Genomic DNA, 56,167 nt, shown 5'->3' on the forward strand with positions numbered 1-56,167 from the left:
CTCGCCACCGGAGGGCGCCGGAGCACCGCGCCCGGCGATCGTCCGGCCCACCGGACCGCCGGATACCGAACCGGCGCCCTCCCGCTCCGTGGTGTGGAGTCCGGCAGTGCAGTCAGGGGCGGGCAGCACCGCCGCCACGACGAAGCCGTCACCGGCGTCCTCACCGCCGGGTCCGATGACGGCCGGTGGGGCAGTCGGCATGGCCACCAGAGGACAGGGTTCCGTCGCGCGGCCATCCGGCGTTCGCCAGGGGACCGCCGACACCGAGGAGCGCCCGGCTTCCGCGGAGCACGTTCGGCAGAAACCGGTCAGCCGTTACCAGCAGCTGCTCGATGAGGCCGAACGTAAGCGGGCCGAGGAGGCCGCCGCCGCGAGGGGTACCGTCGACCTCCGCTTCGTCGAGGACGAGCCCAGTGCGGACGACGAGACCATCGAGGAATCCGGGCTGGTGGGCCGCACCGCCATCGAACGCATCCTCAACGGACGCCTCGTCGAGGAACGCAGCGTCGATGGCCAGTAGGGGCCGCGGGTAGGAGCCCCACCGGCAACGCTGAGGGCGTAACCCTGGTGCTGCCCGGTGGGGCCCGCGCCGCCGGGCAGGGCGGACAATGGAAGAGGCTTCCCGGGCACTGCCGCGGAGGGAGCACACAGCAGGTTCCCGCGACGAGCTCGTCGGGACCGTCATGAGCAGCAGATAAGGAATCACCGTGTACGAAGGCGCAGTGCAGGAGCTGATCGACGAGCTCGGACGCCTGCCCGGGGTAGGCCCGAAGTCGGCCCAACGCCTCGCGTTCCACATCCTCGAGGCCGACGGCGAGGACATGTCGCGCCTCGTCACGGCCATTACCACCGTCAAGGAACGCGTGAAGTTCTGCACCGTCTGCGGCAACGTCGCCGAGCAGGAGCAGTGCGCCATCTGCCGCGACCCGCGCCGCGACCCGACCATGATCTGCGTGGTCGAGGAATCCAAGGACGTGATCGCCGTCGAGCGTACGCGGTCCTTCCGCGGGAGGTACCACGTCCTCGGAGGCGCGATCAATCCGATCGCGGGCATAGGCCCGGACCAGCTGCGCATCCGCGAACTGCTGTCCCGACTCTCGGACGAGCAGATCCAGGAGATCATCATCGCCACCGACCCCAACCTGGAGGGCGAAGCGACGGCGACCTACCTGGTGCGCATGCTCAAGACCATCGGCATACCCGTGACCCGGCTCGCTTCGGGCCTTCCGGTGGGCGGCGACCTCGAGTACGCCGACGAGGTGACCCTCGGACGCGCGTTCGAGGGCCGCCGCGCCATGTCCTGATCCTCAGGCGATGCGCGTCCCCTGCGCGAGGCGCCTCGCCGGCATCGTCAGCCTGCGGCGCCCGATCAGCAGGAGCACGCCCGCCAGGACCAGCTGGACCCCGAGGCCCAGCGGCCAGATCGGGGTCTCCTGCGGGAGCGGCCGCAGGGCCTGCGCGTACTCCTCGCACGTCTGGTCGACGTCGGGCCCGGCCTGCGCGGCCCGCACTCCCTGGCTGATCGTCTCCATGATGCCCGGTGAGTAGTGGGGCCCGCTGGGCTCGTACGCGCGGAGTTCGGCGGTCGTCGCCGGTTCCGGAAGATCCTCGACGCTGTACGGAACGGCGTCGGCGACCACCACGAACGGATTGGCGGCGAGCATCCACGCGATGTATTCCGTACGCGGGATCATGCTCTGGCTCGTCTGCGTGATGCACTCCATCTCGGCTCCCTCCTCGGGAACGCCCCTGCTGTCGAAGCTGTCCTCCGGGTAGGTGTAGTACGACGTCGTCGTGGTCCGCTCCTCCATCACCAGGGTGGTGCTCAGCCCGAAGACGATCAGGGTGCCGACCGCCAGCAGCGCCACCAGCATGTAGGTGCTGACGATCGAGAAGAGCGGCCGGCCCGCGAGTGCGGAGACGCCGACGCCGAGGGCGCAGACGACGCCCAGTTCGACGGCCAGCATCAGGAGGGAGACCAGCGCCTCCTGCGCGTTCACTCCGCCGAGGGCCAGCGCCCAGAAGATGAAGGGGCTGCTGAGGACGAGGAACGCGAGCGATCCCACCCAGGATGCGAGCCATTTGCCCAGCAGCAGCTGGCCCGGCGTCAGGAGAGTCACCTGCAGGATGGCGAGCGTGCCGCCGGCGCGGTCGCCGTTGATGGCGTTGGCGGACAATCCGGGCGCCACGAGCAGGCCGAAGAACAGCACGAAGCCGACGATCAGGTCGAAGAGGATGCCACCCTCGTTGTCGGTGGCCCCGATCACTCCGGTGGCGAGGACGAAGATGGCGCCGATCACCACGAACCAGACGCCGAGCATCCAGTACCAGGCCCTGCCGCGCAGCCTCTGCTTCATCTCGAGGCCGAAGACGGTGCGGACGGCGGACCAGAAGGGCAGTTTCGTGGCGGTCCGGACGGGATGCGGAGTCGAGGGTTCTGTCGCGGTGCTCATAGTCGGTCCGTATCCAGGCTCATGTAGGTCTCTTCGAGCGCGCCTCCGGCGGGCGCGAACGCGGTGATGACGACGTCGTCCAGCACCAGGGTGCGCAGCAGCCAGGAGGCTTCCGCGGTGCTGCCGAGCTGGACGATGAACTCCTCGCGGCGGGAGTCCCCCCTCGTCTCGAACCGGACTCCGTAGCTCTGCAGGGCGCCGGCCAGCGCCGACATCGGTTCTGCCTGGACGTAGTAGCGCCGCGCCTGGCTGCCCGCCTCGTCCAGCGTCTGGCTCTTGACCGACTGCCCGCGGCTGACGAAGACGGCGCGGTCCGCGATCTCGTCGAGCTCGGACAGGACGTGGCTCGATACGACGACGGTCTTACCCTGGGCGGCCAGGGACCGCAGGAGGGCCCTCAGCTCCACACGGGATCCCGGGTCGAGACCGGAGGCCGGTTCGTCCAGGAGCAGCACCTGCGGGTCGTGGATCAGGGCGCGGGCCAGGCTCAGCCGCTGCTGCTGTCCGCGCGAGAGGACGCGCGCCGGCTGCCCGCCGAATTCCGTGAGGTTCACGGCGACCAGCAACTCGTCGGCACGCCGGGCACTGTCCGCGGCGCTCATCCCGTAGAGGGCGCCGAGGGTCTTGAGCACTTCGAGCGCGGTCAGGGACTCCCACACGCCGAGGGTGTCGGGCATCCACCCGACCCGGCTCCGCACCTCGGCGGCCTGCGTGACGGGATCGAACCCCGCCACGCGCACGGTGCCGAGATCGGGAGCCAGGAGGCTCGCCAGGATCAGGAGCAGGGTTGTCTTGCCGGAGCCGTTGGGACCGATCAGAGCGGTCACTTCCCCGGGCGGAGCCACGAAATCGATGTCGCGGATCGCCTGCACGGAACCAAAGCTCCGCGCAACTCCCTCGACAACGATTCCCCCAAATTCGTTGGTCATGGTCTGAGGGTATGCGACGCCGGGGCGTCCGGACCGGAAGAGGCCACGAGGATCTCCGCCCGCGCGCCTGTTCTTATTCGGACCCAGACTTTGGGCAGGCAATTACCCCGCCGCTACACTGGCACGGGCGTCGGATCCCGATTCGCGTTCCCGAGGCGCCAGTGCTGCCGCCCCTCAGAGATACAGCCGGCGCGGCAGGGTCATACCGCCGTCGTCCTTCACCAGTGAGCGAGTGCATGAGCCTCATAGTCCAGAAATTCGGCGGGTCCTCGGTGTCCGACGCCGAGGGTATCAAGCGTGTAGCGCAGCGCGTGGTGGACACCCAGGCCGCGGGCCATCAGGTGGTCGTGGTCGTCTCCGCGATGGGTGACAGCACCGACGAGCTCCTCGACCTCGCAGCCCAGGTGAGTCCGGCGTCGTCGGACGCCCGCGAGATGGACATGCTGCTGAGCGCCGGTGAGCGCATCTCGATGGCGCTGCTGGCCATGGCGATCCACGCCATCGGAGCATCCGCCCAGTCCTTCACCGGCAGCCAGGCCGGCATGATCACCGATGCCATCCACGGCAAGGCACGCATCATCGACGTCTCGCCCCACCGCATCCGCACGGCCATCGAGAAGGGCGACATCGCGATCGTCGCCGGGTTCCAGGGCATGAGCCGTGACAGCAACGACATCACGACCCTCGGCCGCGGCGGGTCCGACACCACCGCCGTCGCGCTCGCGGCAGCGCTCGACGCCGACGTCTGCGAGATCTACACCGACGTCGACGGCGTCTACACGGCCGATCCCCGCGTGGTCCCGTCGGCGCAGAAGATCGACACCATCTCGAGCGAGGAGATGCTCGAGATGGCCGCGTCCGGCGCCAAGATCCTGCACCTGCGCTGCGTGGAGTACGCGCGGCGCTTCGGTGTCCCCCTCCACGTCCGCTCCTCCTTCAGCCACAACGAGGGGACCTGGGTACTGCCCAGCCCCGACGACCAGATCAAGATTCAAGAGGGAGAACCCTTGGAACAGCCCATCATCTCCGGTGTCGCCCACGACCGCTCGGAAGCGAAGGTCACGGTGGTCGGCGTGCCCGACATCCCCGGCAAGGCGGCCGAGATCTTCGGGATCGTCGCCGGTGCGAACACGAACATCGACATGATCGTGCAGAACGTGTCGACGCACGGCTCGGGCCGCACCGACATCTCCTTCACCCTGCCGATCGTCGACGGCGCCGAGGCCCTCGCCGCCCTCGGCGAGGCCCAGGACCGCGTGGGCTTCGAGACGGTCGACTACAACGAGAAGATCGGCAAGCTCTCCCTGATCGGCGCCGGCATGCGCTCCAATCCCGGGGTCTCCTACCGCTTCTTCCGGGCGCTCTCCGACGCCGGCGTGAACATCGACATGATCTCGACGTCGGAGATCCGCATCTCCGTGGTGACCGGCGCCCAGCTGCTCGACACCGCTGTCCGTGCCGTGCACGCCGCCTTCGAGCTCGACGGCGACACCACCGCTACCGTCTACGCCGGAACCGGACGCTAGCAGCACACGAAGAAGGCCGGTGGATCAGGAATCCACCGGCCTTCTTCGTGCTGTCAGTCAGCTGCTGCTACTTGTTCCCGGTGGGCGTGGTCGCCTCGCGGGGACCCGTGAGGAGCTTGTCCGCCGGGTCGACGGTCGGGAGCTGGGCCTGGGCCTCGCCCTCGCCGTCCACGACGACCGTCGCGTACGTGACGATCGAGGACCCTGCGTAGGAGATGCGACCCACGTACGAGCCGGGAGCGAGCCCGGTCCAGGCCAGGGTCACCGCGCCCGTGCTGCCGTTCGCCAGGGCGAGCGGATTCGGGGTGAGCGTCGCGTTGTTCTCGTTACCGCCGAGGATGACGGCGTCGATCGTGCCGGTCGTGGTGCGCTCGTCCGGGCTGGCGTAGAGGTTCGCGAGGATGCGGTACTTGCCCGGCTCCGGATCCTCGATCGTGATCGTCTCACTGGCGTCGGCCGTCGCGACCTCCTCGACAGCACCCGAGGGCGTCAGGACGAGCATGTCGAAGTCGGCCTGCGGGTCGTCGGAGAGGACGGAGAACTTCGCGACCGGAGCGCCCTCGGGGACGGTGACGTCCTTGATGGCGTTCTGACCCACCTCGAGGCTGATGGCGGTCGAGTCGGCCTTGGAGAGGCCTTCGAGCGTCATCTGGATCGGGGTGTTGGTACCGGACGTGACGTCGAAGGTCCCGCTGCCGTCGGGGCCGGCGGAGTTGAAGGCGATCTCCTCCGGCGCGTTGAGCGCCTGGGGACGGACGGCGACGGGCGAGGTGACCTTGATGCCCTGGCCGGACCAGGTGAGCGATCCGGACGTGAACTGGCCGAACGGCGCACTCTGGTTCTCGAAGGACACCTTGAACGTGCGGGTCTCCCCCGCGGCGCTGAAGTTGAGCACCGACGGGGTGACCGTGACGTTGACTCCGGGCACATTCGCCGTTGCACGGTAGAGGCCGGGGGTGACGGCGGTGACCGTGCGGGTCACCTCGGTGCGGCCGGTCAGGTTGCCGAGGCCGAAGGAAGGGACGTTGGTGTCCCTCGCCGCGACGGGCTTGATGTCGTCCATCCCGAGGTCGACGCCGGTGCCCTGGATGAAGGCGAGGTAATCATCGACGTCCTGGTCGTAGACCAGCCCGGGGTTGAGGACGGAGGCCGGGTTGATGTGGCCCGCTCCCACGGCCAGTGCGTCGGTCTCGACGCCGCCGGTCGCGGTCTTCAGGGGGTACGCCGTGGTCATCATGGCGGACTTCACGGTTGCCGGGGACCACGCCGGGTTCTTGCCGAGCACCAGCGCGGCGAGCCCTGCGACGTGCGGGGATGCCATGGAGGTACCGGAGAGGAAACCGAACTGCGCGCCGTTCGAGCCGACGGTGGAGACGCCCGCGAGGACGGCGACACCGGGAGCCGTGACGTCCGGCTTCAGGAGATCTGAGTCGGTCGCGAGGAGCGGACCGCGCGAGGAGAAGCCGGCGACCTGGGGTGCGGGAGGCAGGGGCTTGCCCGTGGTGTCCGTGGGCTGCAGCGCGACGGTGAGCGACGGGTTGGCCGCGACCTTCGCCTTGAGCTCGAGGGCCTCGGGAGCGTTGACGTGCACCGTGGGGACCGCGTGCTGGTCGGTGTCCGTCGAGGAGTCGACGAGGTTCACGAGGATCATCCCCACACCGCCACCGCGTGCCACCTCGGCGCTCTTGGCGGTGCGGTCGACGACGCCGCGGTCGCAGACGACGATCTTGCCCGCGACCTTCGCGGGATCCAGGGTGTTGGGGCCGCAGAGGTTCGGGCCGGCCGCGCCTGCTGCAGCAGCATCCACGGCGAGGACGACAGGGCTGGCCGGAACGCCGCCGCGCATGATCGACGCGCCGCGGTACTTGGTGCCGTCGGAGAATTCGGCGGTGCCCTGGAGTTCATAGCTGAACGTGCTCGCGGCGACCGTGGTCATCCAGGGTGCGCCGTGGTTGACGGTGCTGGCCGTGGGGCCCGAGTTGCCGGCGGAGGCGGCGACGAAGATCCCGGCGGACGTCGCCGACAGGAAGGCGAGGGACACGGGGTCCGTCGTCGTCGTGGTGCTGCCCGAGATCGAGTAGTTCAGCACGTCCACGCCGTCGAGGATGGCCTGGTTGATGGCCGCGATCGACGCGGAGGAGTAGCAGCCACCGGTCGCAGGGTCGATGTCCTCCCAGCAGGTCTTGTAGACGGCGAGCTTGGCCGCGGGTGCGACGCCGGAGGAGACGCCGAAGTCACGGCCGTCGACGGTCTGGGTGACGTCGGAGTTGCCCGCGGCGGTGCTCGCGGTGTGCGTGCCGTGGTTGTCGATGTCCACGGGGGAGATGACTTCCTGCGGTGCCCGTTTGTCTTCGGGGACGCTCGCGAGGAAGGATTCGGCGAAGTAGCGGGCCGAGAGGACCTTGGAGTTGCAGAGACTGCCGTCGAAGCCCTCGCCGACCTGGCACTCACCGATGAAGGTGCTGCCGTCCGACTTCAGCATCGCGATCTTGCCTGCCGCATTCAGGTAGGGCTCGCCGACCACCGGCTGCTGGTTGCCCTTGAGCGGCTTGACCTTCTTGCCCGCGAAGAAGGGGTTGTCCGGCGAGTACCCGGTGTCGATCACGCCGACGACCGTGCCTGCTCCGGCATTCTTCTTGCCGCCGAACTGGCTCTTCCAGATGCCCTTGCCGCCATCGAGCCCGAGGAAATCGATGCTCGAGTAGTCCGGGGCGTTCTCGACGTCGGGAGCGACGAGGAGGACCTCGTCGCTCTTCGCGAGTTCGATGGCCTGGTCCGCGCTGAGGTCCGCGGCGAAACCGTTGATCGCGGCCGTGTAGGTGCGCTTGATCTCGACGTCCTTCTCGGCCGCGACCTCCTGCTGCCTGGTCTCGAGGAACTGCGAGTACTGCCGGACGTTGTCCGCTTCGGCGTCGAGCTTCGCCCCCTTCTCCGGCTTGGTCGGGGCGATGCCCTCGACGCCACCTTCGTAGGTGGCTACGGGCTTGTCGGCGAGGACGACGATGTACTTGCCGGCCGGGTACTGCGCGGGGTCCAGCTCCTTGGCCGGCGCCTTCTGGGGTGTGACCGCAGTGGCCGGGGCAGGGGCGGCGAAGGCGGCAGGCGCCACGGCCGTCGATGTCACCAGTAGCGGCAGACCCAGAACGATAGCCGCGGCGGCTCGCAGGGTACTGCTGCCCTGCCCGGCTTTTCTCCGTTGTGTCATAGGAAGGTAGTGCCTCTCGTGAAAGTGCGGGCCGGCCATCGCCGTTCCCCCGATGCTGTGGCCTCCCGAGGAGGGCCGCGCCTGTGATGATGCTCACAGAACCACAACGGGCACAAATTTACCTCAGGCAACACTCACCCACCAGCCGCCTTCGTGCCGGATTTCCACAAAATGCTCAGGGTATTTACCAATAGGGCGCCGGGTGATAATGGACCCGTGCCCGCAGAACTCCTGACCCGCCTTCCACAGGTGGAGTGGCAGGATCGCGAGCGGCAGCACCGGGAACGCGTGGCCCGCTTCGCGGAGCCCTACCTCGACAGGCGCTCGCGCGGCGCGAAGCATCCGGTCGAGGACTTCCTGTTCACCTACTACAACCAGAAGCCCGGCCAGCTCCTGCGCTGGCATCCGGGAGCCGGAATCGTCCTGGCCGGGCAGGCTGCAGGCATCCGCCGGGACTGGAAGTACTACGCGGCGGAGACCGACGGCGTCCGCGTCGACGTCGCCCGCTTCACAGCCGAGCGGGCCGAAGCGGTCGACTTCGCCCGGCTGATCCTCGCGCGGACATCCGCACGCCCTGCGCAGTTCGGCTGTTTCGGCCTCCACGAGTGGGCGATGGCCTACCGCTCCGCGACCAACGGCGTGCGCCACGAGTACCTGCGGCTGCGGCTCGGCGCGGAAGGAACGGACGACGTCGTGGAGTCGGCGCGGATCCGCTGCACCCACTTCGACGCCTTCCGCTTCTACACGCCGGAGGCCGTACCCCTGAATGAGCACGCCCCCACGCGGGAGACGCAGCGGGACCTCGAGCAGCCGGGCTGCCTGCACGCCAACATGGACCTGTACAAGTGGGCGTACAAGCTCACTCCCCTCCTGCCGAGCGAGATCGTGATGGACTGCTTCGAGCTCTCCTGGCGCATCCGGGCCATGGACATGCGGGCGTCACCCTACGATCTGGGCGACTGGGGCTACACGCCCATCGCCATCGAGACGGCGGCGGGCAAGGCGGAGTACGTCCGCCTGCAGCGCGGCTTCGCGGAGGAGTCGCAGGCGCTCAGGATACGGCTCCTCGGACTCCTCGACCGGGCACTCGGCGCACCCTAGCGGGCCGTACGCAGGCCGTTGCGCCCGCGACGGGACATGCCGTCGTCGTCCTTCGTTGACCTTCCACCAGCCGCTACGCTGGGAAGCCAGCCGAAGGGGACACCATGACATCCGCTGTGCGATCGTCAGCACCAGCCCGATCCCGCCGTGCCGCCATGGCCGTCGGGCTTCCCCTCGCCGTCCTCTCGCTCGCCCTCTCGGCGTGCGCGCAGGGTGGACCGGCCGCCGAACCGACTGAGCAGGAGACCGCCGTGCAGTCCTCCACCCCCGATCCCTCATCCGCGCCTCCCCCGACGGCGGGCAGCAGCCCGACCGCATCGGACCCGTCTGCCGCCTCCGCGACGAACGCAGCGCTGACCATCACCATCAAGCAGGATGCCGCTGCGGAACCCGTGCAGTACGTCCTCGAATGTGTCGACGGCGCACCCGGCCCCGCGTCCACGCTGCCGGGAGCCGAGGCCGCCTGCACCGCCGTCGCGAAGCTCGGTGCGGGGTTCTTCACGGCGCGGCCCGACAAGGACATCATCTGCACGCAGCAGTACGGGGGGCCGCAGACCGCGAGCATCAGCGGTGAGATCGACGGCACCACCGTCCTGGCCGCTTTCGCCCTGACCGACGGCTGCGAGATCTCCCGGTGGGACAGGGTCCGCGACATCCTGGGAGCGCCCGGAGGCCAGTAGGGCGGCCGGACGGGCACGCCGTTAATCCCCGGTAGACTTGCAGGGCAAGCTCGCGGAGCGCCGGCGTCAACCCAGATGCGGCGTGAGACGGCACTTCCGGGCTACTGCATTTAATGCTGGAACCCCCAGCACTTGCCGCTCACGCACAGGAGTTGCCGGATGCCCCGGATTGTTGTCGACGTCATGCCCAAGCCCGAGATCCTGGACCCGCAGGGTAAGGCGATCGCCGGAGCGCTCCCGCGGATCGGCCTCACCGGCTTCGCCGGCGTCCGCCAGGGCAAGCGCTTCGAGCTGACCGTGGACGGTGACGTCACCGAGGAGATCCTGGAGCAGGCCCGCCACGCCGCCACCACGCTGCTGTCCAACCCCGTCATCGAGGACGTCACGCGCGTGGAGGTTCTCGAGGAGGACGGCCAGTGAGCACCTCGAACATCGAGACTCCCCTCATCGGCGGCCCCCAGCCGGTCGCCTCGAACAACGAGGACAGCCCGCTCTCCGGTGTGAAGGTCGGCGTGGTCACGTTCCCCGGCTCGCTCGACGATCGCGACGCCGTCCGTGCCGTCCGCCTCGCCGGCGGCAGCGCCATCCACCTGTGGCACGGCGACTCCAGCCTGCAGGACGTCGACGCCGTCATCATCCCCGGCGGATTCTCCTACGGCGACTACCTCCGTGCGGGCGCCATCTCGCGGTTCGCCCCGCTCATGGAGCAGATCACCGCGGCAGCGTCGGGCGGGGCCGACGCCCTTCCCGTGCTCGGCATCTGCAACGGCTTCCAGGTCCTCACCGAAGCCCACCTGCTGCCCGGGTCGATGATCAAGAACAACTCCCTGCACTTTCTCTGCCGCGACCAGCGCCTGCGGGTCGAGAACGCCGGCACCTTCTGGACCTCGGACTACGAGGAGGGCGAGGAGATTGTCATCCCCCTGAAGAACCAGGACGGCCAGTTCGTGGCGGACAACTACACGCTCGACGTGCTGGAGGGGGAAGGCCGCGTGGTCTTCCGCTACGTCGACGGCAACCCCAACGGCTCGCGCCGCGACATCGCCGGCATCTCGAACGCGGCGGGCAACGTCGTCGGGCTCATGCCGCACCCCGAGCACGCGGTGGAGGCCGGTTTCGGCCCCGACTCCTCGGCTCGCGGCGAGGTCGAGGTCCGTGGCGGCACCGACGGGCTCGGCATCTTCACCTCGGTACTCAAGAAACTGGTGGGCTAGTGACCGCAGAGACAATGTCCAAGAAGTTCAACATCGACACGGTCGCGAACGCCGAGGCCACGCCCGGCCAGGCGCTCCCCTGGGCCGAGCTCGGCCTCAAGGAGAACGAGTACCAGCGCGTCGAGGAGATCCTGGGCCGCCGCCCCACGGGCGCGGAGCTCGCCATGTACTCGGTGATGTGGAGCGAGCACTGCTCCTACAAGTCCTCGAAGGTGCACCTGCGCCAGTTCGGGGACAAGGTCACCGAGGCCATGAAGGAACACCTCCTCGTGGGCATCGGCGAGAACGCCGGCGTCGTGGACATCGGCGACGGCTGGGCCGTGACGTTCAAGGTGGAGAGCCACAACCACCCCTCCTTCGTGGAGCCGTACCAGGGTGCGGCCACCGGCGTCGGCGGGATCGTCCGCGACATCATCTCGATGGGCGCCCGCCCGGTCGCCGTCATGGATCCGCTGCGCTTCGGCGCGATCGACCACCCCGACACCGCGCGCCTCGTCCACGGGATCGTCGCGGGCATCGGCGGGTACGGCAACTCCCTCGGCCTGCCGAACATCGGCGGCGAGGTGGTCTTCGACTCCGTCTACCAGGGCAACCCGCTCGTCAACGCCCTCGCGGTGGGCGTGCTGCGCCACGAGGACATCCGCCTCGCCAATGCCTCCGGCGCCGGCAACAGGGTGGTCCTCTTCGGCGCCCGCACCGGCGGTGACGGTATCGGCGGCGCCTCGGTGCTGGCCTCCGAGTCCTTCGATTCCTCGAAGCCGTCCAAACGCCCTGCCGTCCAGGTGGGCGATCCGTTCGCCGAGAAAGTGCTCATCGAGTGCTGCCTCGAGCTGTTCAAGGCCTCCGTGGTCGAGGGCATCCAGGACCTCGGCGCCGCGGGTATCTCCTGCGCGACGTCGGAGCTGGCATCCAACGGTGACGGCGGCATGCACGTGGAACTCACCAACGTGCTGCTGCGCGATCCCTCGCTGACGCCCGGCGAGATCCTGATGTCGGAGTCGCAGGAGCGCATGATGGCGGTCGTGACACCGGAGAACGTCGAGGCGTTCGAGGCGATCATGGACAAGTGGGCCGTGGAGTACTCCTGGCTCGGCGAGGTCACCGACACCGGACGCCTCATCATCGAGTGGGACGGCGAGAAGATCGTCGACGTCGATCCGCGCACCGTGGCCCACGAGGGTCCCGTCTACGAGCGCCCCTACCACCGGCCCGAGTGGCTCGACGGCGTGCAGGCGGACACCTTCAGGCCCGAGCAGCCCGTGGACCTGCGAGAGGCCGTCCTCGAACTCATGGCCTCGCCGAACATGTGCGCGAAGAACTGGGTGACCGACCAGTACGACCGCTACGTGCAGGGCAACACCGCCCTCGCCATGCCCGACGACGCCGGCGTGGTCCGCGTCGACGAGGAGACCGGCCTCGGCGTCGCCATCTCGACGGACGCCAACGGCCGCTACTCCTACCTGAACCCGTACGAGGGTGCGCGCCTGGCCCTCGCCGAGGCGTACCGCAACGTCGCGACGTCGGGCGCCGAGCCGCTCGCCGTCACCGACTGCCTGAACTTCGGCTCCCCCGAGGACCCCGAGGTCATGTGGCAGTTCGCCGAGACCGTGCGCGGGCTCGCCGACGCGTGCCAGGAGCTCGGCGTGCCCGTCACCGGCGGCAACGTGTCGCTGTACAACCAGACCGGCGGCGTCGCCATCCATCCCACCCCGGTGGTCGGCGTGCTCGGCGTGTTCGACGACGTCGCGCGCCGCACGCCGTCCGGCTGGCGGGAGGACGGCCAGGCCGTCTACCTGCTGGGCACGACGGCGGCGGAGCTGGACGGATCCGAGTGGGCCAACCTGCGCGGGCACCTCGGCGGACAGCCTCCGGCACTGGACCTCGCCGTGGAGAAGACACTCGGGGCGATCCTGGTGAACTGCTCGCGCGACGGCATGATCGACGCCGCGCACGACCTCTCCGAGGGCGGGCTCGCAGCCGGCCTCAGCGAGATGGCACTGCGGTTCGGTATCGGTGCCCGCATCGGGCTCGACGAGCTGTGCGAGCGCGACGGCATCGATGCGTTCACGGCTCTGTTCAGCGAGAGCCAGGGGCGCGCCGTCGTCAGCGTTCCCCGCTCCGAGGAGGTGCGCTTCAACGACATGTGCACCGCCCGGAACTTCCCCACCATGCGCATCGGCGTGGTGGACACGGAGAACCAGGCGCTCGACGTGCAGGGCTACTTCACCCTGCCGCTGCAGCAGCTCCGTGAGGCGCACGAGGGGACCCTGCCGAGGTACTTCGGCTAGGACGCGGGCAGGGGCGGCTTGCTCCGGCCGATGTGAGGCCGCCACCCACCGGGGTGGCGGCCTTTCTCGTCTCCCTCCCACTTCGGCTCGGTTGGGCCGAACATGAAAGGGCGCTGACGACGTAACCGGGGCGTAACCGTTGAGCCGCCCCTCCGAAATGCGGTCCTGATGGGATGGCGATGTCACTCCGGGCACTTTCGCACCCCCACCCGTGCTCGCGCCCGATACACCTCGTCAAAAGGACACCCGCATGCCGTTCCTCTCCTCACCGTTGCGGCCCCGCGCCCGACGCATCACCTCCGGGCTCGCCGCAGGACTGCTCGCGGCTGCCGTCGTCGCTGGCCCGGGCCCCGCGGTCGCCGCGCCAAAGGCCATACCGCTGGACCTCAGCACCGCCGGGGTCGCCGAGGTGCAGGCCGGCCTCGCGTCCCGAAGCTTCACCTCGGAAACCCTCGTGCAGGCCTACCTTGAGCGCATCGATGCACTCAGCATCAACGGGCCACACCTGAACTCGGTGCGCTCCATCAACCCTGTCGCACTCGCGGACGCGAAGGTCCTCGACGCCGAACGCAGGAAGGGAAAGGTCCGCGGTCCGCTACACGGCGTGCCCGTACTCGTGAAGGACAACATCGACGTGGTGGGCATGCCCACCACGGCCGGTTCGGTAGCCCTCGCGGGCTCGTTCCCCGCGGCCGACGCCCCCATGATCACCGAACTGAGGAATGCCGGCGCCATCATCATCGGCAAGACCAACCTCACCGAGTTCGCCAACTTCATGACCAGCGGCATGCCCGCCGGCTACAGCTCGCTCGGCGGTCAGGTTCTCAACCCCTACGACGCCAGCCAGACTCCGAGCGGATCCAGTGCGGGCTCGGGTTCCGCGGCGGCGGCCGGGCTCGCCACCCTGACGATCGGCACGGAGACCTCCGGCTCCATCCTCAGCCCCGCCCGCGCCAACTCGCTCGTGGGGGTCAAACCTACCGTGGGCCTCGCGAGCCGCACGGGCATCATCCCCATCTCGGCGACGCAGGACACCGCGGGGCCCATGACGAAGTCCGTATACGACGCCGCGGTCCTGCTGGGCGCGATGACCACCATCGATCCCGAGGACCCCGCGACCGCCGCCAACCCGAGCGACGACATCGACTTCACGGCCGGCCTCAGCGATAGCGCGCTGGTCGGAGCGCGACTCGGTTATGTCGCAAGCAACACCGACCCCGTGTACACCGCCGCGCTCGAAGCCCTGCGGGTCCAGGGAGCCATACTCGTGCCCGTGACGGTTGGCGGGACATCAGCTCCGAGCATCCTCACATTCGAGTTCGAGCGGGACCTGAATGCCTATCTGTCGCGGCTCCCCGAGGAAGCTCCGATGGACACGCTTGGCGACATCATCGCGTACAACAGCGCCCATGCCCCCGCTGCGGTGAAGTTCGGCCAAACGCTCCTCACGGAATCGGAAGCCGTGGACCTGGGCGATCCGGCCCAGCTGGCGCAGTACCAGGCCGCGCGCGATACGGGCCTCGCCGAGACGAGGGCAGCGATCGACGCCGTCCTCACCACCAATGACCTCGACGCCATCGTCTCGAACTCCGCGACCACGGGTGTTGGCGCACGCGCGGGTTACCCCTCGGTGATCGTGCCGTCAGGATACTCGGAGACGAACCGCCGCCCCTCCGGCGTCGTGTTCCTCGGGACGGCGTGGAGCGAGGAGAACCTGCTGAGCTTCGCCTACGACTTCGAGCAAGCCACGAAGGCCTGGCAGTCGCCGCAGAACATCAATCCCTCGCTGTTCCGTTGCACGTCCGTGGTCCCGGTTTCGGAATGGGACGCCTCATGCCCAACGGCGGACGGGACGCCTGGGAAAGGGAAGAAGTAGACCGCGGCACGGCGCGAAGGAGGCCATCACCTTGACCGGGTGGTGGCTTCCTTCAGGTCACGGGTGCGCGTATCGAGAAGGTGTTAGCGCGCTGCCCATGAGGGCACCCCCCACGCTCATGGGTGAGGCATTCGCTCAGCCACCCACCGCCAACTCCCGCGCCGCCTTCACGTACCGCGACAGGACGTACTTCTGGGTCAGCCGGGTCACCGGTGCAGCGAGCCGGAACACCAGGCTGGCCGGCACGCTGTACGCGGAACAGATGAACAGCAGGCGGTTGTCCGCGGTCAGCTCCGCGTAGAAGCCCTCCTCGCCACGTACGGGGTGCCCGGGCAGCGTCCCGTAGCCGAAGCCCCCGCGCTGGCCGGGAACCGCCCGGCCCGCGCCGTCGAGCTGGGGACTCCTGGACCAGATCACCCGGCAGGGGGCCTTGATGCGTGCCGGGCCGACACCGAACCCGGACACGACCCGGACGCCGGGCGCGGCCCGTTCGGCGTCGGACTGCATCGTGAGCCCGGCGCGCCGGTGCAGTTCCCATCCGAGGATGCCCTCGGTGAGGGCCACGAAGGCGGCCGAGGGATCGTCGGACGGGATCTCGTGGGACTCCACCATCACGGTGTACCCGGCAGGCCAGCCACCCTCGAGCGGCTCGGGGAAGGGCCTGTCCGTCGCGCCCCGCTCCTCGTACGTGAACTGCTCCATGCGCGTGCCTTCCCGTCGGTGTGCGGCAACCGGGACGCCCCGCCGTCGTCCGCGGGAGCCCTCGGTCCAACCTACTGGAACGCCGCGGGCCAGGAACCGGCGCAGAAGCCCCGGAGCAGTGGCAGGATGGAGGTCCAGACCGGCATGGACGCAGTTGTGGCGTCCGCCCCGCCGATCCGACAGGAAGGCGGGAGCACCATGGCACCAGGAACAGGCAAGTCCCACAGGGGTGCCGCCGACACGGCCTCCGACGCCGCAGAGGACGCCGTCAACTCGAAGGGCTTCGAACTGGCGGCGCGCGCGGGCTACGTCGCAGCGGGCATCCTGCACTTCCTCATCGGAGTCATCGCGCTCGGACTGGCGAACGGCGGCTCCGGGAGCGCGGACCAGAGCGGAGCGGTCGGCCAGCTCGCGGCGAACCCGGGCGGGACCTTCCTCCTGTGGTTCTGCTTCATCGGGTGCCTCGCCCTCTCCCTGTTCCAGCTCGGCGAGGTGTTCTTCGGCGCGAAGTTGCTCAGGGGCAGGGACAGGCTCGTCGCCCGCCTCAAGAGCGGCGGCCAGGCCGTGGTCTACGCGGCCATCGGAGTGACCTTCGGGCGGTTCGCGATGGGCGGCTCGAGTGACAGCAGCAGCAGTACGAGTTCCCTGAGCGCCTCGCTCATGTCCAATCCGGCGGGTGCGGCTCTCCTCCTCGCCGTCGGCCTCGGCATCCTGGGGGTCGGGGGCTACTTCGTCTACAGCGGCGCCACCCGACGGTTCCTCAGGAAGCTCTCCGGCCTCCCCTCCGGTTCACCGGGCCGCGCCGTCACGGCCCTGGGCACGGCGGGGTACATCGCCAAGGGAATCGCCCTCGGGGTCCTCGGGATCCTCGTCGTGGCCGCCACCGTGACGCACGACCCCGAGAAGTCGACAGGGCTCGACGGCGCCCTCAAGACCCTGCGCGACCAGCCCTTCGGCCCCTGGCTCCTCGGCGCCGTGGCGCTGGGCCTCATGGCCTACGGCGTCTTCATGGTGGTGCGGTCCAAGTACCAGCGGATGTAGCTAGAGGCCCAGCGCAGGCGCCTCCATCGCGGGGCAGGTGTCCATGACGACGTCGAGCCCGGCCGCGGCCGCGCGTGCGGCGGCGTCCTCGTCGATCACGCCGAGCTGCAGCCAGACCGCCCTGGCGCCGACGGCGATCGCCTGGTCGACCACGGCGCCCACGCGGGAGGAGTTCACGAAGCAGTCGACGACGTCGATGGGTCCGGGGATGTCCGCGAGCCGCCTGTAGCCCTTCTGCCCGTGGACGTCGTCGCCCTTCAGGCTGACCGGGACGATCTCCATCCCGAGGCTGTCCATGAGGTAGCGCGAGACACCGACGGCAACGCGGCGCGGATTGTTGGACAGCCCCACCACCGCCCACCGGCCCGGCTCGCTCAGCAGCCTCCGAATCACCTGCGGATCGTTCTGGTGTGCCACGGTGCCTCCTGTTCCTCCACGAATTGTTACAGCCTTTGTTACATGCCCCATTTTGCTCCTCGAGTACCCCGGGCGTTTCATAGGAGTGACCATCCCGAGCGGCCGAGAGACCTGGATCGATGAAGCCGCAGCAACCCTGGTTGTCCGTATATCCCTGATCACGGGCAATATCGAGGTTCGAGCCACGGGAACCACCGCACGCGGTGGCGAAGGCTCGTTCCGTAGGGTGCTACCGCCAGGACCGATGGAGACACCATGACCGCAGTTCTGGCACCAGGCAGCACCCAACCCCACTCCAAGCAGGCCCTCGGCGTGCGCTTCTCCGGCCTCGGGCGCAGTTTCGGTTCCTCGGACAACCGGCGCGTCGTGCTCAGGGACGTCACCGTGGAGGTGGAGCCGGGCGAGATCCTCGCCATCCTCGGTACCAGTGGGTGCGGCAAGTCGACCCTCCTGCGGGCCGCTGCGGGCCTCGACGTACCCGACGCCGGCAAGGTGCTGATCGACGGGACCCCGGTCTCCGGGATCGACGAACGCTGCGCCGTCGCCTTCCAGGAACCCCGGCTGCTCCCCTGGCACACGCTGCAGGCCAACGTGGCCATCGGATTGCCGAAATCCTCGAGCGCCAGTGCCGGCAAGGCCAAGGTCCTCGAGTTGCTGAAGCTCGTGGGCCTGGACACGTTCGCCAAGCACAGGCCGCGCGAGGTGTCCGGCGGCATGGCCCAGCGCACCTCGCTGGCCCGCGCGCTCGCCCGGAACCCGGGAGTGCTGCTGCTCGACGAGCCCTTCGGCGCACTGGATGCCCTCACGCGCATCAAGATGCAGGACCTGCTCCTCGATATCCACCGCGCCCAGCCCACCACGGTGCTGCTCGTCACGCACGACGTCGACGAGGCGCTCCAGCTCGCCGACCGCATCCTCGTCCTCGGACGGGGCGACGGCGACGAGCCGGGTTCCACCATCGCCGAACTCGTCACCGTGCCGGCTACCCGCCCGAGGGACCGCAACTCCGCCGAGCTCGGGAAGCTCCGCAGCTCACTGCTCTCCCTGCTCGGCGTCACCGGGCACTAGCCCGGCCTTCCCACCGCACCCTGGCGCCGTCGCCCTGCCGCGGCGCAATCCTGTCTCCCCTTTTTCGCACCATCCACCGAAGGACCACCATGAACCGCCGCGCCCTCCTGCCCACCCTCGCCCTCGCCACCGCACTCTCGCTCAGCCTCAGCGGCTGCCTGGCCGGGGAGAACGCCTCCGACACCGAGGCAGTCGCGGCCGGTGAAGCGACGCAGGGCGGGACGCTCAACATCGACTTCGCCACCTACAATCCGCTGAGCCTCATCATCAAGGAGCAGGGCTGGCTCGAGGACGAGCTCGCCGACCAGGACATCACCGTCAACTGGGTGCAGTCCGCGGGCTCGAACAAGGCCAACGAGGCGCTGCGGGCCGGTGCGATCGACGTCGGATCCACTGCCGGTTCCGCCGCGCTGCTCGCCCGCTCCAACGGCTCCCCGATCAAGGCCATCGACATCTACTCGCAGCCCGAATGGGCGGCCCTCGTGGCGCTTCCGGAGTCCGGCATCACGAGCGTGGAGGACCTGCGCGGCAAGTCCGTGGCGGCGACCCGCGGCACCGACCCGTACTTCTTCCTCCTCCAGGCCCTCGAGGCCGCGGGCGTGGAGCAGTCCGAGGTCACCATCGAGAACCTGCAGCACGCGGACGGCCGCGCGGCCCTGGCCAGCGGCGCAGTCGACGCCTGGTCAGGCCTCGATCCGATCATGGCCGCTGCCGAGCAGGACGGCGCCCAGCTGTTCTTCCGCGACATCGACTTCAACTCCTACGGCTTCCTCAACGCCACCGAGGACTTCCTGACCGAGAAGCCCGACGTCGCCCAGACCGTGGTCAACGCCTACGAGAAGGCACGGGAGTGGGCCAAGGAGAACCCGGAGGAGACCGCCACGATCCTCGCGGGCGTCGCGGGCATCGACCAGGCCGTGGCCAACTCCGTGATCATCGACCGCACCAACCTCGACGTCGACCCCGCGCCGGGCGACGCACAGCGCAGCGTCCTCGAGAAGATCGGCCCCGTCTTCGTCGAGACCGGTGACGTCCAGACCCAGGAGCAGATCGACGAGGCCCTCGATACCCTCTTCGACGCCTCGCTCGTGGAGAAGGCGGACCCAGCCACCATCGGTTCTGATTCATGAGTGCTGAGCACCTGACGGGACGCAGCACCGTTCCCATCAGCAAGGAGGGCCTCGCGTCCACCGGATCTCCGGTCACCGGGGATGGGGCCGGCAGGAACCCGGGCAGGACGGGCACGGCCGGACGGCGCGTGGTCATCGTGCTGCTCGGGCTCATCGTCCCGGCGCTGATCCTGCTCGCCTGGCACCTCAGCACCGCTTCGGGCTTCTTCCGGCCGTCGCAGCTCCCCTCGCCGGCGTCGGTCCTCGCGGCGGCGGTGGACCTCATCGAGCGCGGCCAGCTCGCCACCCACATCCTGATCTCCACGCAGCGGGTCCTCCTCGGGTTCCTCCTCGGATCCCTGCTCGGCGTCCTGGCCGGCGCGCTGCTGGGCCTCTCCCGTATCGCGGACGTCCTCCTGACCCCGACCGTCGGGGCGCTCCGCGCGGTCCCGTCCCTGGCGTGGGTCCCGCTGCTGGTCCTCTGGATCGGCATCAACGAGGACTCGAAGGTCACGCTGATCACCATCGGTGCGTTCTTCCCCGTCTTCACCACGCTCTACCTCGGGCTGCGCCACGTGGACCGCAACCTCGTGGAGGCCGCGCGGGCCTTCGGGCTGGGCGGCATCCGACTGCTCACCACGGTGCAGCTCCCCGCCGTGGTTCCCGCCCTGTTCTCCGGCCTGCGGCTCGCACTCGCGCAGTCCTGGCTGTTCCTCGTCGCGGCCGAACTCATCGCGTCGTCGATGGGACTCGGCTTCCTCCTGACGGACTCGCAGCAGAACGGCCGCGTGGACCGCATCATCCTCGCCATCATCCTGCTGGCCGTGATCGGCAAGACCACCGACGCCCTCCTGGGCATCGCCGAGCGCTGGGCGGTGCGCCGATGGGCGTAGGCACGACGACGCCGGACGGGCAGGCCGCTCCGCTGGACGAGGCCGAACGGCTGGCGTTCTGGGCCGAGCAGGCCGCCCGGCTCGACTGGCAGGACCCCTGGGACACCCTGCACACGTTCGAGAAGGCGACCCCGCAGGAGGACGGGACGCTCAGCGTCCCCGTCATCGAGTGGTTCTCCGGTGGCACGCTCAACGTCGCCGCCAATTGCGTGGACCGCCACGTGCGGGCCGGTCGGGGTGACCGCGTGGCCCTGCACTTCGAGGGCGAACCGGGTGACCGCCGCACCGTCACCTACGCGCGGTTGCAGGACGAGGTCTCACGGGCCGCTAACGCGCTCCTGGCCCTCGGCATCGGCAAGGGCGACCGCGTGGTCATCTATCTCCCGGTCCTCGTCGAGACGGTCGTGGTCACCCTCGCATGCGCCCGGATCGGCGCCGTGCACTCCCTCGTGTTCGGCGGGTTCTCCGCGGAGGCACTGCGCTTCCGGGTGGAGGACACCGGGGCCAAGCTGCTCGTCACCACCGACGGGCAGTACCGCCGGGGTACGGCCGTGCCCGTGAAGGACAATGCCGACGCCGCAGTGTCCGGCACCAACAACATCGAGCACGTGCTCGTGGTGCGCCGGACCGGTTCCGACGTCAGCTGGACCGATGGCCGGGACGTCTGGTGGCACGACGTCGTCGACACCGCGTCACCGCACCACGAACCGGAGGCGTTCGACGCCGAGACCCCGCTGTTCATCATGTACACCTCGGGGACCACGGGGAAGCCGAAGGGCCTCGTGCATACCTCCGGCGGCTATCTCACACAGGCGTCGTGGAGCTTCGAGCACCTCTTCAGCAATCCCGATCCGGCCCTGCGGGACCGCGACGTCCACTGGTGCACCGCGGACCTCGCCTGGGTCACCGCGCACACCTACGAGCTGTACGGCCCGCTGTCCAACGGTGCCACGCAGGTTCTCTTCGAGGGCACCCCGAACACTCCGCACCCGGGCCGCCACTTCGAGATCATCGAGCGTTACGGCGTCACGAGCTACTACACGGCCCCGACCCTGGTGCGCTCGCTCATGGGCTGGTTCCCGGACGGTGTCCCGTCCGAGTACGACCTCTCGAGCATCCGCGTGCTCGGCACGGTCGGCGAAGCGGTCAATCCCGAGGCGTGGCGCTGGTTCCGGAGGAACCTCGGCCGCGACGAGGTCCCCGTCGTCGACACCTGGTGGCAATCCGAGACCGGCGCGACAGTCCTCTCCCCCAGCCCCACCGACTCCGACTTCAAACCGGGGTGCGCCGCCCGGCCACTCCCCGGCGTCAGCACCCGGATCGTCGACGAGGAGGGCCGCCCGGTTCCTCCCGGCGTGCAGGGGCTGATCGTCGTGGACCGCCACGGACCGGCCATGGCACGCACGGTCTGGGGCGACCCGCAGCGCTACCTGGACTCCTACTGGCGGAAGTTCGCCGCCGAGGGCTGGTTCCTCGCAGGCGACGGCGCGCGCTACGACGACGACGGCGACACCTGGATCCTGGGCCGCGTCGACGACGTCATCAACGTCTCCGGCCACCGCCTCTCCACCATCGAGATCGAGTCGGCGCTCGTCGCGCACCCGCTCGTGACCGAGGCAGGAGCCTGCCCGATCGCCGATCCGCTGACGGGTCACGCCATCGCTGCCTTCGTCGTGCTCGCCGCGGGCGCGGATCCGACGGCGGACGTCCCGGCCACGCTGCGCGCCCACGTCGCGAAGGCCATCGGGCCGATCGCGCGGCCCTCCGCCGTCGTCGTCGTACCCGATGTACCCAAGACGCGGTCCGGCAAGATCATGCGGCGCCTGCTGACGCAGCTCTACGAGGGCTCCGCGCTCGGGGACACCACGTCCCTGCAGAACGAGGGGTGCATCCCCGGCATCCAGGACGTCCTGGCCGGACGGCGCTGAAGAGGCGGTCGGGTGAGGAACCGGTCGGCTGATAAGCCGGTTAACGGAGAAGGAAGCGGCAGGTGCCCCGTCCAAGCACCTGCCGCTTCCCGTGTGTGGTCCGTTCCGGTGCTAGCCTGCCACCCGAACGAAGGATGCTCCCGCGAGGTCCGAGAGAGGGTGCTGCATGGTGAGGTTCGACCCGTTCATGCCGCTGCTGATGACCTGGCCGCCGCCGACGTAGATGGCCACGTGGCCACCGGTGATGACGAGGTCGCCCGGTGCGGGGGTTGCCACCGTGGCGCCGAACTGGAAGAACTGCGACGGACCGAGGTCACCCACGGAGATGCCGGCAGCGCGCAGCGCCTTCTCGACCAGCACGGTGCAGTCCTGGATCGATCCGGCTGCGAGCTGGGCCTGTGCGGACGCGACGAGGGTGCCGGCCACTCCGCTGGAGGAGGCCACCGGGGTGATGGCCGCCGAGGCGAGGTAGACGCCCGACTCAGGAGCGGCGGACACAGCCGGCGCCGGGGCGACGGCCGCTGCCTGCTGGACCGGCGCGGCCGGCGTGACAGCCACGGGCACCGATACCGATACCGCCTGCGCCGGAGCCGCACCGCCGGTGGGGATGGCGATGCTGTCGCCCGGGAAGATGATCGAGGCGAGGGAGAGCCCGTTCGCTGCCAGGACGGCGGTCAGGTCCGCCCCGTAGCGAGCGGAGATGCCACCGAGGGTGTCACCCGCGACGACGGTGTGGGTTGCCCCAGCCGCGACTGCGGGAGCCGCAACCGGTGCGGCGGGTGCGGCTGCCACGGCAGGAGCTGCGACGGGGGCGGGGGCCGCCGTCGTGCCCTGCTCGGTGTACGAGCCGGCGTGGGCGGTGCCGACGGCGCTGAGCGCGAGGCCCGACGTGACGGCGACGATGGCAAGGGGGCGGCCCACGGTGGTGGCGTGGGTCTTCGCGGCGCGGGACAGTCCCTGCAGCGCGAGGTTGCCGTCGATGACGGCGCGGTGGCGCGCCGGGGAAATCTTTCGTGACATGGTTCTATACCTCTCCCATGCCTGCGGGGTGAGCTGTCGGGTTCGGATGGGAGTCACCCGGCCGCGAGCATCAGCGGGTAGGCGATGCGGTGCGGCTTAACCCCAAGGACGATGGCAGGTGGTCCTGCACGTCCACTGGAACTGTGGTTCCCCCGTCCCTGCCTTCGTGTTTGCGAACGTGTCCCGATCGGCGGCAGGGCTCGGCAATCCGTCCGGGAGCGCCCCACATGGACGGAGGCACTCGAAGACGATAACCAGCGCTCCGCCGGTTTGTCACATTCGCGTAACGGCGCGTACCCTACCCGCGCCCGCGGAAGGAGCGCCAGCGGCGGAAGGCGAGGGCTGTCCCACCCGCGCCGAGGAGGAGCAGCACGGACTGCTGGACGTAGAACCAGGCGCGGATGGCAGGCGCCCCGCTTTCGGCGACCAGGACGATGCTCGCTGCCAGGGTGACGGTCAGGACGACGCCGACGCAGAAAAGCGTGTGCCAGAGCCTTCGCTCCTGCACGCGCTGCGCCGACTTCCAGGTTTCCATTCCATCAGCCTAGGTGCAGACGGGTGTGCACGGCCCGATCGGACCGCACACACCCCGCTCTGCTACGGCCGGACGGGCGCGCCGGCGTTCCTGATCAGGTCGATGGCCTGCTCCGGGAACCAGGCTCCGGCAGCCGGGTCTACCCGGCCCCACTCGGGATCCACTCCACCGTTGTCCGTCAGTCCGCGGCTGCATTCGCCGTCGGACTCACCAGGCACCTTGATCCACAGGAAGGCATCGGCCAGCGGGTTGCCGGTATCGGACGTGGGCAGGTGGCCCAGTCCGCGGCCCGGCGGGTTGCACCAGACCTGAGGGTCCGGGTAGGCGGCCGTGGGGACCCAGGGGCCCTTGCCGTTGCGGCTCGTATCGATGACGAAGTGTGCAAGCTCGTCGTTCGACGGCGCGTTCGCCGCGCCCGCCACGTTCTTCGCGTACCAGGCGTCAGTCAGTCCCCAGGTGGAGAAGTCGGTGGGCGACGCCGGATAGTACTGGCTGCCACAGGAACCGTAGGCCCCCGGGTTGATCTCGGTGGCGTAGTAGATGCACTGGGACACCCAGCTGCCGAACTTCACCTGGCGTTCGGTGAGTTCGTAGTTGGAGACGTTCAGGAAGAAGCCGTCGGCCTTCTGCACACCGGCTTTCACGAGCCTGCTCGAGATCTCACCGGTACCGAGCCAGGCGCTGTGCGTCCCGTCGAGGTACACCCTGGTGTTGGGAAGCGCCTTCAGCTGGTCCACCGCGTAGTTGAGCATCTCGAAGCGCTCTGCCGCCGCGGTCCGGGCGTTCGCCTCTGCCGGCTGGCACCACTCGAGGTTGCCGTCGAGCCCGCGGTTCCAGGGGATGATGCCGAGCCCGTCCGGCTCGAGCACCACCATGGCCGCCCTGTCCTCGATGCCCGCGGCGAGCGCGTCCACCCAGGCCTTGTAGCCGGCGACGTCGGTCGCTCCGCCGGCCGAGTACTGCGAACAGTCACGGAAGGGCAGGTTGTACGCGGCGAGCACGGGCACCTGGCCCTTGCCTGCCGCGCGATGCGTGGTGGTCCGCACCTCCTGCGTGACGGTGGCGGGATCGCTGCCCGTGACCCAGACAGCCTGTGGAGCCGAGACCATGGCGCTGAGGCTGTCGGCGGTCGCACGGTCGCCGGAAGACCGCAACTCCGCGATCTGGCGCTGGGCCTCGTGATAGTGGTTCTTCATCGGGACATAGAACTCGGTGGCGGACGAAGCCGCTCCCTGTTCCGGACCGTCCTTGGGCCCCTGGGCAGAGGCCGGCAGGGCGGAGAATGCGGTGGAGACCAGAACCCCTGCTACGGCAAGGGTCACTGCACACGTCCTGGAAATGCTGAGCATCATTGCTCCTCATGTGGTGGTGGTTGGCGTGATCGCCCGAATGCGGAGCGCTGGTCCATCCCCATGGAAGCGCTCCCACGGCCAGTCTTTGATGCGTTCCCGGCTTTGTCAAGGTCCTCAGTGCACTGATGGCTTCGAGACAGGACCTCATACGGGGACACATTGTTTTGGTTCTGCAGCACCTCGGTGTCACACTCGACCTGACCATCCGGAGCGGCTGAGAGATCTGGCTCATTGACGCCGCAGCAACCCTGGCCTCCGTGTTCCACGGCGACAGAAGGGTGCTACTGCCAGACCGATGGAGGAAACCATGAGCGTCGCCGACCTTTCCGCCCCCCTCAAATTCGCCTACTGGGTTCCCAACGTCAGCGGCGGCCTGGTGGTCTCGACCATCGAACAGCGCACCAGCTGGGACTTCGACTACAACAGGAAGCTCGCGCGCATCGCCGAGGACGCCGGTTTCGAGTACGCGCTCTCCCAGACCCGCTACGCCGCGTCCTACGGCGCCGACAAGCAGCACGAGGCGACGAGCTTCTCCCTCGCCCTCCTGGCCGCGACCGAGAAGCTGAAGGTGATCGCCGCCGTCCACCCGGGCATGTGGCACCCGGGCGTCCTGGCGAAATACATCATCACCGCGGACCACATCTCCAACGGCCGCGCAGCGGTCAACATCGTCTCCGGGTGGCTCAAGGACGAGTTCGTCAACTTCGGCCTCGAGTGGCTCGAGCACGATGAACGCTACGTCCGCACCGAGGAGTTCATCCGGGTGCTGCGCGGCCTGTGGACCGAAGAGGGCTACAGCCAGTCGGGGAAGTACTACGACATCAACAACTTCACCCTGAGCCCGGCCCCCGTGGACGTCCCAGGCCGCCCGCACCCCGAGATCTTCTTCGGCGGGAACTCGACAGCGGCCCAGGCGACCGCCGGACGGGTGGCGGACTGGTACTTCTCCAACGGGAAGGACCTCGAGGGCTTCAAGGAGAACGTCGCAGGAGTCCGGGCCTCAGCACAGGAGGCCGGCCGGCATCCCCGGTACGGGCTCAACGGCTTCGTGATCGCGCGTGACTCCGAGAAGGAGGCACGCGACACCCTGCGCGAGATCGTCGAGAAGGCGCACCGCCCCGCCGTCGAGGGCTTCCGGGACGCCGTGCAGGAAGCCGGCGCGTCGACGAAGGACGGCAAGGGCATGTGGGCCGACTCCAGCTTCGAGGACCTCGTGCAGTACAACGACGGCTTCAAGACGCAGCTCATCGGGACGCCCGAGCAGATCGCCGAGCGCATCGTCGAGTACAAGAAGATCGGCGTGAACCTCTTCCTCACCTGCTACCTGCACTTCCAGGAGGAAGTCGCGGCCTTCGGCACGGACATCCTGCCGATCGTGCGCGAACTGGAGGCCGACGCCGCCCGCAAGGCCGGCGTCGACTTCGATCCCGAATCCACCCTCGCAGTATCCCGACCCAGCAAGGCAGGTGTCTGATGGCAGAACGTTCCTTCGGTTTCCGCACGCGTGCGCTCCACGCCGGCGGGACCCCCGACGCCACGCACGGCGCCCGGGCGGTGCCGATCTACCAGACGACGTCGTTCGTGTTCAAGGACACCAACGACGCCGCCAATCTCTTCGCACTGCAGAAGTACGGCAACATCTACTCGCGTATCGGCAATCCCACGGTCGCCGCGTTCGAGGAGCGCATCGCGTCGCTCGAGGGCGGCATCGGGGCGGTCGCGACGGCGTCGGGCATGAGCGCGGAGTTCATCACCTTCGCCGCCCTGTGCCAGGCCGGCGACCACATCGTCGCCGCCTCCCAGCTGTACGGCGGGACGGTGACCCAGCTGGACGTCACGCTCCGCCGGTTCGGCATCGAGACAACCTTCGTGCCCGGAACGGACCCGGCCGACTACGCGGCCGCGATCCGCGACAACACCAAGGCCGTCTACGCCGAGGTGATCGCGAACCCCTCGGGCGAGATCGCGGACCTCGCCGGGCTGGCGAAGGTCGCGCACGACGCCGGAATACCCTTCATCGTCGACTCGACGCTGAGCACCCCCTACCTCGTGAGGCCGATCGAGCACGGCGCGGACATCGTGATCCACTCCGCCACCAAGTTCATCGGCGGGCACGGCACCACCCTCGGCGGCGTGATCGTGGAGAGCGGGCGCTTCAACTGGGGCAACGGCAAGTTCCCCATGATGACCGAGCCGGTGCCCTCCTACGGCAACATCCAGTGGTGGGGGAACTTCGGCGAGTACGGTTTCCTCACCAAGCTCCGCACCGAGCAGCTCCGTGACATCGGGCCCTCGCTCTCGCCGTCGTCGGCCTTCCAGCTCCTGCAGGGCGTCGAAACCCTCGCGCAGCGTCTCGACGAGCACCTCGAGAACGCGCAGGCCGTGGCCGAGTGGCTGCAGGCCGACCCGCGCGTGGAGTACGTCAACTACGCGGGTCTGCCCACGCATGCACACCATGAGCGCGCGAAGACCTACCTGCCGCAGGGACCCGGCTCGGTCTTCAGCTTCGGCATCAAGGGCGGCCGCAAGGCGGGCCAGAAGTTCATCGAGTCGCTGCAGCTGGCCTCGCACCTCGCCAACGTCGGCGATTCCCGCACCCTCGTGATCCATCCCGGCTCGACGACGCACCAGCAGCTCTCCGCCGAGCAGCTCGTCGCCGCGGGCGTGCCCGAGGACCTGGTCAGGATCTCGGTGGGGCTGGAGGACCTCGACGACATCCTGTGGGACATCGACCAGGCGCTCGCAGCTGCCGTGGAGTCCCCGGACGCAGCATTCGCCGAACTCCCCCAGGAGTCCGCGGGAGAGAACGACGACGACCCGTCGGCAACACGGGCAGTAGGAGTGGGAGCATGAGCAGCACCGCACCGGAACGGACCTGGGAGGGGCCTTCGGCCCCCGAACGGCTGAACCTGCTGAGGAACGCGAAGTCCGTGGCGATCGTCGGGGCATCGGACAAGCCCTCCCGTGCGTCCTACTTCGTCGCGACCTACCTGCAGTCCTCCTCGCCGTACCGCCTGTACTTCGTGAACCCGGTGGCCAAGGAGATCCTGGGGCAGCCGGCGTACGCGTCGCTCAAGGACCTGCCGGAGGTGCCCGACGTCGTGGATGTCTTCCGCAAGCACGACGACCTGCCCTCGGTGCTGCAGGAGACGCTGGACGTCGGCGCGAAAACCCTGTGGCTGCAGCTGGGATCGTGGCACGAGGACGTGGCCCGCGATGCCGAGAAGGCCGGCCTGAACGTGGTGATGGACCGCTGCATCAAGATCGAGCACGCGCGGTTCCACGGAGGACTCAACCTCGCCGGCTTCAACACCGGCGTCATCTCGTCGAAGCGGCAGATCACCTCGTAGCCGGCGTCAGCCGTCCTCGGCGACGGGCGCCGGCGACTTCACGGCCGGCGGTTCCACAGTGACGGGCTCGGCCGTCGGTTCGACCACGGCGAGCGGCTCGGCCGTCGGTTCCACGACGGTGACGGGCTCGGCCGGCGGTTCCACCCCAGTGGCGGGCTCGTCCGGAGCGGCATCGCCGGAGGGGTCGTTCGCCGGCCCGGCGGCCTGTTCGACGTCGGCGTCCGCTTCCGCGTACGCAAGAATGTCCGCGTCGGCGAGGAAGAGCGACATCCCTGCATCATCGTCGGAGAACGGACCAGCCAGGAACATCGGTTCGTCGGCCTGCTCGACGGGCGTGAGGCGCCAGGAGGGATCCGGGCCGGCGAAGGACCTGCGGACGTCGCGATCCCCCCGCTCAGGACCGGTGCTGGTGACTACCCCCTCAGCCTGCGTGTCCTGGCCCCTGCCGTCGCCCTGGACCGTGCCGTCCTTCTGGACCGTGTTCCTGTCCTGCAGCTTTCCCTGGTCGACCTGGCCCTTGCGCTTGCCGTCTCCCGGCGGCGTCTCCCCTGTCGGGGTGCCCGGGACGCGTCCGCCGGGGACGGTGGCGGGTCGCAGGTCCTGCACCGGTGGAGTACCCGGGGCGGCCGGTACCTGCCCGACGGGCGGCTTCTCGGTGGCTACCGGAGGTACTGCAGGCATGGCCAGCGGCGCACCGGGTGCCGTCCTTCCTCCGATGGAAGGCACCTCGGGCGTCACCGTTCCGGCTCCGGCACCGGAAACGTCGCCGGGACCGGTCGGGTCCCCAGCAACGGGAACAGCCGGAACCGCCGCGATGGCGGACGGCGCCGGAACCGGCACCGCGAGGGCCCCCGCAGGGCTCTCGATGGACGGCGCGACGACGGGCGCAGCGGGCTCCGGACGGTCGGGATCGTGATGGTCGGGATCGTGATGCACGCTGAAGCGGGCGATCGAATCGACGGCGTCGCCGAGGCCGTAGGGGAGATGGAGGGTTCCCGCCGCGACACCGGACATCCCGACACCCATCGACACGGCGAGTGCGCCTCCCAGAAAGGTGATCCGACGCTTGTTCCGGCGGCTCTGGGGCGCCTTCCCGCCGTCGGCCATCAACTGGGCGAGTTCCGCGGACGCTTCCGGTGCGGGCCCGGTGCCCAGCGCCCGCAGGTCGCGTACGGCGTGCAGGAGGGCCGGGTCCTCCGGGAGGCCCGCTTCCTCGAGGATGCGCAGCTCCCGGTCCGAGGTCTCACGTCCAGTCATAGCGCTTCCGATTCATTGGGTCCGACCAGTTCCTTGAGCTTGAGCAGTCCCCGCCGCTGCAACTGCTTCACCGATCCCGCCGATCTCCCGAGGATCTCCGCGACCTCGTCGATCGGCAGTTCGGCCACGATCCGCAGCAGGAGGACATCGCGCTGCTCGGTGTTCAGCTGCGCCAGCATCCCACCTGCTCCCCCGGCGTCGAGATTGTCCAGGGCCACCATCTCCGCGGAATCCGCGGCACGTGTATCGCCGTCGGCCTCGTAGCCCACGAGGACCGGAGTCCTCGCCTTCTTGCGCACTTCGTCCACGTACCGCGCGTGCGCCACCGAGAACGTGAAGGTACGCAGGCCCTGCAGCCCGCCCGAGACCGTCTCCAGCTTCGAGAAGACCGCGAGGAACACTTCCTGCGTCAAAGCCTCAGGGTCCTCCGACCCGCGGCCGGCGAAATAGCCGAGCACGGCCGGACTCAACGCCTCGTAGATCAGGGAGAACGCCACGGGATCGCCCGATCGCGCGCGCGCGAGCACGTCGTCAGGCAGGGGTGTGGCCACGGTCTATTCCTTGTTCGGCGGGACGGCGACACCATCGTAACCGCTGCCTCCCGCCCGCAGGCGTCGGCCCCACCGGGGTCGCGGCAAAGAAAAGGCCGCACCGAGGCCCGTTGGGGGATAAGCCTCGGTGCGGCGCTTACAAACAGGTAATCGACGGCCGGTACGGAAAAGTTACGCCCCGCCCGACTTTTTTCCCGCGTCTCGCGAAGACCCTACTTGAGGGCGTTCGAGGCGCGGCGCTTGTTGAAGACGTCGAAGCCGACGGCCAACAGGAGCACCATGCCCTTGATGAACTGCTGGACGTCGATCCCGACACCCAGCAGCGACATGCCGTTGTTGAGCACGCCCATGATGAGGCCACCCGTGATGGCCCCGATCACGGTACCCACGCCTCCGGTCACGGCCGCTCCGCCGATGAACGCAGCGGCGATGGCGTCGAGCTCGAACAGGTTTCCCGCGCCCGGGCCGGCCGAGTTCAGGCGGCCCGTGAAGATGAGGCCGGCGAGTGCGGCCAGCACACCCATGTTGACGAAGAGCATGAAGTCGATGCGCTTGGTGTTGATGCCGGACAGCTGCGCCGCCTGGAGGTTCCCGCCGACGGCGTAGATGTGGCGCCCGAAGACGCTGTTGCTCATCACGGCGCTGTAGCCCACGATCAGGATGCCGAGGACCACGAGCACGATCGGCGTACCGCTGCGCGAGCTCGCCAGAAGGTAGGTGAGGCCGAGGATGATCACGACGATGAAGGCGAGCTTGGTGAAGAACCAGGCCGCCGGCTCGTCCTCGAGCTTCAGGCGTGCACGGGTGGCACGTCCCCGGAGCTGGGTGATGGTGAGGAGGCCCACGGCCACCAAGCCGAGGACCACCGTGGTCCAGTCCAGGAGGTTGGTCTCCGCAGGGAACAGCCCGGGGAAGAGGAAGCCGCCGCCGAGCTGGCGGTACTCCTCGGGGAACCCGGTGATGCGCTGGTTCTCGAGCACGATCTGGGTGAGTCCCCGGAATACGAGCATGCCGGCGAGCGTGACGATGAACGCGGGGATGCCCACGTAGGCCACCCAGAAGCCCTGCCAGGCGCCGACGAGCCCGCCGATGATCAGTGAGGCGAGGAAGGCCACCCACCAGGTGAACCCCCAGTCCTGGATCATGATGCCGGACATCGCCCCCACGAAGGCTGCCACTGAGCCGACGGAGAGGTCGATGTGCCCGGCGACGATGATCATGACCATGCCGATGGCCAGGAGCAGGATGTAGCTGTTCTGCACGATGATGTTCGAGACGTTGTCCGGCTGCAGCAGTGCGCCGCCGGTCAGCACCTGGAACAGGGCGACGATGACGATGAGCGCCACGAAGATACCGATCTGGCGCAGCCTGCTCGTGAGGAAGGCGAGCCCGTGCTTCACGGGAGGTGGCGGTGCGGTGACCGCGGGGTCTTTGACGGTGGTAGCCATGGAATCAGTCCTTTTCCTTGGTCATGTACTGCATGAGGAGTTCGGGGGTCGCCTGGTCGATCGGCACTTCGGCCGTGATGCGGCCTTCGGCGAGGGTGTAGATGCGGTCACAGATGCCGAGCAGCTCGGGCAGTTCGGAGGAGATGACGATGACGGCCTTCCCCTCGGCCGCGAGGCGGTTGATGATCGTGTAGATCTCGTACTTGGCGCCGACGTCGATCCCGCGGGTGGGCTCGTCGAGGATCAGGACATCGGGGTCCGAGAACATCCACTTGGAGAGCACCACCTTCTGCTGGTTGCCGCCGGAGAGCTTGCCGGTGATGGCCGTGACGGTCGGGGCCTTGATGTTCATGGACTTCCGGTAGTCGCCCGCGACGACGGCCTCCCGACCGCTGTCGACCCAGCCGCGCTTCGCGAGCTTCCCGAGCGCGGCGCCGGAGATGTTCCGCTTGATGTCGTCGATGAGGTTCAGCCCGTACCGCTTGCGGTCCTCCGTGGCGTACGCGAGGCCGTGCCGGATCGCCTCACCCACCGTGCGCGCCGTGATCGGAGCACCGTTCTTGTACAGGGTGCCGGTGATGTGCGAACCGTAGCTCCGACCGAAGATGCTCATGGCGAGCTCCGTCCGCCCGGCGCCCATCAGGCCGGCGATACCGACCACCTCGCCGGCGCGCACCGAGAGGTTCGCGGCGTCGACGACCACACGGGAGGTCTCCTGCGGGTGGTGCACCGTCCAGTCCTCGACGCGGAGGACCTCCTCGCCGATGACCGGCGTGCGGTCCGGGTAGCGGCTCTCCATGTCCCGGCCCACCATGCCCTTGATGATCCGCTCCTCCGTGACGGAGCCGTCGTGGAGGCTCAGCGTCTCGATGGTGCGCCCGTCCCGGAGGATCGTCACGGAGTCGGCGATCTCCCGGATCTCGTTGAGCTTGTGGCTGATGATGATGCTGGTGATGCCCTCGGCACGGAGGCCCTTCACGAGTCCGAGGAGGTGCGCGGAGTCCTCGTCGTTCAGGGCGGCGGTGGGCTCGTCGAGGATCAGCAGCTTCACGTTCTTCGACAGCGCCTTGGCGATCTCGACGAGTTGCTGCTTGCCCACCCCGATGTCCCCGGCCCGCACCACCGGGTTGAGGTCGAGGCCCACGCGCCGGAGGAGCCTGGCCGCCTCCACGTTGGTCTCGTTCCAGTCGATGAAGCCGCGCTTCTCGCGCTCGTTGCCGAGGAAGATGTTCTCGGCGACGGACAGGAAGGGGGAGAGGGCGAGCTCCTGGTGGATGATGACGATGCCGTCGCGCTCGCTGTCACGGATGTCCTTGAACTCCGCGACGGAGCCCTCGAACTCGATGTCGCCGTCGTACGTCCCGTGAGGGTAGACGCCCGACAGCACTTTCATGAGGGTCGATTTCCCGGCCCCGTTCTCTCCGCAGATCGCGTGGACTTCTCCACGCGCGACGTCGAGGTTGACGTCCTGCAGTGCCTTCACGCCTGGGAAGGTCTTGGTGATGCGGCGCATCCGGAGGATGTTCTCCGACATGGTCGAGCCTCGCTTACTTGAGTGGAAGTCCCGGCAGGGGCCGGGCGAGGTACAGCACCTGTGGCTCCGGACCGGTACGGTACGGAGCCACAGGCTGAAGGGGTGCTGCGGGGTACTGCGGAACGGCTACTTGAGGTCGTCCTCGGAGTAGTATCCGGTCTCCACGAGCGCGGCCTCGTAGTTGTCGACGGTGACGATCTGCGACTCGAGCAGGTAGGACGGGACGATCTTCTCGCCGTTGTCGTACGTCTCGGTGTCGTTGACCTCGGGCTCCTCGCCCTTCATGAGCGCATCGACCATCGTGACGGCCTGCTTGCCGAGCTCACGGACGTCCTTGAAGATCGTCGAGTACTGCTCGCCCGCGATGATGGACTTCACGGAACCGACCTCGGCGTCCTGGCCCGTGACCACGGGGAGCTCGTCCGCCGAGTAGCCGCCGGAGGTCAGCGCCGAGATGATGCCGATGGACAGGCCGTCGTAGGGCGAGAGGACACCCTCGAGGCGCTCGCCGCCGCCGACGGTGAGCAGGTCCTCCATGCGGTCCTGCGCCGTGTCGGGCAGCCAGCGGAGGATCGCCGCCTGCTCGAACTCGGTCTGGCCGCTGGGTACGCGCAGGACGCCGCTGTCGAGGTACGGCTGGAGGGTCTCCATGGCGCCGTCCCAGAAGAACGTCGCGTTGTTGTCGTCGGGGCTGCCGGCGAAGAGCTCGACGTCGAAGGGACCCTTCTCGCCCGTCTCCTTGCCCTCGGCGTCGAGGACGCCGAGGCCGGTCAGCAGCGAGGTGGCCTGCTGGACGCCGACCTCCTGGTTGTCGAAGGTCGTGTAGTAGTCCACGGTGTCCGAACCGTTGATGAGGCGGTCGTACGCGATGACCGGGATGTCCTGCGACTCGGCCTGGTCGAGGACGCTCGTGAGGGTGGTGCCGTCGATCGAGGCGACCACGAGGGCCTTCACGCCACCGTTGATCATGTTCTCGATCTGGCTGACCTGCGTGGGGATGTCGTCGTTGGCGAACTGGAGGTCGACCTCGTAGCCGAGCTCCTCGAGCTGGCTCTTGACGTTCTCGCCGTCGGCGATCCAGCGCTCGGACTGCTGCGTGGGCATGGCCACGCCGATCTTCGCACCTTCGTTGGATCCGCCCTCGGCAGCGGCGTCGTCGCCGCCGCCACGGCTTCCACCGCAGGCGGTGAGGCTGAGGGTCAGGATGCTGGCGGCCGCGATGCCGGCCAGGTATTTCCGATTCATGGTGGGTCTTTCTTGTGAGTGGTTTCCGGCAGCGTTGCCGGCTGTGGGTGGAGCGGTCCTACAGTTTCTGGGCCAGCCGGTAGTAGGCCGCGTTCCATCGTAGTTCGCGCTGGAACTCACGCAGCTTCGTATCGGCGTCGATCCGCAGCAGTTCGACCTCGGCGATGTCCGCGAAGTCCTCGAAGACGTCGAGGCCCACGGCGGTGGTGAGGACGGTGTGGTGCGCGGCACCGGCGCTGAGCCAGGCTGCTGCGGACGTCTCGAGGCTGGGCTCCGGCTTCCACACTGCGCGCGCGACCGGCAGGTTGGGGAGCGGGGCGTCGGGCGGCACGATCTCGACGGCGTTCGCCGTGAGGCGGAAGCGGTCCCGCATGTCCGACATCGCGACGACGACGCCTGCGCCGGCATCCGTGTCGAAGACCAGGCGCACGGGGTCCTCCTTGCCGCCGATACCGAGCGGGTGCACCTCCAGGGAGGGCTTCGACGTGGTCAGGGTGGGGCAGATCTCGAGCATGTGCGCCCCGAGGATCTTCTCCTCCCCCGGCACGAGGTGGTACGTGTAGTCCTCCATGAGGGAGGCACCGCCGGGCAGTCCGGCGCCCATCACCTTGGCGGCCCGGACCAGCACGGCCGTCTTCCAGTCGCCCTCTGCGCCGAACCCGTAGCCGCGGGCCATGAGCCGCTGGACGGCGAGTCCGGGCAGCTGCCGCAGCGCGCCGAGGTCCTCGAAGTTGGTGGTGAAGGCGCCGAAGCCGCCCTCCTCGAGGAAGGACAGCAGCCCCAGTTCCTGGCGGGCGCCGTAGCGCAGGGATTCGTGCCGTTCGCCGCCGCGGCGGAGTTCCGGTACGACGTCGTAGGTCTGCTCGTACTCGGCCACGAGCGCGTCGACGTCGCTCTCGGACTGTGCCTCTACTGCGGCCACGAGGTCGTTGACACCCCAGGTGTTGATCGAGACGCCGAAGCGCAGCTCGGCCTCCGTCTTGTCGCCCTCGGTGACGGCGACGTTGCGCATGTTGTCACCGAATCGTGCGACCTTGAGCTCGTGCACGGCGGCCCAGCCCGCAGCGGCCCGCTGCCAGGACGCGACCTTGGCGCACACCTCGGGGCTCGAGACGTGCCCCACCACGGTCTTGCGCGGCACTCCGAGGCGCGACTGGATGTAGCCGAACTCGCGGTCGCCGTGGGCGGCCTGGTTGAGGTTCATGAAGTCGAAGTCGATCTCGCCCCACGGCAGCGCCACGTTGATCTGCGTGTGCAGGTGCAGCAGGGGCTTGCGGAGCGCATCGAGGCCGGCGATCCACATCTTCGCGGGGCTGAACGTGTGCATCCAGGCGATCACGCCGATCGCGTTGTCCGCGGCGTTGACCTCGAGGGCCATGCGCCGGATCGACGTGGAATCCTTGAGCGTCGGCTTCCAGACCACCTTCACGGGCAGCCCGGCGTCGCCGAGGATCCGGACGATCTCCTGGGACTGCTCGGCGACCTGCTGGAGCGTCTCCTCGCCGTAGAGGTCCTGGCTGCCGGTGAGGAACCAGACTTCGTAGGTGTCGAGGGTCGTGCTGAGGGGGCTCATGCGTGGGCTCCTGGGGTCGAGGGCTGACCGTACACGTTCTGGTAGCGGTCGAAGAGTGAGTCGATGTGCTCGGGCTGGATGCCTGCGGGCGCTCCGAGCTGTCGGGAGATGTGGACGGTGCGGGCGACGTCCTCGAGCATGACGGCGGCCTTGACGGCGTCCTTCGCGTCCTTGCCGATCGTGAAGGGGCCGTGGCTCTTCATCAGCACGCCGCGGGAGCGGTGGCCGGTCAGCGTCTCGACGATGCCGCGGCCGATCGAGTCGTCACCGATGATCGCGAACGGACCCACCGGGATCTCGCCGCCGAACTCGTCGGCCATGGCCGTGATGACGCACGGGATGGGCTCCCCGCGCGCGGCCCAGGCGACGGCGTAGGTGGAGTGCGTGTGCACCACGCCGCCGACGTCGGGCATGTTGCGGTACACGTAGGCGTGCGCCGCGGTGTCGCTCGACGGGGACCGCTCCGATCCGGGCGTGCCCTCGATGACGTTGCCGTCGAGGTCGCACAGGATCTGGTTCTCCGGCGTCAGCTCGTCGTAACTGACGCCGGAGGGCTTGATGACGAAGAGGTCCGCTCCGGGCACGCGTCCGGAGACGTTGCCTCCCGTCCAGATGACGAGCCCGTACCGCACGAGTTCGGCGTGCAGGGCGGCGACGTCCTTCCGGACGGCGCTGATGGCGGCCTCGACCTCGGGGCTGAAGGAGCCTGGAGTTGCAGCACTCATGCCGACACCGCCTGCGGGGTGCGGGCCGCGCGGCGCAGGGCCTTGAGCCGGTGCATGACGTCGTTGGTGCCTCGGCCGAAGTAGTCGTGCAGTTCGGTGTACTCGCGGTACAGGGCGTCGTAGGCGGCGGCGCGCTCCGGGTCCGGTGTGTAGGCGGCACGGTTGAGGTGGCCCATGGCGGCGGCTGCGGCGTGGATGTCCTCGTAGGCGCCGGCCGCCACGGCGGCGTGGATCGCCGAGCCGAGGGCGGGCCCCTGGGAACTGCCGATGACCGAGAGGGGCATGTTCAGCACGTCGGCGTAGACCTGCATGAGGAACGGGTTGCGGATGAGTCCGCCCGCGGCCACGAACTCCGTGACGGGCACGCCGGAGGCGTTGAAGGTCTCGACGATCTTCCGGGTGCCGAACGCCGTCGATTCGAGCAGCGCGCGGTAGACCTCGTGGGGCTTCGTGGCGAGTGTCAGGCCCACGATGGTGCCGGAGAGTTCGTGGTCCACGAGGACCGAGCGGTTGCCGGAGTGCCAGTCGAGGGCCACCAGGCCGTGCGCCCCGACGGGCTCGGACTGCGCCTGTTCCGTCAGGTACTCGTGCACGCTCAAGCCCTGCGCGGTGGCGGCGTCCTTGATCTCGCCCGGCACCTGGTTGGCCACGAACCACGCGAAGATGTCGCCGACGCCGGACTGGCCGGCCTCGTAGCCGTAGAAGCCCTCGACGATGCCCCCGTCCACGACGCCGCACATGCCGGGCACCTCGCTCAGCCGGTCCGAGTTCATGACGTGGCAGGTCGAGGTTCCCATGATGGCCACCATCTGGCCCGGGTCGGTGGCTTGGGCGGCGGGGGCGGTGACGTGCGCGTCCACGTTGCCGACGGCGACGGCGATGCCCGCGGGCAACCCGGTCCAGGCGGCTGCCTCCTCGGAGAGCGAGCCCGCCTTCGAGGCGAGGGCCCCGATGGTGTGCTCCACCTTCTCGCGGGCGAACCCGGCGAAGTCCGGGTTGAGGGCCGCGAGGAAGTCGTCCGACGGGTAGGCGCCGTCCTGGTAGATGCCCTTGTATCCGGCGGTGCAGGCGTTGCGCACGTACTGCCCCGTGAGCTGCCAGACGATCCAGTCGGCAGCCTCCACCCAGTGGTCCATGAGGTCGTAGAGCTCCCGGTCCTCCTCGAGCAGCTGCAGCCCCTTGGCGAACTCCCATTCGCTCGAGATGAGGCCGCCGTACCGGGGCAGCCAGGCCTCCCCGCGTTCGGCCGCGAGGTCGTTGATGCGGTTGGCCTGGCCCTGGGCGGCGTGGTGCTTCCACAGCTTCACGTAGGCGTGCGGGCGGCCTTCGTAGCCGGGCACCTCGTTCAGCGGCGTGCCGTCCGCGAGGGTGGGCACCATGGTGCAGGCGGTGAAGTCGGTGGCGATGCCGATGACGTCCTGCGGGTCGATCCCCGCCTCCTTCACGGCCGCCGGTACGGCGGCGCGGAGGACGTCGACGTAGTCGGACGGCACCTGCAGGGCCCACTCGGGCGGGAGCTGCTCCCCGGTGGCCGCGAGCGTCGAATCCATGACGGCGTGCGGGTACTCGAGCGTCGAGGCGCCGAGTTCGGCGCCGTCGGAGACACGGACGACGACGGCGCGGCCCGACAGGGTGCCGTAGTCGACGCCGATGACGTAGGCGGATGAGCCCGGGGTGGAGTCACTCAAGGGAAGGACCTCTTTGTTCTTCTCGAGACCGCTGCGCAGTACTCGGGTGGATCGGCTGTTCGGACGCCATGTGACCGTTCACATGAGCGATCACCAGTGTAGGCGTGTGCCGGTGGGGGCTGTCAATGAGCAGCGGGTAACGGGCGGGTATCAGCCCGCGGGCGCCGCCGTCGATGCGCGGACGACGAGTTCCGGGACGACGTCGGGCGTCGCGCCCCCTGCACCCGCGCTCCCCGCCGTCGGACCCGGCCCCGCATCGCCGATGAGCCCGAGCAGCCGCGCCACGCAGCGCCTGCCGAGCTCGGGGAAATCCTGGCGCACGGTGGTCAGCGGCGGCCAGTAGTAGGCGGACTCGGGGACGTCGTCGAACCCGACGACACTGATGTCCTCGGGGACGCGGCGGCCGCCCTCGCGGAAGGCATGGAGCAGCCCGAGCGCCATCTGGTCGTTCGAGGAGAAGACCGCGGTGATGCCCGCGTCCGCCATGATGCGCGCTCCGGCAAGGTACCCCGACTCCGCCGTCCAGTCACCCGAGAGCAGGTTCTCCGGCACCCGGCCCCAGGCCTCCATCTCGCTGCGGTACCCGCGCACGCGCGCTTCCGTCTCGAACCACCCGTCCGGGCCCGCGACGTGCACGATCCTCCGGTGCCCCAGCTCGAGCAGGTGCCGGGTGGCGAGTGCCGCCCCGCCCGACTGGTCCACGGACAGGCGGTGGTCGTCGTGGGCGCGCGCGGAGTGGACCGTCACGAACGGCAGCGTGATGGACAGGTGCTCGATCTCCCCGAGCGTCTGCGTCTGCGGCGCGAGGATGATGAGCCCGTCCACGCCGTGGGCCAGCAGGCGGTCGAGGGCGGAGCGGATCGAATCCGCGTCCACGTCGTCGAGGTGCGCGACGTCGACGGCGTAACCGGCCTCGCGCGCCGCGCTGTCGATGGCCTGCAGGCTGGCGGCGGGCCCGTACTCGAAGCCCTTGCTGACGAGCACGCCGATCATGGTGGACCGGCTCGTCACGAGCGCACGGGCGGCCCGGTTCGGACGGAAGCTCAGCTCGTCCATCGCGGCCAGGACGCGGTCGCGCGTCTCGGCCCGCAGGCTCGGGTGACCGTTGAGCACGCGGGAGACGGTTTGGTGCGAGACGCCCGCCCGCCGAGCGACGTCGCGGATATTCGGCGCCCGCCCCGGTTCGGCGGGCCGCTCCACCGGCGGGGAGGCGCGGGCGGAGCCGGCGTCAGTGGGAGTCGACAATGGTGTCGTTCCGCGCGAAGCGCCGGTTCCGGAGCACCGGCAGGAACTCGCGGACGTCGTCGACCCTCCGGCGCGTCACGTCCGTGGTGACGACCCCCCGCTCCTCGTCCTCGAGATGCACCTGCGGGACGCCCATGGGGTCGATGATGGCGGAATGGCCGATCGTGTGGCTGCTGGAGGTTCCGGCCGCTGCCACCCAGAGGGTGTTCTCGATGGCCCGTGCCTTGAGCAGCGTCTCCCAGTGCTCGATCTTGTGCTCGCCCTTGAACCAGGAGGCGGGAACGCAGATGAGGTCCGCCCCCGCGTCGGCGAGGGCGCGCGCCTGCTCGGGGAAGCGGACGTCGTAGCAGGTCATGAGCCCCACCCGGACGTCTCCGAGCTGGGCGACCTTGATGCCGCCGTCGCCCGGCTTGATGTTGGCGGACTCGGAGTAGCTGAAGGCGTCGTACAGGTGCAGCTTGCGGTACGTGTCCACGATGCGCCCGGTGGCGTCGATGAGCACGAGGGTGTTGAAGGGCCGCTCCTCGCCGCTGGGCTCGTATCCGCCGGCGACGATCGCGATCGAGTGCTCGGCCGCGATGAACGACAGCTGCTGCACGAAGGAGGTCCAGTTGGCCTGCACGGCCTCCTGCAGCGGGCCCTCGACCTTGCCGATGGCGAACATCGATTCCTCGGGGAAGACGATCAGCTCCGAGCCGTCCGCACCGGCGTCGGCCGCGAGCTCCCGCATGACGGCGAGGTTTGCCGGGGCGTCCCCACCCGGCCTGAACTGACCAACGCTGACCTTCATGATGCCCCCCTCGCGTGTGCCGTGCCTTGCTTCAAGCCTACAGACTCCCGCCCAGCACGCCGGAGTAGCCTTTGTCGCATGAGGAATCCGAGAAAGGGCGAGCGCGTGGAGCCGGGCCCCGGCCAGGAGTCGGTGTGGGACTACCCGAGGCCGCCGCGCGTCGAGAGCACCCCGGCGACGATCGAGGTGCGCTTCGGCGGGCAGCTCGTCGCGAGCACGAACCGGGCGGTCCGCGTGCTCGAGACGAGCCACCCACCGGTCTACTACCTGCCCATCCCGGACTTCACCCCCGGGGTCCTGCGCCCGGTCGAGGGCACCACGCACTGCGAGTTCAAGGGCGCCGCGAGCTACTTCGACGTCGTCGCCGGCTCCGCGCTCAGTCCTCGTGGCGCCTGGACCTACCCCACTCCGGTGGCCGGGTACGAGGACCTGGCCGGCCGCGTCGCGATCTATCCCTCGCGGATGGACGAGTGCACCGTCGACGGCGAGCGGGTCCGGTCCCAGGAGGGCGACTTCTACGGCGGCTGGATCACCGCCGCGATCGTCGGCCCGTTCAAGGGCGGCGCAGGAACCTGGGGCTGGTAGCGGCAACCTCCCGCGCGGGGACCGGATCCGGGCGCCGGACGGGCCTCAGGCCCCGATGAGGTCGTTGACCACGATGGTCTGGTCGCGGTCCGGACCCACGCCGATGGCGGAGAACCGGGTGCCGGACATCTTCTCGAGCGCCCGGACGTAGGTCTGCGCGTTGTCCGGGAGGTCCTCGATGGTCCGGGCACCCGTGATGTCCTCGGTCCAGCCGTCGAAGTACTCGAAGATCGGCTTGGCGTGGTGGAACTCGGTCTGGGTCATGGGCATCTCGTCGTGCCGCACGCCGTCGACGTCGTACGCCACGCACACGGGGATGCTCTCGATACCCGTGAGGACGTCGAGCTTGGTGACGAAGTAGTCGGTGAAGCCGTTGACGCGCGAGGCGTGGCGCGCCAGGACGGCGTCGTACCAGCCGCACCGGCGCGGGCGGCCGGTGTTGACACCGAACTCACCGCCGGTCTTCTGCAGGTAGAGGCCCATCTCGTCGAAGAGCTCCGTGGGGAACGGCCCGGCGCCGACGCGCGTGGTGTAGGCCTTGATGATGCCGATCGAGCGGGAGATGCGCGTGGGCCCGATGCCCGAGCCCACGGAGGCGCCGCCCGCCGTCGGGTTCGACGACGTCACGAACGGGTACGTGCCGTGGTCGACGTCGAGGAAGGTCGCCTGGCCGCCCTCCATGAGGACCACCTTGCCGGCGTCGAGCGCCTCGTTGAGCACGAACGTGGAGTCGATGACGAGGGGCCGCAGCCGTTCGGCGAAGGAGAGGAAGTACGAGACGACCTCCTCGACCTCGACGTTGCGCCGGTTGTAGACCTTGACCAGCAGTTCGTTCTTCTGCTTGAGGGAGCCCTCCACCTTCTGGCGCAGGATCGACTCGTCGAAGACGTCCTGGACGCGCAGGCCGAGGCGAGCCACCTTGTCCATGTAGGCCGGGCCGATACCGCGGCCCGTGGTGCCGATGGCGCGCTTGCCGAGGAAGCGCTCGGTGACCTTGTCCAGGACCTGGTGATAGGGAGCCACGAGGTGGGCGTTGGCGGAGACACGCAGCTTCGAGGTGTCGGCGCCGCGGGCCTCGAGCCCGTCGATCTCCTCGAAGAGCGCCTCGAGGTTGATCACGCAGCCGTTGCCGATGATCGGGACAGCGTTGGGGCTGAGGATGCCGGCCGGAAGGAGCTTCAGCTCGTACTTCTCACCGCCGACGACGACGGTGTGCCCGGCGTTGTTGCCACCGTTGGGCTTCACGACGAAGTCGACCCGGCCGCCCAGCAGGTCAGTGGCCTTGCCCTTACCCTCGTCGCCCCACTGGGCTCCGACAATGACGATTGCTGGCATGGGATCCTCCCCCATTCGGTACGGGTTCCCCCCCGCGCAACCGCGGAAAGTGCGCCGTGCATCAGAACGCCCCAACCGGCCGAACGCTGCGCGCGACCACTGGGGCTCTTACCGTCCGAGTTTAGCGGAGCCGCTCCGGGGGCGTCGAAAAAGGCCCGGAGTGACGGTTCCGCCCGGCCGAGCCGGGGAGCCCTCCCTGCCGCCGTGGACAATGGGGGCATGGACCGCTTCGAAGGACATATCGCCGGGATCGGCACCGCGTCGGGTACCCGGCTCGTGATCGGCCGGTGGGACACCTCGCCCTTCGGCGCGTTCACCGACGTCATGATCGAGGACGCGGCAGGCCGGCGGACGCTGCTCGCGCCCGGCCAGGAGATCGCGGAGTACGTCGGCGCGACGTACACGTTCGACGACGTCGTCCTCACGCCCGTCAGCTGCACGCTGACGGTGGATCGGCTCGTGGTGGAGGCCGACGACCTGCGGGTCCGGGCGGGGATCGGAGGCGTGACCCCGCTCGGGCGCCTGCTCGGTCTCGTGCCGCCGCGCCTGGCCACGCACCCCCGATGGCTCGCGCTCATCAACCCGGTGGCACGCCTGCTGGTGAAGGGCGTGGCGACCGCCGGATCCGCAGGACACGGCCGCACCGAGTACTACGGCGCCACGTCCGCCCGGGCCATCACCGGCGCGACGGCGGTCTGGCACGGCGCCGACCTCGGAGCCCTCGCCCCCGTGAGCCCGCCCGTCCGGTTCGGTTTCAGCTCCGCACCACCGCGCCCGCAGCTGGTCTCGGTCACCACGAGCATCCGGCGCCCCGAGCGGTAGAGTGCCCGGTCGAGGACGGCCGCCCGCTACCGCAGGGCACCTGCGCGCCCCGGCACACGACGACGGGCCACAGCGTAGTGCGGCCAGTACCGGATGCGCCCCGGCAGGAGCGGCGCGGCACGGCGCGCCAGCCTCCGGATCACCGCGAAGGTGACCCGTTCGCGACGCCGCCAGGGAAGCCCGTAGGCCTCGCGCAGCACCGGCGGGAGGATGCCCGCGGCGAGCAGGGACGGCAGCGGCCGGAGCGGGCGCGCGACGATCGGCGGGTCCGGGGCGAGGATCTGCCGGGCGATCAGCCGCCCCGCTCCTCCGACGTCGAGCGTCCCGCGCACCTGCTGGTCCACGTAGTGCGAGAGCCCCGCGTAATCGGCGGGAAGGAGTGCAGGCGGGACGCCGAAGAGATGTGCCATCCGGGTCATGTCCCGGTAGTACTCGTCCCGCTCCGCGGTGCAGACAGGCCGGAGGAAGGCGTCGGTCACCTCGAGGGCGGCCCAGACGAGGGTCGAGAACACCCACAGGGCCAGGTCCGGATCGGTGGCGCTGTAGGGCGTCCCGGCCGGCATCGAGGCACTGGCGCCAGGAAGGGTGCCCCGTACGGGGCGGTGCCTGCGCGCCACGTACCCGGCGGCGGCACGCACCTGCGCCTGGTCCCCGAAGGAGACCGTCAGGACGGCGTCGAGCGTTCCCCGCAGTCGCTGCAGGGGATCATGGGCGAAGTCGCTGTGGGCCCTCACGCCCTCGGCCACGAGCGGATGGGCCACCTGCAGCAGGAGTGCCGCAGGCCCTCCCGCCAGGATGGCCCGTTCGCGGCCGATCCGCCAGGCCGCGGAATCCGGCCCGAAGATCCCGGGATCCCCCGGAGCGCCCGGCCCGGGAGCCGGGGGGAAGAACTTCCCGAGGTTCCTCATACGCCGCCCTCGGCCCGCGCTTCCGCCACCCCGTCCTCCAGCCCCTCGTCGTCGACCCACTCCAGCAGGTCGCCCGGCTGGCAGCCGAGCACCCGGCACATCGCCTCGAGCGTGCTGAAGCGGACCGCCTTCGCGCGTCCGTTCTTGAGCACCGCCACATTCGCGGGCGTCAGGCCGATCCGCTCCGCGAAGTCCCCGACGCTCATCTTGCGCTTCGCGAGTTCGACGTCGATACGCACGATGATCGGCATCAGATCACCTCGTCGAGTTCGGTGCGCAGCAGGCGCGCCTCGGCGTCGCGGTCGACGGCCTGCCGGAGCAGTGCGCGCAGCACGAGCACGATCAGCGCCACCGCCGCGATCATCACGGCCACTCCTCCGAGGAGCAGCACGACGCCGGGCGCCACGGCCTCCCCCGGCGCCAGGGCGATCCCGAGGCTCACGGTGAGCAGGCTCGCGGCCGCGAAGGCGCCGATCACGATGTTGACCAGCCGGAAGGCGCCCGCGGAGAACACCGTCCTGCGCCGGGCCATGGTCAACAGCCCCCAGACGCACACCGCGGCCACCTGGAGGGCGAGGATACCGAGCACGGTCAGCACGACGAGCGGCGTCCTGATCAGGGCGACGTCGGGATCCGCGCGGTCGAGGTCGATGCCCAGGAGCGAGAGCATCACCACCTGGATGAACACGGCGCCCGCGAACATCATGCACAGCACGACCCTCAGCGCGAGGACGGTTATTCTTCCCATGACAGCTCCTTCTACTGATATCCAGTACAAAGCTATCGCTAATCGATACCAAGCGCCAGGGTATCGATGGAAGCCGTGACTAGCGCGGAACCTGTGCGGGCCGTGCTGGCATCAGATCGAGTAGTCGGACCCGGGGTTCGTCGCGTCGAGGTACTCCCGGACCGCCCCCTGGGGGACGCGGTAGGACCGCCCGAACCTGATGCTGTTGATACTTCCCGACTGCACCAGCCGGTAGACCGTCATCTTCGAGACCCGCATCATCGCGGCCACCTCGGCAACCGTGTACAACTGACCCGTACTCACGCTTGTGGACATTTCGAGCACCGCTTCCGTTCGCCTCACCACGATTCGTGGAGCTTTTAACTCTGGCCGCGTTCGTAACAACTGCACAAGGAAGTGGACTACTTGTTTATCAACTGTCACAACAAGTACCGCCGGCACCATTCCGGCGCGGGGCGGGGGGCCGAAGGCGTCCCCGAACAGGAATGACGGGCCCGCCGAGGCGGACCCGTCATTCCTGCTGGTCGGCGTCCTGCGATGCAGGACGTCCGTCAGCCTGCGAGCTGTGCGCTGGCCTCCGGATCCGACTCCCGGAGGAAGACCGCGATGCGCTCGGCCTCCTCGATCTCGCCGATGGATGCGGCTGCCCTGCCCAGCGCGTAGAGCGAGCGCAGGAAGCCGCGGTTCGGCTCGTGCGAATACGGGATGGGGCCGGTGCCGCGCCAGCCGCTGCGGCGCAGCGCGTCCAAGCCGCGGTGGTAGCCCGTGCGCGCATAGGCGTAGGACTCGATCGTGCGGCCCTCGGCGTATGCCTCGTCCGCGAGGATGGCCCAGACGAGCGACGACGTGGGGTGCTTCGCCGCCAGGTCCACGGCTTCGTCGCCCGCCGCGAGGCGTCCGACGACGTCGGGCTCCTCCGGCAGCAGTGTGGGCTCCGGGCCCAGCAAATTCTTCCGGAACTCGTCGGACACTAGAGCTTCTTCCCGGCGGATCCGAGGGACGCTGCGGCCTCGACGACGCGGGCGGAGAGGCCTGCCTCGGCGGAGGCGCCCCAGACCCGGGGATCGTAGGTCTTCTTGTTGCCGACCTCGCCGTCGACCTTCAGGACGCCGTCGTAGTTGCGGAACATGTGGTCGACGACCGGGCGCGTGAAGGCGTACTGGGTGTCGGTGTCGATGTTCATCTTGATGACGCCGTAGGAGACGGCGTCGGCGATCTCCTGGTCGGAGGAACCGGACCCGCCGTGGAACACGAGGTCGAACGGCTTGTCCTTGCCGATCTTCTGGCCCACCTGGTCCTGGATCTCCTTGAGGATCTCGGGGCGCAGCTTGACGCCGCCGGGCTTGTAGACGCCGTGCACGTTGCCGAAGGTCAGCGCCGTGATGTAACGGCCGTGCTCGCCGGCACCGAGCGCGTCGATGGTCGCCAGGGCGTCCTCGACCGTGGTGTAGAGCTTGTCGTTGATGGCGTTCTCGACGCCGTCCTCCTCGCCGCCGACGGTGCCGATCTCGACCTCGAGGATGATCTTCGCCGCAGCGGCGCGGGGCAGGATCTCGCGGGCGATCCGGAGGTTCTCCTCGAGGGTCTCGGCCGAGCCGTCCCACATGTGCGAGTTGAAGATGGGGTCGCGGCCGTTCTTCACGGCCTCCTCCGACGCCGCGAGCAGGGGCAGCACGAAGTCGTCGAGCTTGTCCTTGGGGCAGTGGTCGGTGTGCAGCGCGATGTTGACGTCGTACTTCTTCGCCACCTCCTTGGCGAAAGCCGCGAAACCGAGCGAACCGGCAACCATGTCCTTGACGCTGGCGCCGGACCAGTAGGCGGCGCCGCCCGTGGAGACCTGCACGATGCCGTCCGATCCCGCCTCGGCAAACCCTCGCATCGCTGCGTTGAGGGTCTGGGAGGAGGTCACGTTCACAGCCGGGAATGCGAAGCCGCCCGCCTTCGCGCGGTCGATCATCTCGGCGTAAACATCAGGGGTTGCAATAGGCATACTGAGGACTCCTTAGTGGTGGGAAGTGCTGTGCTTCATCCTAGCGATCGCACCTGCCGGACGCAGGGGATGTCGACTGCGTCAGGCGTGCTGCCCGAACACGTGCCGCCGCACCCAGCCGTGCATGGCGATCGCCGCAGCCGCGGAGGCGTTGATCGAGCGCGTGGAGCCGAACTGCGCGATGGAGAGCGTGGCCTCCGCGGCCTCGTGGACCTCGGCGGTGAGGCCGGGCCCCTCCTGGCCGAACACGAGCACGCATCGCTCGGGGAGGTCGTACGTCTCGAGCGGCACGGAGTCGGGGAAGTTGTCGATCCCGATCACGGCCAGCCCTTCGGCTGCTGCCCACGCGGTGAAGTCCGCCACGGTGGGGTGGTGGCGGACGTGCTGGTAGCGGTCGGTGACCATGGCACCGCGACGGTTCCAGCGCCGTCGCCCGATGATGTGGACCTCCTTGGCGAGGAACGCGTTCGCCGTGCGGACCACCGAGCCGATGTTGAGGTCGTGCTGCCAGTTCTCGATCGCCACGTGGAAACCATGGCGGCGCTCGTCGAGATCCGCCACGATCGCCTCGTGCGTCCAGTAGCGGTACGCGTCGACGACGTTCCGGGTGTCGCCGGCCGTCAGCAGCTCGCGGTCCCAGTGGTCGCCGTCGGGCCATTCGCCCTCCCACGGGCCGACCCCGACGGCAGGGCTCCCGACCGTCCCGTCCGCGGCGTCGGCAGTGTCAGTGGGCTCCGGCAGGGGTTCTTTCACCGTCCAAGCGTAGACGGCGCCAAAGGTGGAAGACTGGCACCGGCAGGTCCCGCACGTCACCGCTGGAAGGATTCCCATGCGCGAGAACGAACACATCGAGTGCTGGCTCACCGACATGGACGGTGTGCTGGTGCACGAGAACCAGGCCATCCCCGGAGCGGCCGAGCTGATCGAGAGGTGGGTGGCCACCTCCAGGCGGTTCCTCGTCCTGACGAACAACTCCATCTACACACCGCGTGACCTCGCGGCACGCCTGAAGGCATCCGGGCTGGAGATCCCCGAGGAGAACCTCTGGACGTCGGCCCTGGCCACGGCGCAGTTCCTGCGGGACCAGCTCCCCGGAGGGCGGGCCTACGTGATCGGCGAGGCCGGCCTGACGACGGCGCTGCACGAGGCCGGCTTCGTCCTCACCGACACGAATCCCGACTACGTGGTGCTCGGCGAGACCCGCACGTACTCCTTCGAGGCGATCACCAAGGCCGTCCGCCTGATCCTCGACGGCGCCCGCTTCATCGCCACCAACCCCGATGTCACAGGGCCCTCGAAGGAGGGTCCGCTGCCCGCGACGGGCGCCATCGCCGCCATGATCACGGCCGCGACCAGCCGCGACCCCTACATCGTGGGCAAGCCGAACCCCATGATGTTCCGCTCGGCCATGAACCAGATCGACGCGCACTCCGAGACCACCGCGATGATCGGCGACCGCATGGACACCGACATCATCGCGGGCATGGAAGCGGGCCTGCACACCGTCCTGGTGTTGAGCGGCATCACGCAGCCGGAGGACATCGACGCCTACCCGTTCCGTCCTGCCCAGATCTGCGATTCCGTGGCGGACCTGATCGACCAGGTCTAGGTGTAGCGCTTCCAGCCGCCTCCGCGCGCCACCGGGACGTACTCCCGCTGCACCGTGGTGAGGATGCCCTGGTAGATCCCCGGGTTCCACTGCGGGCTGGCGTGTGCGGGCAGCGCGCCCTCCGTCACATAGTCCACCGAGACCACGTTGTCGGGCAGTCCGAGTGCCCAGCCGGCGCGGGCCCTGGGGTAGTCGACGACGCCGTCACCCGGGTTCCCGGCGAAGACCACCTTCGTGTCGCCGAGGGAGAGCCGGAACCGCGTGAGGTCGAAGTGGTAGATGTACGAGGATTCCGACTGGATGAGTTCGCTGCTCGGCGCCAGGGGTGAGAGCTGCTCGAGCGTCTGGTCCACGATCTGGCTCCACGTGCGCTCGTTCTTGTGCACGATCCGCTCACCGAGTTCGTACGTGCCCCGCACGCTGATCGGGACGCGCACCCCGGCTTCGTAGAGCAGCACCACGCCGTCGAACATGCGCTGGTCCTGGACGTCGAAGCGGCTGGACGGGGAGGAGTCGAGCACCACGAGTTCCACCGGGATACCGCGGTCCCGCAGGCGGGCGGCCACCTCGATCGCCACCATGCCGCCGAAGCTGTGGCCGTAGAAGTAGAGCTTCTCGAGCCGGAAGTTGTCCACGTAGCGGTTCATCGCCGCGACGACGTTGTTGATGTCCAGCCCGCGGTTGGAGTACCCCATGACCGCCATCTGCGCACGCCGGGACAGGGCCGGGCGCAGCGAGTTGAGGATCCACAGGCCCTCCTCCCAGCTGGTCTTGTACCCCGGGAAGAGGACCCAGCGGTCGTTCGGGAACTGCGCCCGGGCGCGGTCGTCGTCGAGCGGGAGGAGGCGCGTCTGGTCCCGCTGGGACTGGATGACACGCGTGAACGAGAGGTCCGCAGCGATCACCGCCGCGGCGGCGGAGCCGATCAGGAAGGACCGGCGGGACGATTCGCGAAAATCGCGCGCCCGCTGGAGGTCCCGGGCGCCGTCGTGTTCCACGCGCTGCCCCGTACCGAGTCCCCCGCCGGCAGTATCCGTCAGGCGAGGCCCAGCTCGTCCTTGCCGAAGGCGAAGAGGTAGGGAACTCCGGCCTCGGACTCGATGCGCTCCTTGGACCCCGTGCTCCGGTCCACGATCACGGCGACGGCCTGCACGTCGCCACCGGCGCGGCGTACTCCCTCGACGGCGGTCAGCGCAGAACCGCCCGTGGTCGAGGTGTCCTCGAGCACGACCACGGGACGGCCGGACACATCGGGCCCCTCGACCTGGCGGCCCATGCCGTGCGTCTTCTGGGTCTTGCGCACCACGAACGCGTCGATCGGGCGCCCGGACTGCGCTGCCGCATGCATCACGGCGGTTCCAACGGGGTCTGCGCCCATGGTGAGCCCCCCGGCCGCTTCGAAGGCGATACCGGCGTCGTCGAGCAGCTGGAGCATGACGCGCCCCACGAGGACCGAGGCCTCGTGGTGCAGCGTGATGCGCCGGAGGTCGATGTAGTAGTCGGCCTCGACGCCGCTCGAGAGCGTGACGCGCTCGTGCACCACGGCGAGTTCCCTGATGAGCTCGAGGAGCCGGGAGCGGTCGGTGGTCATGGAGGGGGTCTCGGCGGTCATGCGGCCAGTCTATCGAGCGTGGTGGGCACCCCCGTCACCGCTCGATCAGGAGTGCTCGCGTCAGCCCGCGAGGCGAGCGCTGGCTGCGTCAATCGCCTCCGGCGAGAGGACATGGGCCACGGCCATGGCCGAGGCCCCTGCGACACCGGCTCGCTCGCCCGACAGGGAGGGCACGATTCGCAGGTGCTCGGTGGCCAGCGGCAATGACCGCGTGTACACGACCTCGCGAATGCCGGCGAGGAGGTGCTCGCCCGCCTGCGCCAGGCTTCCGCCGATGACGACGACGGACGGATTGATCAGGTTCACGCACATCGCGATCACATCGCCGATGTCCCGGCCGGCCTGACGCAGCACCTTGATGGCGGAGAGATCCCCCGAACGTACGAGGGCGATGACGTCGCTGCTGCCCTCGAGCATGGATCCCGTGAGGCGGTTGAGTGCCTCGGCGAGAGCCGGGCCACCCGCCAGGGCCTCGAGGCACCCCGTGTTGCCGCAGCGGCACGTCGCGTCACCGCCCCGGGGAACCCGGACGTGACCGAGGTCGCCGGCAGTCCCCTGCGCCCCCCGCTGCAGGACGCCTCCGGAGATCAGACCGGCGCCGATGCCCGTGGCGACCTTCACGAACATGAGGTCGTCCACGTCCGGCCAGCTCACTGTGCGCTCGCCGAGTGCCATGATGTTGACATCGTTGTCCACGAGGACTGGAACGTCGATGTGCCGCTGGACGAGTGCCGGTACGTCCACGCGGTCCCAGCCGGGCATGATCGGCGGATTGATCGGACGTCCGGTCTCGTGCTCGACGGGACCGGGCAGGCCGATGCCGATGGCCGCCAGGTCTTCCGGCCGGCGGCCGGCGGCTGCGAGCAGCCGGCGCACGGCTCCGGCGAGCCAGGTGACGACGGCGTCGGGTCCGGCAGCGATGGAAAGGTCCTCACGCTCTACGGCGAGCTCCGTGCCGCTGAGGTCCGTGAGGGTGACCAGCGCATGGGTTGCCCCGAAATCCGCTCCGGCCACCACGCGCGCCGCCGGATTCAGCGCGAAGAGCGACGGGCGGCGGCCACCCGTCGACGCCGCACCGCCGTAGGGTGCCACGAGGCCGAGGGCCATGAGCGTATCGATGCGGGCAGCAACGGTGGACCGGGCGAGGCCGGACACCTCGGCGAGCTCCGCCCGGGTGCGGGGGCGTCCGTCCCGGAGCAACTGGAAGATATCGCTGACGCCGGGACCCGCGGCAAGGCCCTGACGCGGGGAGACCACATCGGAGCCCGACGTCGCATGAACGTTCAACATTCGATCAGTAAAACACGTCTTGTGCCATGGATTCTCCTGCTTCCGCTTGTTGACTGCAGAGCTTCTTCTCATCAGGTCATCAGAACTAGCCGAAAACATGGACACTTTTGATTGACGATCGGCAGAAGTGGCTTTAGGTTGAGTGAACCAGCTCACACTGGGCCTCTTCGGCAGGCTTCCTGCATCGCTCGCACCGCATGTTCCGAGGGCCCGGACCGGCTTGCTCGCAGTTACTCAAAGGAGAGATGAACCGTGAAAATACCCGTCAAGGCCCTGTCCACCGTCGCCGTACTGGGGCTGGGGATGACCACCCTCGCTGCCTGCGGCTCAGGATCCGGGGAAGCGACATCCGGTGACACGCTCACGTACTGGGCGTCAAACCAGGGCACGACCGTCGAAGACGACCGCAAGGTCCTCGAGGAATCACTCGCGCGCTTCACGGAGGAGACCGGCATCGAGGTGGAACTCGAGGTCATCCCCTGGACCGATCTCTACAACCGCATCCTCACCGCCGTCAGCAGCGGTGAGGGCCCGGATGTCCTGAATATCGGCAACACCTGGGCCACCACCCTTCAGGAAACCGGGGCCTTCCTGCCCTTCGAGGGCGAGGCGCTCGAGGCTGTGGGCGGCCAGGACCGCTTCATCCAGAGCAGCTGGTCGACTGGCGGCGCCGAAGGCGAACCACCCACTTCCATCCCGCTGTACGGCCTCAGCTACTCGCTCTACTACAACACCGAGATGTTCGCGGCCGCCGGCATCGAGGCTCCCCCCGAGACCTGGGACGAATTCGTGGAGGACGCGAAGAAGCTCACCCTCGACACCGATGGCGACGGCGAGATCGACCAGTGGGGTGTCTCCCTCGCGGGCAGTTCGATCTCCAACAACGCACACCAGGCGTTCGTCCGCGGGCTCCAGGCGGGCGGATCGCTCTTCGACGAGAGCGGCAAACCCACGTTCGCGAGCGACGAGCAGGTGGCCGGCGTCAAGCAGTGGATCGACCTCATGGCGACCGACAAGGTGGTCTCGCCGTCGAACGCCGAGTTCACCGGTGGCAGCCAGATGGTCGAGGACTTCGCAGCCGGCAACGCCGCCATGTTCTTCGACCAGGCCCCGGCCAAGACGCTGAACGCCCGTGGCTTCGAGAACTTCGCCGCCGCTCCCGTCCCGCTCACCAACCCGGACGCCACCGGCGACGAAGCGACGATGAGCCACGTCGCCGGCATCAACCTGAGCGTGTTCAACGAGACGGACAACGAGGAGGGCGCTCTCCAGCTCGCGGCACACCTCACGAGCGACGAGGAGCAGGTCTACCTGAACAAGGCGTTCACGGCCCTGCCCGTCCTGACGGCCGCCTACGAGGACGAGGCGTTCCAGTCCGAGGAGATCACCCTGAAGCAGGGCATCCTCGAGAACAACGCCAAGCCGATGCCGCTGATCAGCCAGGAGGGCCAGATGGAGACCCTTGTCGGCACGGCCATGAAGAACCTCTTCGCCCAGGCGGCTACGGGGACCGTGACGGAAGCCGACATCCGCAAGGCGCTCGAAGACGCCAACAGCCAGATGGCAGCCGCCCAGTAACACCCCCTCAGGCAGGTGCCCGGTCCGTCCGGGCACCTGCCCCTGACCCCGCGCAGTCCGAGGAGCACCCATGTCACAACTGGTCGAGAAGCCACCCGCAGCAGGCAGCGAGCCCGGGGCACCGCAGAAACCCGCACCCGCGGCCCGGCGAAAGCGGAAGTCCCCCTTCGCCTACATCCTGATCGCTCCAGCCGTCGTCATGGAGCTCCTGATCCACATCGTCCCGATGATCCTGGGCGTGTACATCGCCTTCCTCGGGCTCAGTCAGCTCAACATCCGCAACTGGCTGCAGGCGCCGTTCGTCGGCCTCGACAACTTCGTCGCCGGGCTGGATCCCAACGGTCCGATCGGCGGGGAGTTCCTCGCAAGCTTCGGGCGCACCCTCGTGTTCACCGTCGTCGTGCTCGCCATCGTGTGGGTGCTCGGCATGATGGCCGCCGTGCTGCTGCACGGGTCCTTCCGCGGCAACGGCTTCCTCCGCACGTTCTTCCTCATCCCCTACGCCCTGCCCAGCTACGTGGCCACGATCGCGTGGGCGTTCATGTTCAGCCAGCGCGACGGCGCGATCAACAAGATCCTCGTCGACGACCTCGGGCTCCTTGACGAGCGGCCGTTCTGGCTGCTGGGCGGGAACGCGTTCTGGGTCACCGTGATCGTGACCGCGTGGCAGATGTGGCCCTTCGCGTTCCTGATGCTCCTCGCCGCGCTGCAGAACATCCCGAAGGACGTCTACGAGGCGGCCGCGATCGACGGCGCCTCCCTGTGGAAGCAGTTCACCCTGATCACGCTTCCGATGATCCGGCCGGCCAACGGCGTCCTGCTGCTCGTGATGAGCCTGTGGATCTTCAACCAGTTCAACGTGCCGTTCGTCCTCTTCGGCGCGGCGCCACCGGAATCCGCGCGCCTCATCTCACCGCTGATCTACCAGCACTCGTTCTCGAACTGGAACTTCGGCCTCGGCGGGGCGATGAGCACCCTGCTGCTCGTCCTGCTCTTCATCGCTTCCATCGTGTACGTGCGCATGGTCCTCCCGAAGGGAAAAGACATTGATTGAGACCCCAGGTTTCCGCTGGTTCCGGCGTATCGGGCTGACCTTCCTCTTCATCCTCGTCGCCCTGCCCCTGTACGTGGTGGTGGTCACGAGCTTCAAGCCGCTCTCGGACGTCCGTGGGCTGTTCACCTGGTTGCCCTCGACCGTCACGGTGGAGCCCTACATCGAGATCTGGCGGACGGTGCCCCTGGCGCACTACTTCAAGAACAGCCTGATCGTCACGTCGCTCGCCACCTTCTTCTCGGTCGTCATCGCGATCATGGCCGCCTACGCCGTGGCGCGCCTGAACTTCCGCGGGCAGCGCTCGTTCAGCCTGGTGATCCTCTCCACGCAGATGTTCCCCGGCATCCTGTTCCTGCTGCCCCTGTTCCTGATCTTCACGCAGATCCAGCGGACCGTGGGCCTGCAGCTCAACGGCTCCTACACGGGACTCGTCATCACCTACCTGACCTTCACCCTGCCGTTCGCCATCTGGATGCTGGCGGGCTACTTCGCCTCCATCCCGCGGGAGCTCGAGGAAGCGGCGATGATCGACGGCACCAGCCGTGCCGGTGCCTTCATCCGTGTCGTCATCCCCGTCGCCAAGCCCGGCATCATCGCCGTCGCCGTCTACTCGTTCATCACGGCATGGGGTGAGGTGCTCTTCGCCTCCGTGCTCACGAACAACGACACCCGGACCCTCGCCATCGGCCTGCAGGCCTACGCCAACCAGACGGACGTCTACTGGAACCAGCTGATGGCGGCATCCGTCGTCGTTTCCCTTCCCGTGCTCATCGGCTTCATGCTGGTGCAACGGCACCTTGTTGCGGGACTGTCCGCCGGCTCGGTCAAGTAGCCGGCGTACGGGCCCGCCTATCGCAACCATTCACCCCTGGAGAACACCATGACATCCCCACTTTCCGGTCAGTTACCGGACGGTCGCGCCGACCGGCCCCTGGGCGTCGCCATGATCGGCTACGCCTTCATGGGCAAGGCTCACTCGGCAGCTTGGCGCGCGGTCGGCAGCCACTTCGATGTTCCGGCCACCACACGGCGCGTGATCGTGGGCCGCGACGCCGAGCGCACTGCGGAGGCTGCGACGCGCTACGGATGGGAGGAATCGGCCACCGACTGGCGGGAGGCGATCCACCGCGACGACGTCGACATCGTGGACATCTGCACTCCGGGCTACCTGCACGCCGAGATCGCCATCGAGGCACTGAAGGCGGGCAAGCACGTGCTCGTCGAGAAGCCGCTCGCGAACACCATCGCCGAGAGCACCGACATGGTCACCGCAGCCCTGGCGGCCCGGGAACGCGGGGTCCAGTCGATGGTGGGGTTCAATTACCGCCGGGTGCCCGCCCTCACCCATGCAAGGGACCTCATCGCCGACGGACGGCTCGGCTCCATCCGCCAGCTGCGTGTCGCCTACCTGCAGGATTGGCTCGTGGATGCCGCGTCACCGATGACATGGCGCCTGCGCAAGGAGTCCGCCGGATCCGGCGCCCTCGGGGACATCGCCTCCCATGCCCTGGACCAGGTGCAGTTCCTCACGGGTGAGGACATCAGGGAGGTGTCGGGCCGCTTGCGCACCTTCGTCACGGAGCGAGCCGGTCCTGACGGTCCTGAGCCCGTGACGGTGGACGACGCCGCCTGGATCACGGCCGAACTGTCGGGTGGTGCAGTGGCCACGGTCGAGGTCTCACGCCTGGCCACCGGAGTGAAGAACGGGCTGCGCATCGAGGTCTTCGGCGAGCGCGGCGCTCTCCGTTTCGACCTCGAGAACCTCAACGAACTGTGGTTCATGGAAGCCACGGGCCCGGCCACCGAACAGGGCTTTCGCCGCATCCTCGTCACCGAGCCAAAGCACCCCTACCTCGAGGCGTGGTGGCCACAGGGCCACATCATCGGCTGGGA

The 56,167-nt window shown here is 68.8% G+C and carries 53 protein-coding genes and 2 riboswitches (2 of these 55 running past the window's edge); of the genes, 24 read left to right on the forward strand and 29 right to left on the reverse strand.

Annotation, left to right across the window (positions count from 1 at the left end; genetic code table 11):
• Positions 1-520: the 3' end of a DNA polymerase III subunit gamma and tau gene (locus ACIQCY_RS12670; protein ID WP_400484245.1), read on the forward strand. The gene continues 3,233 nt to the left of window position 1, outside the view; only the last 520 of its 3,753 coding nucleotides appear in the window; the start codon falls outside the window, past its left edge; it ends in the stop codon at positions 518-520.
• A 187-nt stretch (positions 521-707) separates the two neighbouring features.
• The gene (gene recR, locus ACIQCY_RS12675) at positions 708-1,304 is read left to right on the forward strand and encodes a recombination mediator RecR (RefSeq protein WP_400484246.1); all 597 of its coding nucleotides are present in this window, start codon (positions 708-710) and stop codon (positions 1,302-1,304) included.
• 3 nt (positions 1,305-1,307) lie between these two features.
• On the opposite strand, the gene ACIQCY_RS12680 is transcribed toward recR, so the two are convergent.
• Both ACIQCY_RS12680 and ACIQCY_RS12685 read right to left on the reverse strand, forming a co-directional pair.
• A complete protein-coding gene (locus tag ACIQCY_RS12680; RefSeq protein WP_400484247.1) occupies positions 1,308-2,453 on the reverse strand; it encodes an ABC transporter permease in 1,146 nt (381 codons plus the stop codon).
• Positions 2,450-3,382 (reverse strand): ABC transporter ATP-binding protein, encoded by a 933-nt coding sequence (locus tag ACIQCY_RS12685; RefSeq protein WP_400484248.1) that lies wholly within the window; start codon positions 3,380-3,382, stop codon positions 2,450-2,452. The genes ACIQCY_RS12680 and ACIQCY_RS12685 overlap by 4 nt, the downstream gene beginning before the upstream one ends.
• A 236-nt stretch (positions 3,383-3,618) precedes the next feature.
• Here ACIQCY_RS12685 and ACIQCY_RS12690 point away from each other — a divergent pair, with 236 nt between their 5' ends.
• Positions 3,619-4,908, forward strand: a complete 1,290-nt coding sequence (locus ACIQCY_RS12690) for an aspartate kinase (protein ID WP_400484249.1) — start codon at positions 3,619-3,621, stop codon at positions 4,906-4,908.
• Positions 4,909-4,975: 67 nt separating this feature from the next.
• On the opposite strand, the gene ACIQCY_RS12695 is transcribed toward ACIQCY_RS12690, so the two are convergent.
• Complete coding sequence (locus tag ACIQCY_RS12695) at positions 4,976-8,113, reverse strand: S8 family serine peptidase (RefSeq protein WP_400484250.1); 3,138 nt, start codon at positions 8,111-8,113, stop codon at positions 4,976-4,978.
• Positions 8,114-8,284: 171 nt separating this feature from the next.
• Between ACIQCY_RS12695 and ACIQCY_RS12700 the strand changes: the two genes are divergently transcribed.
• The 6 genes from ACIQCY_RS12700 to ACIQCY_RS12725 all read left to right on the forward strand — a co-directional run bounded on the left by ACIQCY_RS12700 (position 8,285) and on the right by ACIQCY_RS12725 (position 15,272).
• On the forward strand, positions 8,285-9,214 hold the full coding sequence (locus tag ACIQCY_RS12700; protein WP_400484251.1) for a 3-methyladenine DNA glycosylase: 930 nt from the start codon (positions 8,285-8,287) through the stop codon (positions 9,212-9,214).
• 104 nt (positions 9,215-9,318) lie between these two features.
• Positions 9,319-9,894: a serine protease inhibitor gene (locus ACIQCY_RS12705; RefSeq protein ID WP_400484252.1), complete on the forward strand. Its 576-nt coding sequence runs from the start codon at positions 9,319-9,321 to the stop codon at positions 9,892-9,894.
• A 159-nt stretch (positions 9,895-10,053) separates the two neighbouring features.
• Positions 10,054-10,314 (forward strand): phosphoribosylformylglycinamidine synthase subunit PurS, encoded by a 261-nt coding sequence (gene purS / locus ACIQCY_RS12710; protein WP_400484253.1) that lies wholly within the window; start codon positions 10,054-10,056, stop codon positions 10,312-10,314.
• Positions 10,311-11,108, forward strand: coding sequence for a phosphoribosylformylglycinamidine synthase subunit PurQ (gene purQ / locus ACIQCY_RS12715; protein WP_400484254.1), 798 nt, complete (start codon positions 10,311-10,313; stop codon positions 11,106-11,108). The genes purS and purQ overlap by 4 nt, the downstream gene beginning before the upstream one ends.
• Positions 11,108-13,396 carry a phosphoribosylformylglycinamidine synthase subunit PurL gene (gene purL / locus ACIQCY_RS12720; protein WP_400484255.1) on the forward strand — a complete coding sequence of 763 codons (2,289 nt, stop codon included), beginning with the start codon at positions 11,108-11,110 and terminating at the stop codon, positions 13,394-13,396. Before purQ ends, purL begins: the two co-directional genes overlap by 1 nt.
• A gap of 250 nt (positions 13,397-13,646) precedes the next feature.
• A complete protein-coding gene (locus tag ACIQCY_RS12725; protein WP_400484256.1) occupies positions 13,647-15,272 on the forward strand; it encodes an amidase family protein in 1,626 nt (541 codons plus the stop codon).
• A 135-nt stretch (positions 15,273-15,407) separates the two neighbouring features.
• On the opposite strand, the gene ACIQCY_RS12730 is transcribed toward ACIQCY_RS12725, so the two are convergent.
• Complete coding sequence (locus ACIQCY_RS12730) at positions 15,408-15,974, reverse strand: DUF1990 family protein (RefSeq protein WP_400484257.1); 567 nt, start codon at positions 15,972-15,974, stop codon at positions 15,408-15,410.
• A gap of 198 nt (positions 15,975-16,172) precedes the next feature.
• Between ACIQCY_RS12730 and ACIQCY_RS12735 the strand changes: the two genes are divergently transcribed.
• Positions 16,173-17,015 (forward strand): DUF1206 domain-containing protein, encoded by an 843-nt coding sequence (locus ACIQCY_RS12735; protein WP_400484258.1) that lies wholly within the window; start codon positions 16,173-16,175, stop codon positions 17,013-17,015.
• Here the strand turns inward: ACIQCY_RS12735 and ACIQCY_RS12740 are convergent, their stop codons facing one another.
• On the reverse strand, positions 17,016-17,432 hold the full coding sequence (locus tag ACIQCY_RS12740; protein ID WP_400484259.1) for a CoA-binding protein: 417 nt from the start codon (positions 17,430-17,432) through the stop codon (positions 17,016-17,018).
• A 255-nt stretch (positions 17,433-17,687) separates the two neighbouring features.
• Between ACIQCY_RS12740 and ACIQCY_RS12745 the strand changes: the two genes are divergently transcribed.
• From ACIQCY_RS12745 to acs, 4 genes are all read left to right on the forward strand, one after another.
• Positions 17,688-18,500: an ABC transporter ATP-binding protein gene (locus ACIQCY_RS12745; RefSeq protein ID WP_400484260.1), complete on the forward strand. Its 813-nt coding sequence runs from the start codon at positions 17,688-17,690 to the stop codon at positions 18,498-18,500.
• An 89-nt stretch (positions 18,501-18,589) separates the two neighbouring features.
• A complete protein-coding gene (locus ACIQCY_RS12750; protein ID WP_400484261.1) occupies positions 18,590-19,630 on the forward strand; it encodes an aliphatic sulfonate ABC transporter substrate-binding protein in 1,041 nt (346 codons plus the stop codon).
• On the forward strand, positions 19,627-20,502 hold the full coding sequence (locus tag ACIQCY_RS12755) for an ABC transporter permease (protein WP_400484262.1): 876 nt from the start codon (positions 19,627-19,629) through the stop codon (positions 20,500-20,502). The genes ACIQCY_RS12750 and ACIQCY_RS12755 overlap by 4 nt, the downstream gene beginning before the upstream one ends.
• Positions 20,493-22,430, forward strand: a complete 1,938-nt coding sequence (acs, locus tag ACIQCY_RS12760) for an acetate--CoA ligase (protein WP_400484263.1) — start codon at positions 20,493-20,495, stop codon at positions 22,428-22,430. Before ACIQCY_RS12755 ends, acs begins: the two co-directional genes overlap by 10 nt.
• A 111-nt stretch (positions 22,431-22,541) precedes the next feature.
• Here the strand turns inward: acs and ACIQCY_RS12765 are convergent, their stop codons facing one another.
• From ACIQCY_RS12765 to ACIQCY_RS12775, 3 genes are all read right to left on the reverse strand, one after another.
• The gene (locus tag ACIQCY_RS12765; RefSeq protein ID WP_400484264.1) at positions 22,542-23,450 is read right to left on the reverse strand and encodes a LysM peptidoglycan-binding domain-containing protein; all 909 of its coding nucleotides are present in this window, start codon (positions 23,448-23,450) and stop codon (positions 22,542-22,544) included.
• A gap of 3 nt (positions 23,451-23,453) precedes the next feature.
• A riboswitch (cyclic di-AMP (ydaO/yuaA leader) is annotated at positions 23,454-23,656 on the reverse strand.
• A gap of 92 nt (positions 23,657-23,748) precedes the next feature.
• Positions 23,749-23,985, reverse strand: coding sequence for a hypothetical protein (locus ACIQCY_RS12770; RefSeq protein WP_400484265.1), 237 nt, complete (start codon positions 23,983-23,985; stop codon positions 23,749-23,751).
• 62 nt (positions 23,986-24,047) lie between these two features.
• Positions 24,048-25,307, reverse strand: coding sequence for a glycoside hydrolase family 6 protein (locus tag ACIQCY_RS12775; RefSeq protein ID WP_400484266.1), 1,260 nt, complete (start codon positions 25,305-25,307; stop codon positions 24,048-24,050).
• A 228-nt stretch (positions 25,308-25,535) separates the two neighbouring features.
• Positions 25,536-25,639: riboswitch (SAM riboswitch) on the forward strand.
• On the opposite strand from ACIQCY_RS12775, the gene sfnG reads away from it, so the two are divergent.
• The 3 genes from sfnG to ACIQCY_RS12790 all read left to right on the forward strand — a co-directional run bounded on the left by sfnG (position 25,633) and on the right by ACIQCY_RS12790 (position 28,687).
• Positions 25,633-26,811, forward strand: a complete 1,179-nt coding sequence (gene sfnG / locus ACIQCY_RS12780) for a dimethylsulfone monooxygenase SfnG (RefSeq protein ID WP_400484267.1) — start codon at positions 25,633-25,635, stop codon at positions 26,809-26,811. (Overlaps the previous riboswitch by 7 nt.)
• Positions 26,811-28,190, forward strand: coding sequence for an O-acetylhomoserine aminocarboxypropyltransferase/cysteine synthase family protein (locus ACIQCY_RS12785; protein WP_400484268.1), 1,380 nt, complete (start codon positions 26,811-26,813; stop codon positions 28,188-28,190). The genes sfnG and ACIQCY_RS12785 overlap by 1 nt, the downstream gene beginning before the upstream one ends.
• Positions 28,187-28,687, forward strand: a complete 501-nt coding sequence (locus ACIQCY_RS12790; protein ID WP_400484269.1) for a CoA-binding protein — start codon at positions 28,187-28,189, stop codon at positions 28,685-28,687. Before ACIQCY_RS12785 ends, ACIQCY_RS12790 begins: the two co-directional genes overlap by 4 nt.
• A 6-nt stretch (positions 28,688-28,693) precedes the next feature.
• On the opposite strand, the gene ACIQCY_RS12795 is transcribed toward ACIQCY_RS12790, so the two are convergent.
• From ACIQCY_RS12795 to ACIQCY_RS12840, 10 genes are all read right to left on the reverse strand, one after another.
• On the reverse strand, positions 28,694-29,944 hold the full coding sequence (locus tag ACIQCY_RS12795) for a hypothetical protein (protein ID WP_400484270.1): 1,251 nt from the start codon (positions 29,942-29,944) through the stop codon (positions 28,694-28,696).
• Positions 29,941-30,495 carry an RNA polymerase sigma factor gene (locus ACIQCY_RS12800; protein WP_400484271.1) on the reverse strand — a complete coding sequence of 185 codons (555 nt, stop codon included), beginning with the start codon at positions 30,493-30,495 and terminating at the stop codon, positions 29,941-29,943. Before ACIQCY_RS12800 ends, ACIQCY_RS12795 begins: the two co-directional genes overlap by 4 nt.
• Positions 30,496-30,707: 212 nt before the next feature.
• Positions 30,708-31,943, reverse strand: a complete 1,236-nt coding sequence (gene mmsB, locus ACIQCY_RS12805; protein WP_400484272.1) for a multiple monosaccharide ABC transporter permease — start codon at positions 31,941-31,943, stop codon at positions 30,708-30,710.
• A gap of 4 nt (positions 31,944-31,947) precedes the next feature.
• Complete coding sequence (gene mmsA, locus ACIQCY_RS12810) at positions 31,948-33,477, reverse strand: multiple monosaccharide ABC transporter ATP-binding protein (RefSeq protein WP_400484273.1); 1,530 nt, start codon at positions 33,475-33,477, stop codon at positions 31,948-31,950.
• 126 nt (positions 33,478-33,603) lie between these two features.
• Entirely contained in the window at positions 33,604-34,722 is a 1,119-nt protein-coding gene (chvE, locus tag ACIQCY_RS12815) for a multiple monosaccharide ABC transporter substrate-binding protein (RefSeq protein ID WP_400484274.1), read from the reverse strand.
• 58 nt (positions 34,723-34,780) lie between these two features.
• Complete coding sequence (araA, locus tag ACIQCY_RS12820; RefSeq protein WP_400484275.1) at positions 34,781-36,295, reverse strand: L-arabinose isomerase; 1,515 nt, start codon at positions 36,293-36,295, stop codon at positions 34,781-34,783.
• Complete coding sequence (locus ACIQCY_RS12825; protein WP_400484276.1) at positions 36,292-37,020, reverse strand: L-ribulose-5-phosphate 4-epimerase; 729 nt, start codon at positions 37,018-37,020, stop codon at positions 36,292-36,294. The genes araA and ACIQCY_RS12825 overlap by 4 nt, the downstream gene beginning before the upstream one ends.
• The gene (gene araB / locus ACIQCY_RS12830; protein ID WP_400484277.1) at positions 37,017-38,708 is read right to left on the reverse strand and encodes a ribulokinase; all 1,692 of its coding nucleotides are present in this window, start codon (positions 38,706-38,708) and stop codon (positions 37,017-37,019) included. Before araB ends, ACIQCY_RS12825 begins: the two co-directional genes overlap by 4 nt.
• Before the next feature lie 150 nt (positions 38,709-38,858).
• A complete protein-coding gene (locus ACIQCY_RS12835) occupies positions 38,859-39,953 on the reverse strand; it encodes a LacI family DNA-binding transcriptional regulator (protein WP_400484278.1) in 1,095 nt (364 codons plus the stop codon).
• Positions 39,937-40,743, reverse strand: a complete 807-nt coding sequence (locus tag ACIQCY_RS12840) for a carbon-nitrogen hydrolase family protein (RefSeq protein WP_400484279.1) — start codon at positions 40,741-40,743, stop codon at positions 39,937-39,939. Before ACIQCY_RS12840 ends, ACIQCY_RS12835 begins: the two co-directional genes overlap by 17 nt.
• 78 nt (positions 40,744-40,821) lie before the next feature.
• Here ACIQCY_RS12840 and ACIQCY_RS12845 point away from each other — a divergent pair, with 78 nt between their 5' ends.
• Positions 40,822-41,328: a DUF427 domain-containing protein gene (locus ACIQCY_RS12845; protein WP_400484280.1), complete on the forward strand. Its 507-nt coding sequence runs from the start codon at positions 40,822-40,824 to the stop codon at positions 41,326-41,328.
• A gap of 45 nt (positions 41,329-41,373) precedes the next feature.
• On the opposite strand, the gene ACIQCY_RS12850 is transcribed toward ACIQCY_RS12845, so the two are convergent.
• Positions 41,374-42,663 carry an adenylosuccinate synthase gene (locus tag ACIQCY_RS12850; RefSeq protein ID WP_400484281.1) on the reverse strand — a complete coding sequence of 430 codons (1,290 nt, stop codon included), beginning with the start codon at positions 42,661-42,663 and terminating at the stop codon, positions 41,374-41,376.
• A 219-nt stretch (positions 42,664-42,882) separates the two neighbouring features.
• Here ACIQCY_RS12850 and ACIQCY_RS12855 point away from each other — a divergent pair, with 219 nt between their 5' ends.
• Positions 42,883-43,485 (forward strand): hypothetical protein, encoded by a 603-nt coding sequence (locus ACIQCY_RS12855; protein ID WP_400484282.1) that lies wholly within the window; start codon positions 42,883-42,885, stop codon positions 43,483-43,485.
• Positions 43,486-43,511: 26 nt separating this feature from the next.
• Here the strand turns inward: ACIQCY_RS12855 and ACIQCY_RS12860 are convergent, their stop codons facing one another.
• From ACIQCY_RS12860 to ACIQCY_RS12890, 7 genes are all read right to left on the reverse strand, one after another.
• Positions 43,512-44,393, reverse strand: a complete 882-nt coding sequence (locus tag ACIQCY_RS12860) for an oxygenase MpaB family protein (protein WP_400484283.1) — start codon at positions 44,391-44,393, stop codon at positions 43,512-43,514.
• Positions 44,390-44,644, reverse strand: coding sequence for a helix-turn-helix domain-containing protein (locus ACIQCY_RS12865; protein WP_400484284.1), 255 nt, complete (start codon positions 44,642-44,644; stop codon positions 44,390-44,392). Before ACIQCY_RS12865 ends, ACIQCY_RS12860 begins: the two co-directional genes overlap by 4 nt.
• Positions 44,644-45,141, reverse strand: coding sequence for a DUF2975 domain-containing protein (locus tag ACIQCY_RS12870; RefSeq protein WP_400484285.1), 498 nt, complete (start codon positions 45,139-45,141; stop codon positions 44,644-44,646). Before ACIQCY_RS12870 ends, ACIQCY_RS12865 begins: the two co-directional genes overlap by 1 nt.
• Positions 45,142-45,252: 111 nt before the next feature.
• Positions 45,253-45,456 (reverse strand): helix-turn-helix domain-containing protein, encoded by a 204-nt coding sequence (locus ACIQCY_RS12875; RefSeq protein WP_400484286.1) that lies wholly within the window; start codon positions 45,454-45,456, stop codon positions 45,253-45,255.
• Between the two features lie 236 nt (positions 45,457-45,692).
• A complete protein-coding gene (locus ACIQCY_RS12880; RefSeq protein ID WP_400484287.1) occupies positions 45,693-46,112 on the reverse strand; it encodes a DUF3151 domain-containing protein in 420 nt (139 codons plus the stop codon).
• Positions 46,112-47,131: a class II fructose-bisphosphate aldolase gene (fbaA, locus tag ACIQCY_RS12885; protein WP_400484288.1), complete on the reverse strand. Its 1,020-nt coding sequence runs from the start codon at positions 47,129-47,131 to the stop codon at positions 46,112-46,114. The genes ACIQCY_RS12880 and fbaA overlap by 1 nt, the downstream gene beginning before the upstream one ends.
• 81 nt (positions 47,132-47,212) lie before the next feature.
• Complete coding sequence (locus tag ACIQCY_RS12890) at positions 47,213-47,872, reverse strand: TrmH family RNA methyltransferase (protein WP_400484376.1); 660 nt, start codon at positions 47,870-47,872, stop codon at positions 47,213-47,215.
• 88 nt (positions 47,873-47,960) lie between these two features.
• Between ACIQCY_RS12890 and ACIQCY_RS12895 the strand changes: the two genes are divergently transcribed.
• Entirely contained in the window at positions 47,961-48,740 is a 780-nt protein-coding gene (locus tag ACIQCY_RS12895; RefSeq protein ID WP_400484289.1) for an HAD-IIA family hydrolase, read from the forward strand.
• Here ACIQCY_RS12895 and ACIQCY_RS12900 read toward each other — a convergent pair.
• Genes ACIQCY_RS12900 through ACIQCY_RS12910 form a run of 3 tightly spaced genes read right to left on the reverse strand, consistent with a single transcriptional unit; the run spans position 48,737 to position 51,642 of the window.
• Positions 48,737-49,738, reverse strand: coding sequence for a thioesterase domain-containing protein (locus tag ACIQCY_RS12900; RefSeq protein ID WP_400484290.1), 1,002 nt, complete (start codon positions 49,736-49,738; stop codon positions 48,737-48,739). The genes ACIQCY_RS12895 and ACIQCY_RS12900 overlap by 4 nt on opposite strands.
• A 38-nt stretch (positions 49,739-49,776) precedes the next feature.
• Positions 49,777-50,352: an orotate phosphoribosyltransferase gene (gene pyrE / locus ACIQCY_RS12905; protein WP_400484291.1), complete on the reverse strand. Its 576-nt coding sequence runs from the start codon at positions 50,350-50,352 to the stop codon at positions 49,777-49,779.
• Positions 50,353-50,412: 60 nt separating this feature from the next.
• Positions 50,413-51,642, reverse strand: coding sequence for an ROK family protein (locus ACIQCY_RS12910; protein WP_400484292.1), 1,230 nt, complete (start codon positions 51,640-51,642; stop codon positions 50,413-50,415).
• Between the two features lie 252 nt (positions 51,643-51,894).
• Between ACIQCY_RS12910 and ACIQCY_RS12915 the strand changes: the two genes are divergently transcribed.
• From ACIQCY_RS12915 to ACIQCY_RS12930, 4 genes are all read left to right on the forward strand, one after another.
• A complete protein-coding gene (locus tag ACIQCY_RS12915) occupies positions 51,895-53,220 on the forward strand; it encodes an extracellular solute-binding protein (protein WP_400484293.1) in 1,326 nt (441 codons plus the stop codon).
• A 70-nt stretch (positions 53,221-53,290) separates the two neighbouring features.
• The gene (locus ACIQCY_RS12920; RefSeq protein ID WP_400484294.1) at positions 53,291-54,274 is read left to right on the forward strand and encodes a carbohydrate ABC transporter permease; all 984 of its coding nucleotides are present in this window, start codon (positions 53,291-53,293) and stop codon (positions 54,272-54,274) included.
• Positions 54,267-55,106 (forward strand): carbohydrate ABC transporter permease, encoded by an 840-nt coding sequence (locus ACIQCY_RS12925; protein ID WP_400484295.1) that lies wholly within the window; start codon positions 54,267-54,269, stop codon positions 55,104-55,106. The genes ACIQCY_RS12920 and ACIQCY_RS12925 overlap by 8 nt, the downstream gene beginning before the upstream one ends.
• A 48-nt stretch (positions 55,107-55,154) precedes the next feature.
• On the forward strand, positions 55,155-56,167 hold the 5' portion of the coding sequence (locus ACIQCY_RS12930) for a Gfo/Idh/MocA family protein (protein ID WP_400484296.1). 178 nt of this gene lie beyond the right edge of the window; the window shows 1,013 of its 1,191 coding nt (coding positions 1-1,013); its start codon is at positions 55,155-55,157; the stop codon falls past the right edge of the window.

This window comes from Arthrobacter sp. NPDC092385 (genome assembly GCF_044755105.1).
Lineage (GTDB): Bacteria > Actinomycetota > Actinomycetes > Actinomycetales > Micrococcaceae > Arthrobacter_D.

Excerpts from the sequence above, each read along its gene's own strand:
- ACIQCY_RS12680 (WP_400484247.1), bottom strand. The coding sequence starts at position 2,453 with ATGAGCACCGCGACAGAACCCTCGACTCCGCATCCCGTCCGGACCGCC.
- ACIQCY_RS12685 (WP_400484248.1), bottom strand. The coding sequence starts at position 3,382 with ATGACCAACGAATTTGGGGGAATCGTTGTCGAGGGAGTTGCGCGGAGC.
- ACIQCY_RS12690 (WP_400484249.1), top strand. The coding sequence starts at position 3,619 with ATGAGCCTCATAGTCCAGAAATTCGGCGGGTCCTCGGTGTCCGACGCC.
- ACIQCY_RS12695 (WP_400484250.1), bottom strand. The coding sequence starts at position 8,113 with ATGACACAACGGAGAAAAGCCGGGCAGGGCAGCAGTACCCTGCGAGCC.
- ACIQCY_RS12700 (WP_400484251.1), top strand. The coding sequence starts at position 8,285 with ATGCTCAGGGTATTTACCAATAGGGCGCCGGGTGATAATGGACCCGTG.
- ACIQCY_RS12705 (WP_400484252.1), top strand. The coding sequence starts at position 9,319 with ATGACATCCGCTGTGCGATCGTCAGCACCAGCCCGATCCCGCCGTGCC.
- purS (WP_400484253.1), top strand. The coding sequence starts at position 10,054 with ATGCCCCGGATTGTTGTCGACGTCATGCCCAAGCCCGAGATCCTGGAC.
- ACIQCY_RS12725 (WP_400484256.1), top strand. The coding sequence starts at position 13,647 with ATGCCGTTCCTCTCCTCACCGTTGCGGCCCCGCGCCCGACGCATCACC.
- ACIQCY_RS12730 (WP_400484257.1), bottom strand. The coding sequence starts at position 15,974 with ATGGAGCAGTTCACGTACGAGGAGCGGGGCGCGACGGACAGGCCCTTC.
- ACIQCY_RS12735 (WP_400484258.1), top strand. The coding sequence starts at position 16,173 with ATGGCACCAGGAACAGGCAAGTCCCACAGGGGTGCCGCCGACACGGCC.
- ACIQCY_RS12745 (WP_400484260.1), top strand. The coding sequence starts at position 17,688 with ATGACCGCAGTTCTGGCACCAGGCAGCACCCAACCCCACTCCAAGCAG.
- ACIQCY_RS12750 (WP_400484261.1), top strand. The coding sequence starts at position 18,590 with ATGAACCGCCGCGCCCTCCTGCCCACCCTCGCCCTCGCCACCGCACTC.
- ACIQCY_RS12755 (WP_400484262.1), top strand. The coding sequence starts at position 19,627 with ATGAGTGCTGAGCACCTGACGGGACGCAGCACCGTTCCCATCAGCAAG.
- acs (WP_400484263.1), top strand. The coding sequence starts at position 20,493 with ATGGGCGTAGGCACGACGACGCCGGACGGGCAGGCCGCTCCGCTGGAC.
- ACIQCY_RS12765 (WP_400484264.1), bottom strand. The coding sequence starts at position 23,450 with ATGTCACGAAAGATTTCCCCGGCGCGCCACCGCGCCGTCATCGACGGC.
- ACIQCY_RS12770 (WP_400484265.1), bottom strand. The coding sequence starts at position 23,985 with ATGGAAACCTGGAAGTCGGCGCAGCGCGTGCAGGAGCGAAGGCTCTGG.
- sfnG (WP_400484267.1), top strand. The coding sequence starts at position 25,633 with ATGGAGGAAACCATGAGCGTCGCCGACCTTTCCGCCCCCCTCAAATTC.
- ACIQCY_RS12785 (WP_400484268.1), top strand. The coding sequence starts at position 26,811 with ATGGCAGAACGTTCCTTCGGTTTCCGCACGCGTGCGCTCCACGCCGGC.
- ACIQCY_RS12790 (WP_400484269.1), top strand. The coding sequence starts at position 28,187 with ATGAGCAGCACCGCACCGGAACGGACCTGGGAGGGGCCTTCGGCCCCC.
- ACIQCY_RS12795 (WP_400484270.1), bottom strand. The coding sequence starts at position 29,944 with ATGACTGGACGTGAGACCTCGGACCGGGAGCTGCGCATCCTCGAGGAA.
- mmsB (WP_400484272.1), bottom strand. The coding sequence starts at position 31,943 with ATGGCTACCACCGTCAAAGACCCCGCGGTCACCGCACCGCCACCTCCC.
- mmsA (WP_400484273.1), bottom strand. The coding sequence starts at position 33,477 with ATGTCGGAGAACATCCTCCGGATGCGCCGCATCACCAAGACCTTCCCA.
- chvE (WP_400484274.1), bottom strand. The coding sequence starts at position 34,722 with ATGAATCGGAAATACCTGGCCGGCATCGCGGCCGCCAGCATCCTGACC.
- araA (WP_400484275.1), bottom strand. The coding sequence starts at position 36,295 with ATGAGCCCCCTCAGCACGACCCTCGACACCTACGAAGTCTGGTTCCTC.
- ACIQCY_RS12825 (WP_400484276.1), bottom strand. The coding sequence starts at position 37,020 with ATGAGTGCTGCAACTCCAGGCTCCTTCAGCCCCGAGGTCGAGGCCGCC.
- ACIQCY_RS12840 (WP_400484279.1), bottom strand. The coding sequence starts at position 40,743 with ATGAAGGTCAGCGTTGGTCAGTTCAGGCCGGGTGGGGACGCCCCGGCA.
- ACIQCY_RS12845 (WP_400484280.1), top strand. The coding sequence starts at position 40,822 with ATGAGGAATCCGAGAAAGGGCGAGCGCGTGGAGCCGGGCCCCGGCCAG.
- ACIQCY_RS12850 (WP_400484281.1), bottom strand. The coding sequence starts at position 42,663 with ATGCCAGCAATCGTCATTGTCGGAGCCCAGTGGGGCGACGAGGGTAAG.
- ACIQCY_RS12855 (WP_400484282.1), top strand. The coding sequence starts at position 42,883 with ATGGACCGCTTCGAAGGACATATCGCCGGGATCGGCACCGCGTCGGGT.
- ACIQCY_RS12860 (WP_400484283.1), bottom strand. The coding sequence starts at position 44,393 with ATGAGGAACCTCGGGAAGTTCTTCCCCCCGGCTCCCGGGCCGGGCGCT.
- ACIQCY_RS12865 (WP_400484284.1), bottom strand. The coding sequence starts at position 44,644 with ATGCCGATCATCGTGCGTATCGACGTCGAACTCGCGAAGCGCAAGATG.
- ACIQCY_RS12870 (WP_400484285.1), bottom strand. The coding sequence starts at position 45,141 with ATGGGAAGAATAACCGTCCTCGCGCTGAGGGTCGTGCTGTGCATGATG.
- ACIQCY_RS12875 (WP_400484286.1), bottom strand. The coding sequence starts at position 45,456 with ATGTCCACAAGCGTGAGTACGGGTCAGTTGTACACGGTTGCCGAGGTG.
- fbaA (WP_400484288.1), bottom strand. The coding sequence starts at position 47,131 with ATGCCTATTGCAACCCCTGATGTTTACGCCGAGATGATCGACCGCGCG.
- ACIQCY_RS12895 (WP_400484289.1), top strand. The coding sequence starts at position 47,961 with ATGCGCGAGAACGAACACATCGAGTGCTGGCTCACCGACATGGACGGT.
- pyrE (WP_400484291.1), bottom strand. The coding sequence starts at position 50,352 with ATGACCGCCGAGACCCCCTCCATGACCACCGACCGCTCCCGGCTCCTC.
- ACIQCY_RS12910 (WP_400484292.1), bottom strand. The coding sequence starts at position 51,642 with ATGTTGAACGTTCATGCGACGTCGGGCTCCGATGTGGTCTCCCCGCGT.
- ACIQCY_RS12920 (WP_400484294.1), top strand. The coding sequence starts at position 53,291 with ATGTCACAACTGGTCGAGAAGCCACCCGCAGCAGGCAGCGAGCCCGGG.